This is a genomic window from Embleya sp. NBC_00888, from assembly GCF_045207655.1.
In the GTDB taxonomy this organism is placed as follows: Bacteria; Actinomycetota; Actinomycetes; order Streptomycetales; family Streptomycetaceae; genus Embleya.
The window spans coordinates 5,124,321-5,180,169 of record NZ_CP108785.1 but is presented as its reverse complement, the minus strand read 5'-3'; the positions used below and the strand labels follow the sequence as shown (position 1 = coordinate 5,180,169).

General features: G+C 69.6%; 55 protein-coding genes and 5 pseudogenes (1 of these 60 running past the window's edge). 23 read left to right on the top strand and 37 right to left on the bottom strand.

What is annotated here, in order from left to right:
- Positions 1-627: 627 nt before the first annotated feature.
- The 3 genes from OG948_RS57020 to OG948_RS57010 all read left to right on the top strand — a co-directional run bounded on the left by OG948_RS57020 (position 628) and on the right by OG948_RS57010 (position 2,400).
- Entirely contained in the window at positions 628-810 is a 183-nt protein-coding gene (locus OG948_RS57020) for a DUF397 domain-containing protein (protein ID WP_331772955.1), read from the top strand.
- A gap of 98 nt (positions 811-908) precedes the next feature.
- Positions 909-1,835, top strand: a complete 927-nt coding sequence (locus OG948_RS57015) for a helix-turn-helix transcriptional regulator (RefSeq protein WP_331772954.1) — start codon at positions 909-911, stop codon at positions 1,833-1,835.
- Positions 1,836-2,082: 247 nt separating this feature from the next.
- Positions 2,083-2,400: a hypothetical protein gene (locus tag OG948_RS57010; RefSeq protein WP_331772953.1), complete on the top strand. Its 318-nt coding sequence runs from the start codon at positions 2,083-2,085 to the stop codon at positions 2,398-2,400.
- A gap of 125 nt (positions 2,401-2,525) precedes the next feature.
- Here OG948_RS57010 and OG948_RS57005 read toward each other — a convergent pair whose 3' ends face one another.
- The 11 genes and pseudogenes from OG948_RS57005 to OG948_RS56955 form a co-directional block, all read right to left on the bottom strand.
- Positions 2,526-2,951 carry a DUF4259 domain-containing protein gene (locus OG948_RS57005; RefSeq protein WP_331772952.1) on the bottom strand — a complete coding sequence of 142 codons (426 nt, stop codon included), beginning with the start codon at positions 2,949-2,951 and terminating at the stop codon, positions 2,526-2,528.
- A 42-nt stretch (positions 2,952-2,993) separates the two neighbouring features.
- Positions 2,994-3,221, bottom strand: coding sequence for a DUF6210 family protein (locus tag OG948_RS57000; RefSeq protein ID WP_331772951.1), 228 nt, complete (start codon positions 3,219-3,221; stop codon positions 2,994-2,996).
- A 37-nt stretch (positions 3,222-3,258) separates the two neighbouring features.
- Entirely contained in the window at positions 3,259-3,801 is a 543-nt protein-coding gene (locus tag OG948_RS56995; RefSeq protein ID WP_406300808.1) for a hypothetical protein, read from the bottom strand.
- Positions 3,802-4,004: 203 nt separating this feature from the next.
- Positions 4,005-4,631 (bottom strand): annotated as a pseudogene (locus OG948_RS56990) (mandelate racemase/muconate lactonizing enzyme family protein); the annotation flags it as partial.
- Between the two features lie 59 nt (positions 4,632-4,690).
- Positions 4,691-4,813 carry a hypothetical protein gene (locus OG948_RS56985; RefSeq protein ID WP_331772949.1) on the bottom strand — a complete coding sequence of 41 codons (123 nt, stop codon included), beginning with the start codon at positions 4,811-4,813 and terminating at the stop codon, positions 4,691-4,693.
- Positions 4,810-5,043: a hypothetical protein gene (locus OG948_RS56980; protein WP_331772948.1), complete on the bottom strand. Its 234-nt coding sequence runs from the start codon at positions 5,041-5,043 to the stop codon at positions 4,810-4,812. Before OG948_RS56980 ends, OG948_RS56985 begins: the two co-directional genes overlap by 4 nt.
- Positions 5,044-5,117: 74 nt before the next feature.
- On the bottom strand, positions 5,118-5,885 hold the full coding sequence (locus OG948_RS56975) for a fumarylacetoacetate hydrolase family protein (RefSeq protein WP_406300932.1): 768 nt from the start codon (positions 5,883-5,885) through the stop codon (positions 5,118-5,120).
- Positions 5,886-6,268: 383 nt separating this feature from the next.
- Positions 6,269-7,018 (bottom strand): hypothetical protein, encoded by a 750-nt coding sequence (locus tag OG948_RS56970; RefSeq protein WP_331772946.1) that lies wholly within the window; start codon positions 7,016-7,018, stop codon positions 6,269-6,271.
- Between the two features lie 198 nt (positions 7,019-7,216).
- Positions 7,217-7,588 (bottom strand): toxin Doc, encoded by a 372-nt coding sequence (locus OG948_RS56965; RefSeq protein ID WP_331772945.1) that lies wholly within the window; start codon positions 7,586-7,588, stop codon positions 7,217-7,219.
- A gap of 5 nt (positions 7,589-7,593) precedes the next feature.
- A complete protein-coding gene (locus OG948_RS56960; RefSeq protein WP_331772944.1) occupies positions 7,594-7,845 on the bottom strand; it encodes a hypothetical protein in 252 nt (83 codons plus the stop codon).
- Between the two features lie 419 nt (positions 7,846-8,264).
- Positions 8,265-8,483 carry a hypothetical protein gene (locus OG948_RS56955; protein ID WP_331772943.1) on the bottom strand — a complete coding sequence of 73 codons (219 nt, stop codon included), beginning with the start codon at positions 8,481-8,483 and terminating at the stop codon, positions 8,265-8,267.
- A 328-nt stretch (positions 8,484-8,811) separates the two neighbouring features.
- Here OG948_RS56955 and OG948_RS56950 point away from each other — a divergent pair, with 328 nt between their 5' ends.
- From OG948_RS56950 to OG948_RS56920, 7 genes are read left to right on the top strand one after another with little or no spacing between them, the layout of a single operon-like run.
- Positions 8,812-9,168 carry a GntR family transcriptional regulator gene (locus OG948_RS56950; RefSeq protein WP_331773634.1) on the top strand — a complete coding sequence of 119 codons (357 nt, stop codon included), beginning with the start codon at positions 8,812-8,814 and terminating at the stop codon, positions 9,166-9,168.
- Positions 9,069-9,386 (top strand): FCD domain-containing protein, encoded by a 318-nt coding sequence (locus OG948_RS56945; RefSeq protein ID WP_331773633.1) that lies wholly within the window; start codon positions 9,069-9,071, stop codon positions 9,384-9,386. Before OG948_RS56950 ends, OG948_RS56945 begins: the two co-directional genes overlap by 100 nt.
- A complete protein-coding gene (locus OG948_RS56940; protein ID WP_331772942.1) occupies positions 9,383-10,402 on the top strand; it encodes an aminoglycoside phosphotransferase family protein in 1,020 nt (339 codons plus the stop codon). Before OG948_RS56945 ends, OG948_RS56940 begins: the two co-directional genes overlap by 4 nt.
- Positions 10,396-11,679 carry a phosphopyruvate hydratase gene (gene eno / locus OG948_RS56935; protein ID WP_331772941.1) on the top strand — a complete coding sequence of 428 codons (1,284 nt, stop codon included), beginning with the start codon at positions 10,396-10,398 and terminating at the stop codon, positions 11,677-11,679. Before OG948_RS56940 ends, eno begins: the two co-directional genes overlap by 7 nt.
- The gene (locus OG948_RS56930) at positions 11,676-12,413 is read left to right on the top strand and encodes a glucose 1-dehydrogenase (protein ID WP_331772940.1); all 738 of its coding nucleotides are present in this window, start codon (positions 11,676-11,678) and stop codon (positions 12,411-12,413) included. The genes eno and OG948_RS56930 overlap by 4 nt, the downstream gene beginning before the upstream one ends.
- Before the next feature lie 55 nt (positions 12,414-12,468).
- A complete protein-coding gene (locus OG948_RS56925; RefSeq protein WP_331772939.1) occupies positions 12,469-13,314 on the top strand; it encodes a fumarylacetoacetate hydrolase family protein in 846 nt (281 codons plus the stop codon).
- The gene (locus OG948_RS56920) at positions 13,311-13,469 is read left to right on the top strand and encodes a hypothetical protein (protein WP_331773674.1); all 159 of its coding nucleotides are present in this window, start codon (positions 13,311-13,313) and stop codon (positions 13,467-13,469) included. Before OG948_RS56925 ends, OG948_RS56920 begins: the two co-directional genes overlap by 4 nt.
- Positions 13,470-13,823: 354 nt before the next feature.
- On the opposite strand, the pseudogene OG948_RS56915 reads toward OG948_RS56920, so the two are convergent.
- From OG948_RS56915 to OG948_RS56905, 3 genes and pseudogenes are all read right to left on the bottom strand, one after another.
- Positions 13,824-13,973 (bottom strand): annotated as a pseudogene (locus OG948_RS56915) (ATP-binding protein); the annotation flags it as partial.
- Between the two features lie 177 nt (positions 13,974-14,150).
- Positions 14,151-14,600 carry a helix-turn-helix domain-containing protein gene (locus OG948_RS56910; protein WP_331772938.1) on the bottom strand — a complete coding sequence of 150 codons (450 nt, stop codon included), beginning with the start codon at positions 14,598-14,600 and terminating at the stop codon, positions 14,151-14,153.
- A 269-nt stretch (positions 14,601-14,869) separates the two neighbouring features.
- Positions 14,870-15,589, bottom strand: a complete 720-nt coding sequence (locus OG948_RS56905; protein WP_331772937.1) for a GntR family transcriptional regulator — start codon at positions 15,587-15,589, stop codon at positions 14,870-14,872.
- Positions 15,590-15,634: 45 nt separating this feature from the next.
- Here OG948_RS56905 and OG948_RS56900 point away from each other — a divergent pair, with 45 nt between their 5' ends.
- Complete coding sequence (locus tag OG948_RS56900; protein WP_331772936.1) at positions 15,635-16,180, top strand: hypothetical protein; 546 nt, start codon at positions 15,635-15,637, stop codon at positions 16,178-16,180.
- On the opposite strand, the gene OG948_RS56895 is transcribed toward OG948_RS56900, so the two are convergent.
- From OG948_RS56895 to OG948_RS56860, 8 genes are all read right to left on the bottom strand, one after another.
- Positions 16,082-19,519, bottom strand: a complete 3,438-nt coding sequence (locus tag OG948_RS56895) for a LamG domain-containing protein (RefSeq protein WP_331772935.1) — start codon at positions 19,517-19,519, stop codon at positions 16,082-16,084. The genes OG948_RS56900 and OG948_RS56895 overlap by 99 nt on opposite strands.
- Before the next feature lie 199 nt (positions 19,520-19,718).
- Positions 19,719-20,741, bottom strand: coding sequence for a sugar kinase (locus OG948_RS56890; RefSeq protein ID WP_331772934.1), 1,023 nt, complete (start codon positions 20,739-20,741; stop codon positions 19,719-19,721).
- 68 nt (positions 20,742-20,809) lie between these two features.
- Positions 20,810-21,760 (bottom strand): DUF4432 family protein, encoded by a 951-nt coding sequence (locus OG948_RS56885; protein WP_331772933.1) that lies wholly within the window; start codon positions 21,758-21,760, stop codon positions 20,810-20,812.
- A 6-nt stretch (positions 21,761-21,766) separates the two neighbouring features.
- On the bottom strand, positions 21,767-22,630 hold the full coding sequence (locus OG948_RS56880) for an SMP-30/gluconolactonase/LRE family protein (RefSeq protein ID WP_331772932.1): 864 nt from the start codon (positions 22,628-22,630) through the stop codon (positions 21,767-21,769).
- Positions 22,631-22,664: 34 nt separating this feature from the next.
- Entirely contained in the window at positions 22,665-23,432 is a 768-nt protein-coding gene (locus tag OG948_RS56875) for an SDR family oxidoreductase (RefSeq protein WP_331772931.1), read from the bottom strand.
- Positions 23,433-23,521: 89 nt separating this feature from the next.
- Complete coding sequence (locus tag OG948_RS56870) at positions 23,522-24,511, bottom strand: substrate-binding domain-containing protein (protein WP_331772930.1); 990 nt, start codon at positions 24,509-24,511, stop codon at positions 23,522-23,524.
- A 53-nt stretch (positions 24,512-24,564) separates the two neighbouring features.
- Positions 24,565-25,620 carry an ABC transporter permease gene (locus OG948_RS56865; RefSeq protein WP_331772929.1) on the bottom strand — a complete coding sequence of 352 codons (1,056 nt, stop codon included), beginning with the start codon at positions 25,618-25,620 and terminating at the stop codon, positions 24,565-24,567.
- Positions 25,617-26,444 carry an ATP-binding cassette domain-containing protein gene (locus OG948_RS56860; RefSeq protein WP_331773632.1) on the bottom strand — a complete coding sequence of 276 codons (828 nt, stop codon included), beginning with the start codon at positions 26,442-26,444 and terminating at the stop codon, positions 25,617-25,619. The genes OG948_RS56865 and OG948_RS56860 overlap by 4 nt, the downstream gene beginning before the upstream one ends.
- 141 nt (positions 26,445-26,585) lie before the next feature.
- Between OG948_RS56860 and OG948_RS56855 the strand changes: the two genes are divergently transcribed.
- The 4 genes from OG948_RS56855 (at position 26,586) to OG948_RS56840 (ending at position 30,184) form a co-directional block, all read left to right on the top strand.
- Positions 26,586-27,305, top strand: coding sequence for a GntR family transcriptional regulator (locus tag OG948_RS56855; RefSeq protein ID WP_331772928.1), 720 nt, complete (start codon positions 26,586-26,588; stop codon positions 27,303-27,305).
- 97 nt (positions 27,306-27,402) lie between these two features.
- Positions 27,403-28,251, top strand: a complete 849-nt coding sequence (locus OG948_RS56850; protein ID WP_331772927.1) for a fumarylacetoacetate hydrolase family protein — start codon at positions 27,403-27,405, stop codon at positions 28,249-28,251.
- Positions 28,248-29,282 (top strand): mannonate dehydratase, encoded by a 1,035-nt coding sequence (locus tag OG948_RS56845; protein ID WP_331772926.1) that lies wholly within the window; start codon positions 28,248-28,250, stop codon positions 29,280-29,282. Before OG948_RS56850 ends, OG948_RS56845 begins: the two co-directional genes overlap by 4 nt.
- 245 nt (positions 29,283-29,527) lie before the next feature.
- Positions 29,528-30,184 carry a GntR family transcriptional regulator gene (locus tag OG948_RS56840; protein ID WP_406300807.1) on the top strand — a complete coding sequence of 219 codons (657 nt, stop codon included), beginning with the start codon at positions 29,528-29,530 and terminating at the stop codon, positions 30,182-30,184.
- Between the two features lie 281 nt (positions 30,185-30,465).
- On the opposite strand, the gene OG948_RS56835 is transcribed toward OG948_RS56840, so the two are convergent.
- Positions 30,466-30,921: a tellurite resistance TerB family protein gene (locus OG948_RS56835; protein WP_331772924.1), complete on the bottom strand. Its 456-nt coding sequence runs from the start codon at positions 30,919-30,921 to the stop codon at positions 30,466-30,468.
- A 959-nt stretch (positions 30,922-31,880) separates the two neighbouring features.
- A complete protein-coding gene (locus tag OG948_RS56830; protein WP_331772923.1) occupies positions 31,881-33,080 on the bottom strand; it encodes an HNH endonuclease in 1,200 nt (399 codons plus the stop codon).
- 428 nt (positions 33,081-33,508) lie between these two features.
- Here OG948_RS56830 and OG948_RS56825 point away from each other — a divergent pair, with 428 nt between their 5' ends.
- Positions 33,509-34,006 carry a hypothetical protein gene (locus OG948_RS56825; RefSeq protein ID WP_331772922.1) on the top strand — a complete coding sequence of 166 codons (498 nt, stop codon included), beginning with the start codon at positions 33,509-33,511 and terminating at the stop codon, positions 34,004-34,006.
- Between the two features lie 776 nt (positions 34,007-34,782).
- Here the strand turns inward: OG948_RS56825 and OG948_RS56820 are convergent.
- Positions 34,783-35,781: an NAD-dependent epimerase/dehydratase family protein gene (locus tag OG948_RS56820; RefSeq protein WP_331772921.1), complete on the bottom strand. Its 999-nt coding sequence runs from the start codon at positions 35,779-35,781 to the stop codon at positions 34,783-34,785.
- The gene (gene rfaE2, locus OG948_RS56815; RefSeq protein ID WP_331772920.1) at positions 35,778-37,805 is read right to left on the bottom strand and encodes a D-glycero-beta-D-manno-heptose 1-phosphate adenylyltransferase; all 2,028 of its coding nucleotides are present in this window, start codon (positions 37,803-37,805) and stop codon (positions 35,778-35,780) included. The genes OG948_RS56820 and rfaE2 overlap by 4 nt, the downstream gene beginning before the upstream one ends.
- Positions 37,806-37,968: 163 nt before the next feature.
- Here rfaE2 and OG948_RS56810 point away from each other — a divergent pair, with 163 nt between their 5' ends.
- On the top strand, positions 37,969-38,577 hold the full coding sequence (locus OG948_RS56810; RefSeq protein WP_331772919.1) for an HAD family hydrolase: 609 nt from the start codon (positions 37,969-37,971) through the stop codon (positions 38,575-38,577).
- 738 nt (positions 38,578-39,315) lie between these two features.
- Here the strand turns inward: OG948_RS56810 and OG948_RS56805 are convergent.
- Both OG948_RS56805 and OG948_RS56800 read right to left on the bottom strand, forming a co-directional pair.
- Positions 39,316-39,516: a hypothetical protein gene (locus OG948_RS56805; protein ID WP_331772918.1), complete on the bottom strand. Its 201-nt coding sequence runs from the start codon at positions 39,514-39,516 to the stop codon at positions 39,316-39,318.
- An 841-nt stretch (positions 39,517-40,357) separates the two neighbouring features.
- On the bottom strand, positions 40,358-41,752 hold the full coding sequence (locus OG948_RS56800; protein WP_331772917.1) for an AMP-binding protein: 1,395 nt from the start codon (positions 41,750-41,752) through the stop codon (positions 40,358-40,360).
- A gap of 799 nt (positions 41,753-42,551) precedes the next feature.
- On the opposite strand from OG948_RS56800, the gene OG948_RS56795 reads away from it, so the two are divergent.
- Positions 42,552-42,935, top strand: coding sequence for a hypothetical protein (locus tag OG948_RS56795; protein ID WP_406300806.1), 384 nt, complete (start codon positions 42,552-42,554; stop codon positions 42,933-42,935).
- A 932-nt stretch (positions 42,936-43,867) separates the two neighbouring features.
- On the opposite strand, the pseudogene OG948_RS56790 reads toward OG948_RS56795, so the two are convergent.
- Positions 43,868-44,768 (bottom strand): annotated as a pseudogene (locus OG948_RS56790) (IS110 family transposase); the annotation flags it as partial.
- A gap of 102 nt (positions 44,769-44,870) precedes the next feature.
- Here OG948_RS56790 and OG948_RS56785 point away from each other — a divergent pair.
- Entirely contained in the window at positions 44,871-45,500 is a 630-nt protein-coding gene (locus OG948_RS56785) for a transposase family protein (RefSeq protein ID WP_331773631.1), read from the top strand.
- Here OG948_RS56785 and OG948_RS56780 read toward each other — a convergent pair.
- Positions 45,469-45,809 (bottom strand): annotated as a pseudogene (locus OG948_RS56780) (transposase); the annotation flags it as partial. The gene OG948_RS56785 and the pseudogene OG948_RS56780 sit on opposite strands and share 32 nt — an antisense overlap.
- Positions 45,810-46,112: 303 nt before the next feature.
- On the opposite strand from OG948_RS56780, the gene OG948_RS56775 reads away from it, so the two are divergent.
- From OG948_RS56775 to OG948_RS56760, 4 genes are all read left to right on the top strand, one after another.
- Entirely contained in the window at positions 46,113-46,685 is a 573-nt protein-coding gene (locus tag OG948_RS56775; protein ID WP_331772915.1) for a hypothetical protein, read from the top strand.
- Positions 46,682-47,377, top strand: a complete 696-nt coding sequence (locus tag OG948_RS56770) for a dCTP deaminase domain-containing protein (protein WP_331772914.1) — start codon at positions 46,682-46,684, stop codon at positions 47,375-47,377. The genes OG948_RS56775 and OG948_RS56770 overlap by 4 nt, the downstream gene beginning before the upstream one ends.
- Positions 47,374-48,771, top strand: a complete 1,398-nt coding sequence (locus OG948_RS56765) for a methyltransferase domain-containing protein (RefSeq protein ID WP_331772913.1) — start codon at positions 47,374-47,376, stop codon at positions 48,769-48,771. The genes OG948_RS56770 and OG948_RS56765 overlap by 4 nt, the downstream gene beginning before the upstream one ends.
- 78 nt (positions 48,772-48,849) lie before the next feature.
- Positions 48,850-49,317 (top strand): NAD-dependent epimerase/dehydratase family protein, encoded by a 468-nt coding sequence (locus OG948_RS56760; RefSeq protein WP_331772912.1) that lies wholly within the window; start codon positions 48,850-48,852, stop codon positions 49,315-49,317.
- Between the two features lie 177 nt (positions 49,318-49,494).
- Here the strand turns inward: OG948_RS56760 and OG948_RS56755 are convergent, their stop codons facing one another.
- From OG948_RS56755 to OG948_RS56725, 7 genes and pseudogenes are all read right to left on the bottom strand, one after another.
- Entirely contained in the window at positions 49,495-50,250 is a 756-nt protein-coding gene (locus OG948_RS56755) for a hypothetical protein (protein ID WP_331772911.1), read from the bottom strand.
- 144 nt (positions 50,251-50,394) lie between these two features.
- On the bottom strand, positions 50,395-50,580 hold the full coding sequence (locus OG948_RS56750) for a hypothetical protein (protein WP_331772910.1): 186 nt from the start codon (positions 50,578-50,580) through the stop codon (positions 50,395-50,397).
- Positions 50,581-50,637: 57 nt separating this feature from the next.
- Positions 50,638-51,435, bottom strand: a complete 798-nt coding sequence (locus OG948_RS56745) for an ABC transporter permease (RefSeq protein WP_331772909.1) — start codon at positions 51,433-51,435, stop codon at positions 50,638-50,640.
- Positions 51,422-52,204, bottom strand: a complete 783-nt coding sequence (locus OG948_RS56740) for an ABC transporter permease (RefSeq protein ID WP_331772908.1) — start codon at positions 52,202-52,204, stop codon at positions 51,422-51,424. The genes OG948_RS56745 and OG948_RS56740 overlap by 14 nt, the downstream gene beginning before the upstream one ends.
- Positions 52,205-52,208: 4 nt before the next feature.
- Complete coding sequence (locus OG948_RS56735; protein ID WP_331772907.1) at positions 52,209-53,141, bottom strand: ABC transporter ATP-binding protein; 933 nt, start codon at positions 53,139-53,141, stop codon at positions 52,209-52,211.
- A gap of 261 nt (positions 53,142-53,402) precedes the next feature.
- Positions 53,403-54,812, bottom strand: coding sequence for an AMP-binding protein (locus OG948_RS56730; protein ID WP_331772906.1), 1,410 nt, complete (start codon positions 54,810-54,812; stop codon positions 53,403-53,405).
- Positions 54,813-55,149: 337 nt separating this feature from the next.
- Positions 55,150-55,849 (bottom strand): annotated as a pseudogene (locus OG948_RS56725) (zinc-binding dehydrogenase); its annotated part runs 30 nt beyond the window's last position; the annotation flags it as partial.

The window sequence follows — 55,849 nt, the reverse complement described above, 5'->3', positions numbered from 1 at the left end:
CACCGACACGAACGCGCCGCATCCCCTGGGGCGCCACCGGGCAGAGTCCACAGCCGGCCGGGCAGCCGCTCGGCGAACAGTGCCTCCCGTCGACGAAACCCGTCGTCGGTGTCGTCCCGGACCATGCGGCCGTCACACCGTGACCGGGCGACACCGTCGTTCCGTTCGGTGACCACGTCACCGGTCCGTGCCGGCACGGCCGTGACACGACGACTCCCGTATCCCCCGGGCCTTGCCGGGGGTACAACCCCATGCCGTGCGGGTCGTGGCGGGCAGACCCGGTCCCGAACAGGTGCCCGGCGCGCGGGTAGGACGGCCTGCCCCGGCCGATGATGGGGTCCCGGTCGGCAAGGCCCGGCGCTCGCGGTCCCAGTGGCCCGTGATCGTTTTCGACCGCGTCACGGGAACGGTTCGCCGGTGGGGAAGTCGCCACCCTTTCGGGAGACTTCGCTCCCCTGTTTCCGTGACTAGCATCGTCCCAATCGGCCCGTGCAATTGCATATGGCGTTGCACGGCGGCGCGGCGCCTCCCTTCGAGGCGTGCGGATCGGCGGATGAGGAAGTGGTGATGGACGTGCGCGAGGGTGTCAACGGTGCGCCGGCGGCTTCGTTGGGTGTGACGGAGTGAGTGAAGAGCGCGGCAAGTTCGGCAACGGGTCAGTGTGTGGAGTTGGGCGTGGTGCCCGGTGGTAGTGTCGCGGTGCGGAATTCGTGGGATCCGCAGGGGCCGGCGTTGGTATACACGAGGGCGGAGGTCGCGATGTTCGTGGCCGGGGCCAAGGCGGGCGAGTTCGACCGTCTTCTCGAATAGGCACCGCTGCGGTGTGATCGTGTGATCGGCGGACGGGGGTGTGCGCCTTTGGAATACTGGCGCGTACACCCCCCTTTTGTTCCGCTGGGAGTCGCCGCGTGTCCCTGTCCCCCGACCCCGCCACGAGCGCCACCCGCGAGGCCGGTCCCGATCCGCTGCCCGATCGGCCGGCCGCGGCGGTGAAGGTGCTGGGGTCGATGCTGCGGGACCTGCGGCTGGAGAGCGACATGGGGCTCAAGGCCGCCGCGGACGTCGTGCACGGGTCCACGTCGAAGATCTCACGGCTGGAGCGGGGCGAGAGCCCGCCCAAGCACCGCGACGTGATGGAACTGCTCAAGGCCTACGGGGTGCGCGAGCCGGGCACGTTGGCGACCGTCGAGGACCTGCTGCGCAAGGCGGTCCAGAAGCCGTGGTGGCACCGGTACGCCGATGTAACCCCGGGCTGGTTGCGGCGGTTGATCAGCCTGGAGGAGTCGGCCACCCGGATCAGCACCTGGGAGGTCCACGTGGTCCCGGGCCTGCTGCAGACCCCGGAGTACGCGCGCGCGGTCATCCGCAACAGCCTGCCCGACGCGGACCCGGGCGAGATCGACCAGCGCGTGGCGCTGCGGCGCGGCCGCCAGGAGGTGTTGGGCAACGGTCAACGCACGCAGATGCTGATCGCGTTGCTGGACGAGAGCGTGCTGGAGCGTCCGGTGGGCGGGCCGGCGGTGATGGCCGGACAGATGCGGTTCCTGCTGGAGGCGATCGAACGCCGCTGGATCCAGGTGCGGATCGTGCGGTTCGCCAAGTCCGCGAAGCTGACCCCGCCGTCCTCGATGACCTTGTTGCGGTTCGCGCACGGCGGTCTGCAGGAGCTGGTGTACCTCGAACACGTCGAGGCGGCCACCTACCTGAGCCGGGTCAAGGACGTCGAACGCTACCGCGCGCTGCTCGAATCGCTGTACCTGGCGGCGGAGTCACGGGCCCGCAGCAAGGCCATGATCCGCGAAGCCCACGACCGCTACCGGGCACAGGCGACCTGACATCCGCGCGACACTCGGCGTCCTGCTCGCCACCGGCGACTGTGAGCGTGGGGCGCCTGTTCGGTCGTCGGTTCCACACGGGGCGCCAGGTCTGGTATCTGCCCCGGAGAGAGGATGCGGCCGCGGCGGCGACGTCCGCGCGGGGGCCGGCCGCGCAGCCTCGAAGGAACTCCCGGACCCGAGGGCCGGACCAGCCCGCCGCGGCGGCCGCCGCCCAAAAGCGCAGCCCGTCGTGGGGTCCCAGGGGGTGGAGGAAGTCGAGGAGGTGGTCGACGGTTTGTGGGTCGAGACGCAGGCGTTGCAGGGCGACGGCGCGCAGGGCGCCGTCGGCGAGAGCCGCGGTGCCGCTGTCCATGCACCAACGCAAAGCGCCGGCCGGGTCCTCGAGGGTACTCAGTCGCACGATGGCGTCGCCGAGGGCGTCGTACACCGCGTTGGCGTCGAAGTGCCGTCGGGCGAGTTCGCGCAGCGGTTCGAGCGCGGGCCGGTGGCCGCACGCCCCCAGGGCCATGACCAGCTGGTATTGGGTCTCCCAGGTGCGACGATCACGCACCTCCCGCTGTAGGGCGTCCAGCAGCGGCGGGCCCGCGGCCGGTTGTGCGAGCCGGCGCAGGCGTTTCGCGGCCGAGCGCCGTTTGGCGGAACGCGCATCGCCGAGTTGTTCCACGGCTTCGCCCAACGTCGGTGCCATCACGTGCCGTCCGGGCGGGTCTCGGCGCCGGCGCAGATCCGCCGTGTGTGGGTGATGTTTCGCCGCCATCGGGGACCGTCGCCGGTCTCGTCCCACAGGTCGGCGAGTTCGGAGTTTTCGGCCAGGACTCGGTCGAGCGCGTCGAGCGCGAGGGCGCGCAGGTCGAAGGAGAGTACCGGGATGGATTCCTCGGGGCCGTGGGAGGAGGTGATCGGTGCTCCTCCCGGGCATTGGGCCGCGATCAGGGCGGCGGCCGCGACGGCTTCCGCCCCTTCGAAGGCGTCGAGGTAGCCCCGGGTGGCGATCGTGGAGGTGAGCGCGGTGCGGAGGACGTTCTCGCGCTCCGTTTCGGGGGCTTCGTCCAGGGTGTCGGCGAAGTCGGCGCCCATGTCGTTGTCGAAGGGGCCGATGTCCCAGCTGCCCATGCCGTTCCTCTCGCTTCACTCTCTCGCGCATGTTCGCATCGATCACCGACACACGGCCGGCGACGCGAGCGCGGCGCATTCGAGGCCGTCGGCACCGCGTGGATACGGCGGCTGACGATGACAGTCGGAGTCGGGCCACACGAGGATGCCGTCTCCGAACTCGGTGGTCACGGGGATCCACGCCTCCGATGCCTCGGACAGGCGGGATTCGTCGACGTGGACGGGCGTTCCGGGTCGGCCGGTCCGCCGACATCCTCGCGCTCGGCACACCTTGGTGAACGCCCCCGCCGTATCGCGTTCCCAGGGGTCAGCCGTCGGCTGTCGGCAGGCCCATAGCGCGCAGCAGTTCGAAGAAGTGGTGCTCGGCGAACTCGAGGCGATCCGCCGACAGGATCTCCAGCACCTTCGCGGGCTCGGGGCGCCAACCCGCCGCCTCCGCCCAGGTGCAGGCCTCGCGGGCCCGCTGCGGCATCTCGTCCCTGATACGGCTGTGCGCCGCGTCCCACGCGGCTTGGTAGGCCGTGCCCGGCATCCCGGTCTCGTCCTCGTAGCAGATGTCGTTCGGGACTTCGTAGTCCGCCGCGAGTTCGGGCGTGAACCAGGTCTCGAACAAGCCGGCCCCGTCCGACCAACCCTGGACGAACCCGGTGTCGCTGTCGCAGATGTACACAACCAGCGCGGGACGGCCGGTCTGCCCCACCAGCGTTCGCAGCGTCTGCGGTGTGTGGCCGGGCAGTCCGTGATGCACGACCACCGTCTGCCGGCCGTCACCGTGGACGAGGGGTACACCGACGCATCCCTCGTCGCCATCCCGGCAGACGCCCGCGCTCAGCGGTTCCAGTTCCGACAACGACCGGGCACTGCGGGCCACGACATACTCGCCCCAAAAGCCCATGACACGCCTCTCGTTCCGCGGGTGCGCCGCGAACCTATCGCCGGGCACCCACATCGCTTCCGGCTGCCACCGCATGCTCGTCCCCCGCGATGGTCTCGCCCTTCAGGAGGCGGTCCGGCGCGCAGTCGCGATCGAGGCGCGAGACGAACGTGCGGTGCGCGGCGGGCCTCGGCCGCGGTCATCGACTGGTTGGCGTCGACCATGATGTCGAGCCCGTCCCCGACGGCCTCGCGTACCGCGCGCAGGCGTTCGACGTCCTGCTCGATCCTGGGTTGGCCCACCTTGAGTTTGACGCCCTGCCAGCCGGCGGCCTGTGAGGCCAGCGCCCCGGCGACGAGTTCGTCGGTGCTCAGGTGCAGCCAGCCGCCCTCGGTGTCGTACAGCGGCACTTCGGGGCGGAAGCCGCCGGCCATCCGCCACAGTGGCTCGTCGGCCCGCAGGCAGCGCAGGTCCCACAGCGCGGTGTCCACCGCGGCCAGCGCGAGCGAGGTTATCGCGCCGACGGTGGTCGCCCGGGTGGCCGCGAACAGGTCGTGCCACACCCGTTCGATCTCTCGGGCGTCGCGTCCGGCGAGCCGGGGCAGGAAGTGGTCGCGCAGTATCGCGAGCACGGAGGTTCCGCCGGTGCCGATCGTGTACGAGTAGCCGGTGCCGATGTTCCCGTCGTCGGTGGTCAACTCGACGAAGACGGTTTCCTGCTTCACGAATGCCTGTACCGCGTCGGTGCGTTCGGTTTCCACCTCCACGTCGAGCGTGAAGGCACTCGTCTTGATGATCCTGGTCATGGGGTCTCCGGGGTCGTGGGTGTGGGTGCGCGTGCGGTGTGGTGGGAAGGCGAGATGTCTCAGGGGCGGGACCGGACCGAGGTCTTGAAGCCGTTCATCAGCCGGTTGGTCTTGGTCTGGCGCTCGGCGTCGTAGGTGCCGACGTCGTCCCGGGTGACCGCGAAGGAGCCTGAGTCGATCACGGCGCCGGGAGCGCGCGGTGCATTCCCGGGCCTACAAGCGGCTCGGCGCCCGCCGAGCCGACGTGTGCCCGGCCGGCCGGGTTCTGCGCGACGGTCGCGGACACCGAGCCGTCGGAGATGCCGGCCGGGATCTTCGGGCCGTCGTCGATGGCGGCCACCTTGATCGACAGGTTGCCCTGCTTGATCTCGGTGGCCGCGGCCACCGCCGGGTTGTAGGCGGTTGCCCACATGCGCCTCGTTGCTGCTGGTACGCCACACACGATCCACGCCACGGTCCGGTCACGGTCGGTGCGCCACTGTCGGCTCAGGCCTGTTCGAAGACTTGGCGTTGAGTGCCCAGCCCCGCAATCTCGAGTTCGACGACGTCGCCGGGGCGCAGGTATGGAGTGTCCGGTAGCCCCAGGGCGACTCCGGTCGGGGTTCCGGTGTTGATGACGTCGCCGGGTTCGAGGACCATGTATTGGCTCAGGTACCAGACGATGTACGGCACGTCGAAGATCATGTTCTCGGTGTTGCCGTGCTGGCGCGGCACGCCGTCGACGGACACGCGGAGCGCGAGCGACTGTGGGTCGACCTCGTCGGGGGTGACCAGCCAGGGGCCGAGCGGGTTGAAGGTCTCGCAGGATTTGCCCAGGTCCCGCTGTCCGGAGTACTCCAGTTGGAACTCGCGCTCGGAGACGTCGTTGCTGATCGTGTATCCGGCGATCACGGGGGCGGCGGCGTCGTTGGGCGAGTCGAGGTAGCTGGCCCGTTTGCCTATCACCACGGCGAGTTCGACCTCCCAGTCGGTCTTCGTCGAGCCCCGAGGGATCGAGACCGTGTCGCGTGGGCCGACGACGGTGGCGGGGTCCTTCAGGAAGACCACCGGCCGAGAAGGAATCGGCGCGCCGGTCTCCTGCGCGTGGTCGCGGTAGTTCAGGCCGATGCATACGACCTTGCCCGGACGGGTCACCGGGGCGCCGATCCGTACGCCGGCGAAGGGGAGTTCTCGCAACAGCCCGGTTTCGGCGGCGACCCGGATCCGGCGGTCTGCGAGCGGGACTGGGCCGCGCACGTCGGCGAGGTCGAGCACGCCGCCGTACCGCTGCCCGAGGACGTCGCCCGACTGTTCCGACAGGTCGAGGAACGGTTGGACACGCTGTCCGACGACGCGCCGCTGGTCGCGCTGCGCGCGGTACGACTGCTGCGGACGACCGTCGCGGAGGTCGGCCCCTGCGCGGCGACGTCCGCACGCTACGAGCACGACGTCGAGACGATCGGCCGCGCCCTGGGCCTGCCGGAGAAGGAGACCACTGCCTGCCTGAGCCGGTACGCGCGCTGGTGGCCGTTCCCAGGCGATGAGGTCCCGGCGTTGGGAATCTCGCCTGCGGCCCTCGTCGTCCTTCGCCCTGAAGTCGCAGCGCCACTACTCGGCACCGACAACGAGCCGGTCCTTCCGCGACGCCTCCGCACCGGCTACCGTGCGGGCACTTCGATCAACCGCAGGCGGTCCCGGCTGCGGCGAGGGCGTGGTGGAGGTCTTCGCCGGGTCGGGGAATCGCCGTAGTCCTCGTCGTCGTCCTCCACGCGCAGTCGGTGGACGACGGCCTCGAGGGCGTGGGGCAGGCGGGGCAGGTCGCCGCGGCGGCACTGTTCGAGGATCGCCGCGCGAGCGTCCTCGGGTAGGAGCGGCAGGTCGCGGGCGTCGTGGGGGTCGACGGCGGCAGGAGTGCGGGCGAGGTGGTGGGACCGGGCGAGCCAGTGGTGGGCGTCGCGGATCTCGCCGCGGGTGCGGTGGTCGAGGTAGAGGCGGTAGGCGGCGGTGTGGCTCCCGGCCCCGGCGGCGAAGCACCACCGGAAGCCGGACCCCTCCTCCCGGCCGGTGATGTGCAGCAGGCAGGCGAACACCAGGGCCCCGCGCGGCTCGATCCGACGGTCGTTGACCAGCCGGGACAAGCGATGCACCGCATGGGGGAACGCGAGGAACATCGCGTCGGTGGAGCCGGGTTCACGCGCGGCACGCTCGTGCCGCGACAGGGTCGACCCCCCGGGGCCGAGGCGGTTGGCCTCGAGCGTGGTGGGGGTGTCGGCGCGTTCGCGGGCGAGGTACTCGCGGGCGGCGACCACGTCCAGGTCGTCGTACTCGTGGGCGAGCACCCGCGCGCCGCGTAGTGCCTCCTCGACGGCGGGCCCTTGGGGGCCGAGACCGACTGAAGCTCCGAACACGTCGCGCGTCCGCGAACGCGGTACGCCCCGACCCTTGTGCCCGGGGTGGCGCGCCGTCCGCTGAGCCACTCCGCTGCCGCCGGCCCGACCGGGTCGATGTGGTCATCCGGGTCACAGGGTTGTATCCGGTGCATCGGTGTCGACCTCGTACCGGCCGGTGATCGAAGCCGTCCCGGATCCTCGGGGTTTGCGTCGCGTTCAGATCCGCCAGGAGCGCAGGAGTTCCGCAGCGGCGTACACGTCGGTGGTGCCGGTGTCGACGGCTCGGGCCAGGTCGATCAGTGCCCCGTACGGGGCGTCGACGCCGTCGCCGCTCGCCGCCATGTACGCCACCGCGACACCGCACGCGAACAGGGCGTTGCGGGCGGGCAGGGGGTGCAGGCGGATGAGGGTGTGCAGGAGGGCGGCGGCGCGCCAGGCCGCGTCGGCGTCCTCGCCCAGCCGTGGGGTGTTGACACGGTGGCGGGCGATGGCGGCGACCAGGCCGGAGTAGTCGTGGACGTCGATGCCGTCGGGCAGGAGCGTGGCTTGGCGTTCGAGGAGCCACCGCAGATCGATGTGCAGTTCCATGGGGTTCAGGCGGCTCCGCGTCGGCGCCGCTGTTCCTCGGTCGGGGCGTCTTCGGGGAACGCCTCGTCGAAGGCGGCCGCGTTCTCGCGTACGAACGTGTCCAGGACGTCGGCCATCCGGGCCAGCGCGCGGTGTCGATCGAGGTCCCCGGTGACGGCCTCGCGGACCAAGCCCTTGAGGGTCACCCCGCGCTCGTGGGCGGTCGCGCGAAGCTCCGCGAGTTCCTCTTCGCTGAAATCGATGTTCAAAGCCGGCATGCCACCACAGTACCGATCCGGTACCGGAGAAGAAAGATCCCCTGCTCACAGGGTATGGACGGCAGTACCCCGCCGCGAGAAACAACGACATTGTCCAGTTGGCGGCACGCGTGGATCCACCGCGACCACGTGGACGTGCCGTTCGACGTTCACGTGTGGCGGCACGTGCAGGCGGATGTCGACCGGCGGGGCGACCGGGAACAACACGAGGCCGACCTCGCCTGCGCCCTCGGCACGCTCCTGCGCGGCATCCGCCTCGCTGCGGGCCCACCCGCCACAAGAGCGGACAAGGTGATCCTCCTGGGCCCGCGCCCCCGTTACCTAATGCAGTGCGTACGAGGTTCGAGACGCGTCGCGCGCGGCCCTGTGTTGCGTTCCGTGGTGGTCCGGCGGGTGTCGCGAGCTGTCCGAGACTGCGGTCACCAGGGCAGGTTTGCTGTCACGTCGGCGGCCCGAACTATGGTCTTGGCTGATTCCGCCGTGCCGTCATCGCGCGGCATGGCGAACCACCATGCGTTCCAAGCCCACACCGAAACCGCGACCGCCTGTTCTGGGGCGTGTTCGCCGTGGATGGACGTGCCGGAGGACTTGGTGGCCGGGGCGAGGCCGGCGTAGGAGGCCGGGTGGGCGGCGGTCACACCCGAGCCGACACGACTGCGACACTCCCGGGCCAAGCCCCTCACGGTCCTGGCCCGGACTCCCACGAAACGTTCTCACCCAAACTGCAACACCCCAGCCCACACCACCACCCAACCACTCCCCAGGCTCAGCCAGGGCGTCGCCCTCGGAAAACTTGCATACAAGAACGCCAGTATGCAAGGATATTAATGTGAAACCAGATCGAAGCCTTGGAGTGCAGGCCCTCGGGCCCATGAGCAGGAATCGTGTCCGGCCACGGATGTCCGACCTCGACTACGCGGAACTCGCCTCGGCCATCCGCGAGTTCCGGCTCCCCCGGGAGCCGCCCTGTCCGAGACCGGGCCGGCCGAAAGGCTCCAGGTCAGCCGTAGCCCGCTGCGCGAGGCGATCGCCCGGCTCGCGGTGGCCGGAATGGTCTCCGTCGTCCCGCAGGTGGGGACGCGGGTCGAGCCGATCCGGCTCGGCGAGGTAGAGCAGGCGCGGTTCGTCAGGGAAAGCCTGGAGGCAGCCGCGTTCGCCGTTGCCTGCGAGATGCCGGACAGGGATGTTGGCAACCTGCGGGCGCTGCTCCTGGAGCAGGAGCGCTGCCACCGAATCACGATCCGGACGGATTCTTCGCCGCCGACGAGGCGCTGCACAGGGAGCTCTTCGCCCCGAGCGACCACCACACTGCCTGGCAGGTGATCCAGCCGCTCAAGATGCACTTCGGCCGGTTGCGTCGACTCAGCCCGCCCGACCCGGACACCGTGCTGGGACTGATCGATGAACACACGGCCATCGTCGACGCGCCGGATGCCGGCGACACCTCGGGTGGCCGGGCGCGCATCCGCCGCCATGCCCGCCGTGCCCTCGACCACGGCCCGCAACTGCGAGCCCAATACCCGGAGTACTTCAGCGAATGAGCAACGTTTACGACTCCCACGACGCGCCCACGCGCGACCCGGTCGCATACCTGTACCGGAAGGCCCTGCTCCAACCGCCGCAGGTGGTCCCCCTGTCCGGCGGTGTCTCCGGGGAGACGTTGCTCGTAGAGGCCGCGCCTGCCCGCCTGGTAGTCAAGCGGGCGCTGAGCCGGCTGCTGGTGGCGGGAGACTGGACGGCCAAGCCCGAACGGGCCATGACCGAGGCCGCCGCCCTGGAACTCCTCCACGGCCTGACTCCGGAGTACACGCCGCGACTGGTTCACGCCGACCGGGAGCGGCACACGATCGTGATGACCGCCGCACCGGCCGACTGGCTCCCCTGGAAAACCGTCCTGCTCGGCGAGGCACCCGATCCGACGCACGGCACCGCCGCGACGGCGCAGGTGCTCGGCACTGTGCTCGGCACCTGGCAGGACCGCACCTGGGAGGCCCCGCATGTGGCCGCTCGATTCGACGATTACGAGGCCTTGGACCAACTGCGCCTGAGTCCCTATCACGGCGCGGTCGCCGCCGCCCACCCCCAGGTCGCCGAGCGCGTCGTCGACCTGTCCGACGAGCTGCGCAGCCGGCGCGACTGCCTGGCCCACGGCGACTTCTCCCCGAAGAACGTCCTGGTCGGCCCGGACGGGCTGATGGTGCTCGACTTCGAGGTCGCCCACGCCGGCGCAGCCGTCTTCGACCTCGCGTTCCTTCAGTGCCACCTCGCCCTGAAGGCGATGCACCTGCCGCACCGGGCACCGGAGTTCGCCGCCGCCGCAGAGCATTTCCTGCGGGCGCATCGGGCCGTTCTCACCGCCGGGCGGCGGCCGGCGGTGGAGCGGACCGGCTGGCACACCGCCTGCCTGCTGCTCGCCCGGGTCGACGGCCTGTCGCCCGCCGGCTACCTCCGCCCGGCGACCGCCGCGGCGGTACGAGCCCTGTCCCTCGACCTGCTCCAAGCGAACGACCCGGCGATCGAGGAGGTCTGGGCGAAGATCATGGAGAGCGCATGCTGATCACGAAGGTGGACTCCTGGGAGGCCCTCGACTCTCGCGGGCGGCCCACGGTCGCCACACGAGTGGCCCTCGAGGGCGGCGCCCTAGGGGTCGCCCTGGTGCCTTCCGGCGCCTCGGCGGGATCCCACGAGGCGCTGGAATTGCGGGACGGCGGTGGCCGATACGGCGGACGCGGGGTCCGCAAGGCCGTCGGCCACGTCACCGACACGCTCGCGCCGCTGGTGACGGGCCTGACGCCCACCCGGGTGGACGCGGCACTGCGTGCGGCCGATCGATCCCCCTCCTTCGCCGTCGTGGGAGCCAACGCCGTCCTGTCCGTATCCCTCGCCGCCCAACTCGCCGCCGCTGCCGCCCACGGCACCTCGCTCGCCCGCTACTTGGCCGCCGACACCGGCCCCCTGCTGCTGCCCATGCCCATGGTCAACATCCTCTCCGGCGGAGCCCACGCCGGCCGGATGCTCGACGTCCAGGACTTCCTGGTCGTCCCGGTAGGCGCGACGAGCTTCGCCCAGGCCGTCGAATGGGCGGTCGCCGTCCGCGAAGCGGCCACCCGGCTGGCGCTGGCACGTGGCCACGCCCAAGCGGTGCTCGTGGCCGACGAGGGCGGACTGGGCCTTCCTCTGGCGACCAACCGTGCCGCGCTCGACCTGCTCACCGAGGCGATCCGAGCGGCCGGCTTCGCGCCCGGAACGGAGGTCGCGATCGCGATCGACGTGGCCGCCACGCAGTTCTTCCACGAGGGCCGCTACCGATTGGCCCGCGAGCAGCGGGAACTGACGGCAACAGGTCTGATCGCCGAGATCGCCCGGTGGTGCGACCACTACCCCGTGATCTCGGTCGAGGACGCCCTCGCCGAGGACGACTGGGAGGGCTGGCAGGAAGCCACCGCCGTACTCGGCGAGCGCGTCGAGCTGGTCGGCGACGACCTGTTCGTCACCTCCGCCGAGCGGCTGCGGCGCGGCATCACCGAAGGCGTCGCCAACTCCGTGTTGGTCAAGGTGAACCAGAACGGGCTGGTCGGCAGTTCCCGCGCGGTCGTGGACCTGGCCCGCACCGCCGGATACCGCACCGTGGTCTCCGCCCGCTCCGGAGAGACCGAGGACAGCTGGCTCGCCGATCTCGCCGTCGGCTGGCGTGCCGGGCAGATCAAGGTCGGCTCGACCCACCGGTCCGAGCGCACCGCCAAGTGGAACCGCCTGCTGGAACTGGAAGCAACCGAGGACACCGTCTTCGCCGGCCCGTGGCCGGGCGGACGACCAGGAAAGGACGCGGCATGAGCACGCGATTCGACGGACGCACCGTTGTCGTCACCGGGGCCGGCTCCGGTATCGGCCGCGAGATGGCTCGCCGGTTCCACGCCGAAGGCGCCCGCGTCTACGCTGCCGACCTCGCCCCCGACGATGTTCCGGAGGGCACCACGCCGCTGCGCGTCGACGTCACCGACGCCGGTTCGGTCTCGGCGGCCCTGGCCGCGATCGTGCACGAGACCGGTCGAATCGACGTGGTCTGCAACAACGCCGGCGCGTCCTCCACCACCGACCCGGTCGCCTGCTCGGTCGAGGAGTGGGACCGGGTCTTCGCGGTCAACACCCGCGGCGTCTTCCTCGGCACCAAATTCGCCCTGCCCACCATGCTGGCGCAGCGCTATGGGGTCATCGTCAACACCGCGTCGGTCGCCGGACTCGTGGGCCTGAAGGACCGCGCCGCCTACTGCGCCAGCAAGGGCGCAGTCATTGCTTTCACCAGGCAGGTCGCCGTGCAGTACGCGGGCACCGGCATCCGCTGCAACTCGATCTGTCCCGGCACCGTCGACTCGCCCTGGGTCGGCCGCCTGCTGGCCGCCGCCGACGACCCGGAGCAGGCCCTGGCGGGCCTTGTCGCCCGTCAGCCCATGGGGCGCCTGGGACGACCCGACGAGATCGCCCAGGCCGCCCTCTACCTGGCGTCCGACGCCGCGGAGTTCATCACCGGCACCGAACTCGTGCTGGACGGTGGCCTGCTGGCCGGCTGACCGTGCTCGCCCGCAATCCCCACCGCACCGCCAAACCCTGCACAAGGAGCTCCCCATGCGATTGATGCGCGTCGGCGCCCCCGGCTCTGAGATACCCGTCGTGCTCGCCCCGGACGGTGAGTACCTCGACCTGCGCCGGCTGACCCCCGACATCGACGGCGCCTTCCTGGCAGGCGACGGCCCGGCCCGGGTCCGGGCGGCGATCGCCGCGGGCACCCTTTCGCCCGTCCGGGCCGGGCGCATCGGCGCGCCCATCGCCCGACCGGGTGTGGTGCTGTGCATCGGCATGAACTACGCCGCGCACGCCGCCGAGACCGGAGCCGCTCCGCCGCCGCACCCGGTCATGTTCTACAAGGCACCCAACACCGTGGTCGGCCCGTACGACGAGATCCTGCTGCCCCGCGGATCGAGTAGGACGGACTGGGAGGTCGAACTCGCCGTCGTCATCGGCCGCCGGGCCCGCTACCTGGACTCACCCGAGCAGGCCCTCGACCACATCGCAGGCTACGCTGTCTCCAACGACCTGTCCGAGCGCGAGTTCCAACTGGAGACCAGCGGGGGTCAGTGGTCCAAGGGCAAGAGCTGCGAGAGCTTCAACCCGCTCGGCCCCTGGCTCGTCACGCCCGACGAGGTGCCCGACCCCCAGGCCCTGGGACTGCGCTCCCGGGTCAACGGCGAACCTCGGCAGGACTCCACGACCGCCGACATGATCTTCAGCGTCGCCACGCTGATCCACCAGCTCAGTCAGGTCACCGTGCTCGAACCCGGCGACCTCGTCAACACAGGCACACCAGAAGGCGTAGCAGTCTCCGGCCGGTTCCCTTACCTCGGCGAAGGCGATGTCGTGGAGGTCGAGATCGAAGGCCTCGGCCGACAGTGCCAGAAGGCGGTGCGGGCGTGACGATCCGGCTCGCCCTCGGTCACGTCGACGTCTACGACGACCGGACGGCCATCTTCGCCCACCAACTCGGTCCGACCAGCGGCGAGGGGGCAACCACCACCACCCGGCACGGGCGATCCGCCGCCTCCACGACGTGGGCTTCGACGGCTTCCTGAATCGACGACCACGTGCCCGGCGTGATCGGTGACCCATACGGGAGGCAGCGATCGGGAGCCTCCCCGGGCACTCGACCAGGCCGCCGATTCCCTCGCCGACCCGCAGCTACGCGGTCGACCGCGTAGCTCCCCGCGGAGTCTCAGGTGCCGCAACCGCGGGAGGGACGTACCACGCGCGCCGTGACACGTGTGCCGTGGGAGCTGCGGTCGAACATCACGCTGTCCGCGTACGCGCCGACGAGGAGCAGTCCGCGTCCGCAGGTCGCGATCTCGCCGGGTCGATCGGGTGGAGATCGGGTGGAGGAGGTCCGGGGGCCATCGTCCGGAATCACGGACGCTTGCCATGATCTCCGAGTCGCACGCGGTGACGATCAAGGCGACATCGCAACTGCCGCTGTGGCGCACGGCATTGGCCACGAGCTCGGTCACGATGAGACCGAGTGCCTCGCGCACCTCGTCGGGGATCCCCCATTGCCGTGCCACATCGACGGTGAAGTGCCGCATCGTCGTCGCGGACTCGCGGGCGGCGGTCGTGTGGCACGCGGCGGTCCTCGCCGTCCCCGCGAGGGTGGCGGGCCGGATGTCGGCACGAGGGGCGACCGCGGCGATCATCTGAGGCTTTGGGATCGCTTGCTGTGGTGTGAATGAGCGTGGTCGGGGCGACAAACGTCTCCGGTCTCCTCAGGCCCCGAGGTCCAGCGCGTCGAGGACGCCTTGGAGGCATCCGATGGCATGGGCACGCCCGCGGCTGAAGGACGCCTGCGACGAAACGTCCCCCCACGTGCCGGCGTCGCCGAACGCGTACACCACCCCCGTGACCTGCGTGATCACCCGCCCGACCCGCGCGAGAGTCCAGACCTGCCCGGTGAAACCGGCCGCCTCCGAACCGGCCTCCAACACCGCCGCCACCTCGGCGAACCCCTCGTCCGACACCCGCCGGTGGGCACCCGGCGGGCCGGCCGACCGCAACGCGTCCGCCCCGCCGTCCACCCACGCGCGATGCCACACCGACACCGCCTGCGGCGACACACCCGAGCGACGCGCCACCTCGGCCTGCGACACACCCTCCACCAACCAACCAGCCGCCCGCAACCGCAACTCCTCCCGGCGCCCACGCTCCGCCGAGGACATTCCCGAGCTCCCCATACAACGGGTATGCCCCTATATGACACACCGTCAATCGGACCCGGAAACCTCAGTAAGGCCCCAGTACCCGGCGTCTCCCCGCAGCAGGTTGGGGTGTGGAACTGGACGCCCTTCAGACCGAGCTGATGCGCGAAGGAGGCGGTCCGGTCGTCGTACTCGTCGACGTGGCCGAGTGGGATCCGTATGGTCACGTCGATACTCCTTCCGGTCCTGGCACGGGCGAGGCGGGGATGTACCCGCGGCCCGCGCGAACGTCATTCGGTGAAATAGGTGGGGTATTGCGCCTGGAGGGCGGGGCCGTTGTCGAGCGCCCGCCGTGCGTGCCGTCGGATGTGGGCTCGCCCGCCGAGGACGTCGCCGGCCTCCAGTGCGTCGACGATGGCCGTGTGTTCGTCGATCAGACCCAACACGGTGTCCGGATCGGGGAGTGACAACCGCCTCAGCCGGTCCAGGTGCATCTTCATCGGCTGCATGACCTGCCAGGCCCCCGGATATCCGCTGATGTCGAAGATTTGGGCGTGCAGAGCCTCGTCTGCGGCGAAGAAGCCGTCGACGTCGTGGACCTCGAAGTACCGCCGCTGCTCGGCCAGGAGGGCACGCAAGCCGCTGACGTCACGCTCCGGCTTCTCGCAGGCCGTCGCGAACGCCGCCGACTCGAGGTTCTCCCGCACGAAGCGCGCCTGCTCGACGTCGTGCAGACGGATCAGCTCGACCCGAGTCCCGACCTGGGGAATGACGGAGACGAGTCCGGTCTCGACCAAGCGGGCGATCGCCTCACGCAGCGGGGTGCGGCTGACGTGCAACTGCTCGGCAAGGTCGGTCTCGGACAGTGACGCCCCGGGCGGGAGCCGCACATTGCGGATCGCCGAAACGAGCTCCTCGTAGACGCGGTCCGAAGTGCGCTGACGCGGCCGGGACCGGCCTACCGAGGCCAAGGCGGCCACGCTCGCCGGGGGGGTCCGTTCGATGCTCATGAGGTCATTCTTGCATGCTGGTCGACTTGTATGCAAGAATTCGTCATGTACAGAAACACCCGATTTATCCTCGAATGCGGAGCATCCGAGTCGCCGATCCAGGAGAGAGGGACTCGTAATCATGGCGGAGGGCCCGACCAACGCGGTACGGGCGGCAAGACCGGCAGGATCGCCGTCGTCGGCTACGACGCCTGCGCGCAGGAGGTCACCCACCTGCGGGCGGGGAACCTGACGGCGCTGGTGTCGCAGAACCCTTACACCATCGGTCAGCTCGCGGTGCAGAACACCGTGAAATACCTCGACAGGGACCGCTCGATCCCCAAGGGCCGGCCCTTCGACCCGGTGGTCGTCACCAAGGACAACCTCAACGACCCGGCGATCCAGAAACACGCCGTACAAGTAGCCGACGCGGCCGGCCGACCGGCCGACGCCCGCGGGCCGACTCCTGGATCGGCCCGCGGATCCCGCCCATGCTCCGAAAGCTCGCCAGGGTCACTCCGCGGTGATGGACAGCCCGGTCGAAGAGCTGGTGATGGTGTGGCTGACGCCCTTGAACATCACTCCGGTCAGTGTTCCGTTGAATCCACGTGACACGGTGGCGTCCTGCAATGCCGTCTTCGAGCCGTTCGGGGTGTAGCCGAACAGGTCGCTGATGATGACGTCGGCGAATTTGCCTCCGCAGATGCAGTAGTAGGTCATGACCAGCTCTGCGGGGACCCCGACGGCCGGGGCGGTCGAGGCGGCCCCGAAGACCAGCGCCTTCCCGAATCCGGTCTTCCCCGTCGACCAAGTCATGGGGCCGATCGGGATCGTCGTCCCGGTGGTTGCCTCGGTGGTCGACGAGCCGGTGCCCTCGTCGAAGGGCAGGCGCAGGGTCATGGCCGGGTCGGCGGCGGACTCGTCGGCCACACCGTCTTTGTACTTCGATGTGACTTGGGCGGCGGTCAACGCGCGGTCGTAGACGCGGGCTTCGTTGATGGTGCCGACGAACTTGTGGGTGCCGCCGATGGGCCTGGCGGTACCGCCGACGAGCACCGCCACGCCGGTCGAGGGGGTCAGTGCGCCGGTGAGGGTTCGGGAGGCGCGTTCCGCCCCGTCGATGTAGATCTTCATGGTGGCGCCGTCGTAGACGCCCGCCACGTGGTGCCATCCGCGGGTGGGGACGGTGGCGGTCGTTTGCAGTTCGACGAACCGTGTACCGACCGCGACGAGGAAGGAGATGCGTCCGCCCGGCCCGCCGCGCAGGGCGTAACCCTCGTCGCCTCCGGTCGAGGTGTCCTTGGCGATGATGCTCCGCCAGTTCGTCGCGGCCCAGCTTCTGGCGTTGACCCAGGCCGATGCGGTCAGCGTCTGCCGGGGGTTGAGTTCCGCCGAGTCCGCGGTGGTCACGACGGCGCCGTTGCTGGTCGGCACCCGCAGGACGAGGGCGGGGTCCTGCGTTCCCGCCGTCGCATTGGTTGCCTGATACGCGGCGGTGATCTCGGCGGCGGACAGCGCCCGCGTGTGGACGCGGGGCTCGTCGATGCTTCCGACGAACCTGCGGGTGCCGTCGGAGGGACAGTTGCCGATGGCGACGGGCGCGCCGGAGGCGCTCAGGGAGCCGGTCCGGTTTCGCGTGGCCTTCTCGACACCGTCGATGTAGATCTTCATCGTGGCGCCGTCGTAGACGCCGGCCACGTGGTGCCATCCCGCGGTCGGTATCGTCGCGGTCGTTTGCAGGTCTGCCCAGTTTCCGTCGACGGCGATGGCGAAGGAGATGCGGCCCCCCGCCCCGCCGCGCAGGACGTAGCCCGCGTTGCCCTGGGCCCAGGTGTCCTTGGCGATGATGCTGCCTCGCCAGATCTCCGTCGGCCAACTGTCGGGGTTGATCCACGCGGACACCGTCAACGCCTGCGCCGGGTTGAGGCTGGACCGGTCGGGCACCGAGACGCCGGTGTAGGGGTATGTCAGCTGGTGCGCCTGGTTGAGCGGGCCCTTGCCGGTCACGTTCGAGAACTTGGCGAATTGCTTCAGCAGGCCGGTGTAGTCGCCGAACCGGGCGAAGGTCTGCGAGGTCAGGGCGGGCCAGGCGTCGTAGGCGCCGGCCGTTCCGTGATCGACCCGATCGACCGGCGCCTGGGAGTCCTTCAAGGACAGTGCACGCATCCAGTCGCCGTCGAGCAGTTCGTCGGTGACGAACTTCTTCATCTCGGCCTTCTGCGCGCTGGTGAGCTTGTCGGCCAGGAGGTTCGACCCGATTCCGAAGTCGAGGACGGTACGAACCGTGACCAGGGTCCCGTCGGCGTGCCTGCAGTTCCAGACGCCCTCACCGGAGGCATACAGGGCGAGGACCTCGGGCAGCAGCGTGTCCGCCGAGGAACGCAGGCTCGCGGCCGTCGTGGTGTTGCCCGCCGCCGCTTGCAGGTCGGCGGCCCGGTTCATCATCCACACGTTCGCCGCGTTGAACGACGCGACCTGGTTGGTGTACTTCGGCAGGACTTCGAGAAGGTTGTGATTCGCGCCGTAGTCGGCGAGTTTTCCGCCCGTGGGCACCAGCGACGTCCAGTGCGTCGAGTTGTCGGTCAGACGTTGCAGAACCGTCTTGCCGTTCACGGTTGCCTGCAGGTACGCGAGGTCGCCGCTGTAGTTCACGTAGTTGAGGACGGTGGAGAAGACGGTGAGGTCGTTCGCCGAGTACCACGGCCCGACGGTTCCGCCTTGGACCCACTCGACGGCGTAGCAGCCGTAGATGTCCTTGGACATCCAGGTCTCGGTGATGGTCCGCAGGATCGTCGGATCGAGCAGCGACAGGATGACGGAGGCGTAGGACGTGTCCCAGAAGTAGGTGACGGTCGGCGCGTACTCGGGCGAGGCGGTGACGTAGACCCGGTCGAGGCCGGAGAAGGTTCCGGTCCGGCCGAGGACGCTGTTGAACGCGGGCCCGAGGTTGGTGCGCTCGAGGGCGAGCACCGAGAGCACGCTCATGTAGTACAGGCGCGCGATCGCGTTTCCGGTCGCGGTGTTCTCCGGAGTCAACACCGGCAGAGAACCGGAGAAGTGCGTGTTTCCGGATGTGAAGGCTTGAGTCCATCTGGTCGACCACCCGGTGGCGGCGGTGATGAAGACGGACGTGAAATTTTGCAGGGTGGTGTTGGCCGCGTCGATCACGTTCTGGCCGTCCGATACGGCGACCAGGGCTTGACCGGTCGACGTGTCGCCGACGGCCATGACGATGGTCAGCGTCTTGGTCGCGCCCGCGGCGAGGGTCAGGTCCCACGAGGCGGTCCCGCTGGATCCGGCCGCGGTGAGCGTTGCCGCGGGACTCACGGCGAAGACGGTGACCGCAGGGCTCGAATTGTCGGAGATCATGACGTTCGTAGCCGGGGTGCCCACGGTGCGTCCGGTGAAGCTCGAGTCGCCGGGGCGCGGAACGCCCCAGGACCAGCCGTTCGTCCTCTTGCGGATGCGGGGGTTCAGATTCGCCGACAGTGTGGTCGTGACCGGTGCCGCGGTCGGGTTGGACACCGTCACCTGGAGCAGAAGCTGATTGGCCTCGAAGGTCAGCCGGGTCGCGGTCTGGACGGTCAGCCCCTTGGCCGTGGTGGCCTTGCGGAGGACCTCGTAGGCCGACCAACGCGAGAGGGCCGTGACCAGCGGGGCGCCGTCCACCGTGAGGTCGCACGACGAACCGCCCTGAGCGTACGGCGGAAGCGTGAAGTTCTCGAAGCCGAGCACGTTTTGGCCGACGTTGACGCCACCCCAGAAGTTGCCGATGGCGGGCAGGTGCCTGAGAGTCGACGGCGCCAGCCAGTCGCTGGTCAGCACATCCAGCGGCGGGGCGGTTCCGGGCGTGGCCCCGGCCAGTGCCGCCGGGAGCAGCGGCGCGGCGAATGCGGCAGCCGTCAGGGCTGACGACCACTTGAGAAACGTGCGGCGACTTGTTTCGCTCATGCCAGGGACTCCTATGGTTCGGTTGCTCCCGAGGAGGATGAAAGCCCGGCCGCAGACTGGTGGCCCGGCCTTTTGGGCGTTTGACGCCGATCGCCGGGTTGGCGGTGGCTCCGCTGCACGGGACAGGGCGTGGTCCTGGTCCGATGCTCCGTGGTCGGCTTGTCGTGGTGCGAGTGCGGAGCCCGGTCGGGCCGTGTGCTCAGGACAGGGCGGGTGAGTGGATTCCGGCGGCGGTGACCCGGGTCGCGGCCCATTCGTCGGGAGAGGCGGCGAGGAGGTCGGTGGTGAGGTCGGGGGAGGGTGGGGTGCCGTGGTCGCCGTGGGTGGTGAGGGCGGTGGCGGCGGTGATGTGGCCCAGGCGCAGGCGGGAGCGCTGGTCCAGGTGGCGCAGGGTCGCGGCGAGGTATCCGGCGGCGAACGCGTCGCCGGCGCCGGTGGGTTCGACGACCTCGACGACGAGCGCGGGTTCGCTGACGGTGGTGCCGTCCGCGTTGAGCGCGGTGACGTGATGCTCGGCGTTCTTGACGATCACGGTTGCGGGGGCGGGGAACGCTGCCCGGATGGCGGCGTTGCTGCCGAGGCCGAAGGCGGCTTCGGCTTCGTCGGCTCCGAGGAAGAGCAGGTCGGCGGCGTTGCAGAGGTCGAGCAGGATGGCCGGGTCGCGGTCGTGCCACAGGGCGGGCCGCCAGTTGAGGTCGAAGCTGACGGTGCGGCCGGGGCGGGGGGCGGTGAGCAGGGCCCGGATCAGGCCGAGGCAGCTGTCGGAGAGTGCGGGGGTGATGCCCGACAGGTGCAGTAGTCGGGCGCCGGAGACGAGTTGGTTGAACACGGGGTCGGTGAAGGTGTCGGGGCCGAGGGCGGAGGCGGCGGAACCGCTGCGGTAGTAGCGCATCCGGCTGTGCGGGTGGGTTTCCTTGAGGTAGAGGCCGGTCGGACGCAGGTGATCGATGGTGACGGCCGAGACGTCGACCCCGCGGGCGGTGAGTTCGTCGGTGATGCGCCGGCCGAAGCCGTCGTCGCCGACCCGGCTGATCCAGGCGGTGGTGATCCCGTGCCCGGCGAGGCCACAGGCGACATTGGACTCGGCGCCGCCCACGCCGACCCGGAACTCTTCGACGGACTCGGTGGGGCCGGGGTGTCCGGGCAGGAGGACGGCCATGGTCTCGCCGAGGCACACCGCCTGCGGGTGGTGGACGGCCGGTTCGGTGCCGGCGTGGATCATGGGTGTGTGGTCCTTCCGTGTTCGTCCGGTGCCGGAGGTGGTGCGCTGCCCGCGGGCGACTGCCGGCTTCAGGGGAGGTCGGTGATGGTGAGGGTGATGTCGCTGGTCCAGCTGCCACCGGCGGGCAGAAGTGGTGCCCGGCCGCGGTGGGGGCAGGCCGGGGAAGGGTCGCCGGGCAGGACATTGGCGGGTTCGATGGCGACCACGTAGGCGCGGCGGTACCAGGGGAAGCCGCTGCTCGCGTGGCACTCCTGCCACAGCCAGGCATGGGGGAACACGGTGGTGTCCCATGCGAGCCGGATGCCGAAGCCGGCGGTGGGGCTGTCGATGCTGAACCAGCCGGCGTCGAAGTCGGTGAGGCAGGCGAAGACGGACCGCCTGCTGCCGGGCCCGGGGACCTGCCGGAGGTCGATCGTGCCGCCGTCGGCGGTGGGGACGAGCGGGAAGACGGCTCGTCTGTCCGGTGGCATGGCGTTGCCCGGCTGTTCGGCGTCGGTGAGCACGGTGCGGGCGGGGGTGCCGATGGTGCAGAGCTCGTCGATGAACGGCGCACCGAATCCCGGGTGTTGGACCCACATGACGGGGACGGGTTCCTCGGCGGTGTTGTGGACGGTGTCGCGTACGCGTAGGGCCGGGCCGTCGAGGTGCAGGGTGCGCGTGAGCCGCAGGGGGGCGGTGATCAGTTCGGTGACCAGCCGGGCCCGGGAGTCGTCGGCGTCGACCACGGACCAGGACACGGTCGCCGCCTCGCCGTGGTAGCCGTGGCGGACGCCGTCGATGGTGCGCTCGTGGCCGGCGTTGGGGACGAGTTGCTGCCAGCCGCCGCCGTACCGGGCGAGCCAGTCGGCCCGGCTGTCGCCGGTGACGGGTGCGCCCGCGAGGTCGCGGCGTCCCCATGGGGCGCGGAAGAGGATGTCGATGCCGGTGGCGCGCTCGGTGATCGAGGTGATGTCGGCGCCCTTGTCGGGACGGACCTCCACCGAGAGCCGGTCGGTGTGCAGCCACAGGGAGGACGTCATGACCGGTCAGCCTCCGAAGCGGGTGACGGGCAGGCCGTGTACGCCGAGGCCGCGGACGGCCAGGACGGAGCCTGCGGGGCCGACAGGGTGGGGTCCGAGGCCGTCTCGGGCGGTGGTGACGTAGAGGACGTCGAGGTCGGGGCCGCCGAAGGCGCAGGAGGTGGGCTGTGCGACGGGCAGAGGGACTTCGCCCAGGGGGCGGCCGTCGGGGGCGAGGCGGACGAGTCGGCCGCCGCCCCACAGGGCGATCCACAGGCAGCCTTCGGCGTCGATCGCCATCCCGTCGGGTTCCCCGCCGCCGGAGGGAAAGCGTGCGAGGGCGCGGCGGTTGCCGGGGGCGAGCCGGTCACGCGGAAGGTCGAAGGCGTTGACCTCCCGGGCGACGGTGTCGATCAGGTAGAAGGTACGGCCGTCCGGGCTCCAGCCGAGCCCGTTGGGCTGGGTCACGTCGTCCAGGACGTGATGGACCGTCCAGTCGGTGTCCAGGATGTACAGGGCACCGCGCGCGGGGGCGAATTCCAGGTCGCAGCTGCCGGCCCACAGTCGCCCGGCCGGGTCGCACTTGGCGTCGTTCATCCGGCGGCCGGGCGGCAGAACGGTACGGCGGGTGGTCCAGCTGCCGTCGCGGCGGACGTCCGTGAAGCCTTCGGTGGTGGCCGCGACGAATCCGCCGGAGCGTTTCGGGACGGCGGCGCCGACGAGGGTCGGCAGAATGGTGGTACGCGGGTGCGGCCGGGTGGGATCGGCCGTGTGGATGGCACCGTCGAGGATGTCCACCCAGGTCAGCTCGCTGGTGGTGGGGTCCCAGAACGGCCCCTCCCCCACCCTGGCGGTGCCCGGGACGGCGACGGTGATGTCGATGGCCAACATCGTTGCTCCGGTGGTTGGTTGGTCTCGGCGGGCGTCAGTCGGGAAGCGCGACGGCCACCTGGGCGAGCAGGCCGCCGTCGACGGGCAGGGCGATGCCGGTCACAAAGCTCGCGCGGTCGCTCGCGAGGAAGGCGATGGCCTCGGCGACCTCGTCGGGGCGGGCGACGCGGCCGAGCGGGTGGCTACGGCCCCAGGTCGCGATCAGCGATTCGGCCTTCGCGGGACTGCCGGCGAAGCCGGCGGCGGCGGTGCGCAGCATGGGGGTGTCGACGGAGCCGGGGCAGACGGTGTTGGCGCGCACGCCGTACTGCGCTTCGTCGACGGCGATGGAGCGGGCGAGGGCGTTGAGGGCGCCCTTGCCGGCGGTGTAGGCGGCGACGTTCTTCTGGGTGACGAAGGCCTGGACGGAGGAGACGAGCACGATCGACCCCGTGCCGGAGGCGCGCAGCGCGGGCAGGGCGTGCTTGGCGGCGAGGAAGGCGCCCTCGACGTTGACCGCCATCACCTCCTGCCAGGTCGTGCGGGGGGTGTCGGCGGCGGTGCCGTAGCGCTGGATGCCGGCGCAGGCGACGAGGACGTCGAGTCCGCCGTGGTGGTGGACGGCGTGGTCGACGGCGGCGGCGACCGAGGACTCGTCGGTGACATCGGTCTCGACGTGGGTGATCGCGTCGTGGGCGGCGGCCGGCGGTGTGACGGACGCGCACACCACCCGCGCGCCGCGGGCGGCCAGGAGTTCGGCCGCGGCCAGGCCGATGCCGCTGGATCCACCGGTGACCAGTGCGGACTTGCCCTCGAATTCCATGGGTGTGTGGTCCTTTTGCGAGGAGACTGCGGGAGGAGGTCCCGGGGCCGATGGGGGGCGGCCCCGGGACGCGGCGCGGGAGGCCGGGGTTACTTGTACAGGGCGGTCTGCGAGGCCGGGTCGTCCAGGTTGTCCTTGGTGATGACCAGCGGGACGAGCGGCTGATCCTTGGGGATGTTGTGGTCGCCCCCGAGGTACTTCAGCGTGTTCTCCACGGCCAACTGGCCTATCTGGTAAGGGTTCTGGGAGACGAGGGCGGTGAGGGTGCCGTCCTTGAGGTAGGCGGCCTCCTGCGGGCTCGCGTCGTAGCCGACCACGGCGATCTTGCCGGTCTTGCCGGCGGCCTTGACTGCGTTGGCCGCGCCCTCGGCGGTGATGACGTTCGAGGCGAAGATGGCGACCAGGTCGGGGTTGGCGGTGATGGCGGACTGCACCAGGCCGGCGGCTTGCGTGGCGGAGTCGTTGCCGGCGTAGAGGTTGGCCAGCACCTTGTAGTTGGACTGACCCGCGAAGGCCTCCCGGTAGCCCTTCTCGCGGTCGTCGATGGAGCTGATGCCCGGCTTGATGTGGACGAACACCACCTTGCCGCCTTCGGGCTTCTGCTTCATGAGCTCCTGGGCGCCGAGCGTGCCGCCCTTGGTGGAGCTGGCCGCGATGGCGGTGAAGATCTTGTCGCTGTTGACGTTGTTGCCGGTCGTCATCACCGGGATGCCCTTGGCGACCACCACGGCGATGGGGGCGGCGAGCGCGGTGGCGTCGGTCGGGTCGATGACGATGGCGTCCGGCTTCTTCTGGGCGACCGCCTGGAGGACGGGGATCTGCTCGGATGCCTGGAAGTTGGCCGGGCCCTGCACGATCGCGGTGGCACCGGCGGCCTTGGCCGCGGCCTTGAAGCCCTCGATCTGCGTCGAGTAGTACGGGTCGCAGGTGCACCCGGGGATGAAGGCGATGGTGCGGTGCTTGCCGGAGCCGCCACCCTTCTCGCTCGCGGGGGTTTCGGAGGAGGAACAGGCCGACAGGGCGAGAGCGATGGCCAGGGCGCCGGCCGCCGGCGCGACTCGGGTGGTTCTGCGGGACATGGGGTGATCCGTTCCTTGTGTGCGGCGGGGGTCCGGGGTGGTGCGAGGTGGGATCAGGACGCGCGCAGTTGCTGACGGCGTTTGATGTCGTCGATGGCGACGGCGACGATGAGGATGGCGCCGATGGCCACCGTCTGCCAGAACGGCTGGACGTTGACGATGACCAGTCCGTTGTTGAGCACGGCCGGGATCATGACCCCGACGGTGGTGCCGAAGATGGTGCCGCGGCCGCCGAAGAGGCTGGCCCCGCCGATGATGACGGCGGCGATGGCGACGAGGTTGTCGGCACTGTGGCCGCTGACCTGGGTGGTGGTGAACCGGGCGACGTCCAGAACGCCGGCCAGGCCCGCGAGGGCGCCCATCATGGTGAAGAGCACGATCTGATGGCGGGTCACCTTGATGCCGCTGCGGCGGGCGCCCTCGGCGTTGGAGCCGATGGCGTAGGTGTAGCGGCCGAACTCCGTCCTGGCGAGCACGAGGCCGGCCACGACGGCCACGCCGAGGGCGATCCACACGGACAACGGCAGCCCGAGCACCTGGCGCATGCCGATGCCGGTGACCATCTGTGGTGGCAGCCCGGTGACGTCGGTGCCCTTGGTGATCACCTGTGCCAGGCCCAGGCCCATGCCGAGGGTACCGAGCGTGATGATGAACGAGGGGATCTTCAGCCGGGTGACGAGGACGCCGTTGAACAAACCCCACGCCGCGCCGACGACCACGGCGACCGCGATGCCGAGCGCGATGGCGACACCGGCGTTGGGGTATCCGCTTTCCGCGGACCCGCCGACCGCGACGATCGTCTTGGCGGCGATCACCTGGCTGAAGACCAGCACGGATCCGATGGACAGGTCGAGTTGTCCACCGATGATCAGATAGGCGGTGCCGACGGCCAGCAGGATGGTCCCGGAGGCGTTGAACAGGATGTTGCGGAAGTTGTCCGCGTTGAAGAACGTTTCGCCGGCCTGGACCGAGAACGCCAGCACGAGCACGACCAGCGCCAGGAAGACCCAGTTGCTCGTCAGTGCGGCGACCGCGCGGCGCAGCCGGTTCGCGGTGTCCGGACCGGACGCGTCCGACCCGACCGCGGAGGTGGGGGCGTGGGTGGTCATGTCGTGCTTCCCTGCTGGTCGGTGCGGGCTCCGGTGGCCGCGCCTGTGATGGCGGCGACGATCTCGTCGTGCGAGGTGGTGGCGGGCGACAGCGTCGCGGCGCTGGAGCCCAGGCGGAGCACGACGATGCGGTCGGCCACCTCGGTCACGAACGGCACGCTGTGGCTGATGACGATGACGGCGATGCCCCGATCTCGGGTGCGCTTGATCAGCCGGGCGACCTGCTCGGTCTGGACCAGGCCCAGCGCGGCGGTGGGCTCGTCCATGATGACCAGTTCGCTCGCCCAGATCCCGGCCCGGGCAATCGCCACGGTCTGGCGTTGGCCGCCGGAGAACATCCGCACCGGAGCCCGGTAGTCCGGAACGCGGGCGCCGAGGGTGCTCAGATACTCCTCCGCCTCGGTCTGCATGCGCTTGTTGTCGAGGACGCCCAGCCTGCCCAGCAGTCCCGCCTTGCGGCGCTCACGGCCCAGGAACAGGTTGGCGGGGGCGGACAGGTCGTCGGCCAGCGCGAGGTCCTGGTAGACGGTCTCGATGCCGGCGGCGCGGGCGTCCGAGGGGTTGGCGAAGTGGACCCGTTCGCCGCCTACGCGCATCTCTCCGCTGTCCGGGGCCAGGGCGCCCGACAGGATCTTGATCAGCGTGGACTTGCCCGCGCCGTTGTCGCCCATCAGCGCCACGACCTCACCGGGGGCCACCTCCAGGGACACGTCGGTCAGTGCCGTGACGTGACCGAAGCGCTTGGAGATCCCGGTGGCAGAGAGCACGGGGACGTCCGGGCCGGAGGGTTCGGGGGGTGGTGTCGTATCCGACAGATGCTTCATCAGCACGAGTCTTCCTCTCTCGTTGGCGACTCAGCTGCTCTCCGCGAGAAGTTCCAGGGGCCTCCGCTTGTGAACCGGAGATTGCCTGGAGGTAACGTGGATGCTTGCATACAAGTTCTTCAGTATGCAAGGATCCCTTTCGTGAAATCGGATCGAAATCTCGCGGGCGGCCTGCCGGCCCTCTCATCGGTGGGGCGGCCGCGTGTCCGCCGGCGCACCTCCGACCGTGTGTACGAGGAACTGGCCGCGGCCATCCGTGACCTTCGGATCGAACCGGGTGCGTCGCTGTCGGAGACGGATCTGGCCGAGCAGTTGCAGGTCAGCCGTACGCCGCTGCGCGAGGCCATCGCGCGGCTCGTGGACGGCGGTCTCGTATCCGTGCTGCCCCAGGTGGGCACCCGAGTCGAGCCGATCCGACTGCACGACGTGGAGCAGGCACGCTTCGTCCGCGAGAGCCTGGAACTGGCCGCGTTCGCCGCGGCCTGCGACAAACCGGAACGGGACGTCACCGGACTGCGCGCCCTCCTCACCGAACAGGAACGCTGCCAACAGGCCCACGACCTCGACGGGTTCTTCGCCGCCGACGAGGCACTCCACCGGCAGATCTTCGAGACGAGCGGCCATCTCGGCGCCTGGCAGGTGATGCAGCCGATGAAGATGCACCTGGACCGCTTCCGGCGGCTCAGCCTGCCCGACCCCCAGACCGTGCGCATCCTCATCGACGACCACACTGCGATCGTGGACGCGCTGGAATCCGGCGACGCGGCAACCGGCCACGAACACATCAGCAGGCACGCGCGCAGGGTTTTGGAGATCGCCCCCGGTCTCCATGGCCGCTACCCCGGTTACTTCGCCGGATGAGGACCGGACGAGCCGGACCGGCCGCACCGACTGCGCCGGCCGCCGACGGCGGGTTCCGCCCGGGGCCGGCCCTTCCTTCCCTGCGGAAAGGACCACCATGAGATTCCTGCGTATCGGCCCACCCCGCGCCGAGACGCCCGTCGTGGCCACCCCGGACGGCGAGTACCACGACCTGCGCTCCGTCGCCGTCGACATCGACGGCGCCTTCCGCGGCGGCGGAATGGAACGCGCCCGCGCCGCGCATGTGGCCGGCACCCTGCCGCCCTTCGACGTCACCGGCCTGCGCATCGGCCCGCCCGTGGCCCGCCCCGGCGGCGTGCCGTGCGTCGGCCTGAACCACGCCGCCCACGCCGCCGAGTCCGGCTCGCCGCAGCCGGACCACCCGGTGGTGTTATACGAGGCCCCCGACACGGTCGTCGGTCCGTACGACGACCTCCTGCTCCCGCGCGGATCAGACCGGACCGACCGGGAGGTCGAACTCGCTGTCGTGATCGGCCGGAGGGTCCGCTACTCGGAGTCCCCCGAGCGGGCGCCGGTCCGCAGCGGGGGATACACCGTCCCCAACGACGTCTCGGAGCGCCGGCTTCGGCTGGAGACCGGCGGGGGCCGGTGGTCCAAGGGCAAGAGCTGCGAGACGTTCAACCCGTTGGGCCCCCGACTGCCGACGCCCGACGAGGTCCCCGACCCCCAGGCGCTCGGGCCGCGGTCCCGGGTCAACGGCGAGCCCCGGCAGTCCTCCTCGACGGCGGACATGATCTTCGATGTCGCCACGCTGATTCGCCCGCTCAGCCGGGTCACCGTCCCGGAGTCCGGCGACATCGTCAACACCGGCAGCCCCGAGGGCGTCGCGCTCTCCGGCCGGTTCCCCCATCCCACCGAAGGCGACCTCGTCGAGGTCGAAATCGACGGCCTCGGCCGACAGACCCAGAAAGCGGTACGAGCATGACGCTGAGGCTCTCCCTCGGTCACATCGACGTCTACGACGACATGACGGCGACCTTCGCCCGTCAACTCGGGCTCACCGGCGTCCAGTTCCACACCCCCGACCTGCTGCCCGGCGAGGCGGGCCACTGGAGCCTGCAGGAGCTGCGGGCGCTGCGCGAGCGCTGCGACGCCGACGGACTGCGGATCGACGGCCTGGAGAACGTCCCCCTGGCCCACTTCTGGAAAGTCCAGCGAGGCCTTCCCGGGCGGGACGAACAGATCGCGAACTACCGCACGACCATCCGGAACATGGGCGCGGTCGGCATCGACATGCTCGGCTACAACTGGCTTCCGACGTTCGTGTGGCGCACCGACATGGACGCGGCGGGCCGCGGCGGCGCCAAGGTCACCTCCTTCGACCTGGCCGACATCGGCGCCGGCAACGCACTCGCCTCCTACCGGCTCTCGCCCACCGAATCGCCGTCCGAGCCGATCACGGCCGAGCAGATGTGGGCCAACCACCAGTACTTCCTCGACGCCGTCCTGCCCGTCGCAGAGGAAGCCGGGGTGCGGCTGGCACTGCACCCGGACGACCCGCCGGTGGACGAGCCGTTGGGCGGCGCGGCGCGCATCTTCACCTCGCCGGCCTCGCTGGCCGCAGCGCATGAGCAGGCGAAGGGAAGTCCGGCCTGGGGTCTGGACTTCTGCCTCGGCACGGTCTCCGAGATGGGCGGCGAGGACACCGTCAACGAGGTCATCGACACGCTCGGTCCGCTCGGCGCGATCTTCTACGTCCATTTCCGGGACGTCCAGGGAACCGTCCCGTCCTTCCGGGAGTGCTTCCTCGGCGAGGGCAACTACAACCCCGCCCGCGTCATACGCCGCCTCCACGACGTGGGATTCGACGGCTTCATCATCGACGACCACGTGCCCGCCATGATCGGCGACCCCGACACCTGGCTCGACATCTCCCCCGACGCCTACTGCAGCCGCGGCCGCGCCCACGCGATCGGCTACCTCCAGGGCATCCTCAACGCACTCGGCCTCGACTGACGCGATTTCCCCGACGACTTCCGGCGGAAAGCTCCGGAGTTGCACGCGCAGGCCTTCCCACGACGACGAGGGGGCTGGGGAGCGGTCCGGACGTGACAGCCCTGCAGAGGCCGCGTCCAGACCGGCCGGGCACCCCCCGACCCCATTGGATACTTGCATACACAGCGTGCGATGATGACGACGTGAAGTCGGAGCGTAGTAGCCTGAACACGGCGTCGAGCCTCTCGCCGGTCACTCGTCCCCGGATGCGGCAGCGCACCTCCGACCGTGTGTACGAGGAGTTGGCCGCGGCCATCCTCGAGCTGCGGATCGAGCCCGGTGCGTCGCTGTCGGAGACGGATCTGGCCGAGCAGTTGCAGGTCAGTCGAACGCCGCTGCGCGAGGCCATCGCGCGGCTCGTGGACGGCGGTCTCGTATCCGTACTGCCCCAGGTGGGCACCCGAGTCGAGCCGATCCGACTGCACGACGTGGAGCAGGCACGCTTCGTCCGCGAGAGCCTGGAACTGGCCGCGTTCGCCGCGGCCTGCGACAAACCGGAACGGGACGTCACCGGACTGCGCGCCCTCCTCGCCGAACAGGAACGCTGCCAACAGGCCCACGACCTCGACGGGTTCTTCGCCGCCGACGAGGCACTCCACCGGCAGATCTTCGAAATGAGCGGCTATCCCGGCGCCTGGCAGGTGATGCAGCCGATGAAGATGCACCTGGACCGCTTCCGGCGGCTCAGCCTGCCCGACCCCCAGACCGTGCGCGACCTCGTCGACGAGCACACGGCGATCGTGGACGCGCTGGAATCCGGCGACGCGGCAACCGGCCACGAACACATCAGCAGGCACGCCCGCCGGGTACTGGAGGACGCTGCAGTCTTCCAGGCCCGGCATCCGGGCTACTTCGCGGACTGAGTTCCGGTGTCGCGGTCGCGGAGGAACCGGCACCGCACGTCGTCGATCAGCGTCGCGTCGCTCTGCACGCAGTGGACGACGCTCTCGAACGACCGCATCGGCCGGGCCAAGCGGGCGCATCCGGAGGCGAGCGGTTCGCCGCCCGTGCCACGCCTCCACGCCCACCGCGTACGCGTCCCGATCCCCTCCCCCACGGCCGTGATCGCATACACCGCGCGGCGCCGGGGAGGGCGGCCAGCCCGCCCACGGATACAGCGTGAGCGTGGTGACCGCCTCCGGTTTCAGAGTCCGAACTCGGCACGGGCGATGCCCAACGCAACGCAGGCCTCACGGACGACCGTCCGCTCGCTCGGGTCGAACCTGCCGTCCGCGCCGCCGATGACGATGCCGATCCGAATGACCGCCCGCGCCTCCTCCGGCTTCGCCCCGGCCTTGGCGATGTCCTTCATGACCTGTGCCTTGCCGAGCCGGCAGTCGGCCGACAACCGGTCGACGTGGGCGTGGAAGCGACGCTGCAGGTCGTCCCCGTCGAACTGGCGCAGAGCCTCGTTGCCGGCGATCAACTGCGCGACCTTGCTCGTCTCGGCCTCGTCGATCGTCCCGTCCGCGGCGGCGACCAGCGCGCACATCGCCATGCTCGCGTCCCGGAACGCGTCACCGGTCAGATCCTGCCTCTTCGCGATCAACTGCGCCTGCATGTGCCGGACCGACTGCTCGACCTTGTCCCACAAGGGCATGACGCCTCCGTACGTTGCCGCGTCGCCGATCCCGCGCGATAGCCGCTCGGGCACACTCCATCCCGACCAACGTAGAGGAACACCACGCGAGGATGCGGCGCGGGGCGCAGGTGTGCCGCCCCGCGGATCCGATCAGCCGGTTCACAGGCCGAACGCTCCGCGCAACACGTCGCGCCTCGACGCCCCGGTGCCTTTCGACACCCCCCGACACGGGCCGCCGCCGCCCGCCTGCTCCGCACCGACGGGCTCGAAGTCCGGTACGAGGACGTGGGACCCGTCCCTCCCCACCAAGTCGTCGTGGCAAGGGGTCGCGATGAGGACGTCGGCGAACTGCGCGCGGAATTGGGCGAAGCGACGGGAATCAGATTCGCGACGATCACCGTGCCGGTGTCCAGGATCGCCCTGCCATCCAGAGCCGTGCGAGCCGCAGCGAACTCGCTTGCGAGCAGGTGGGGTTCGTGAGTGGCGGCGGGAATGATGCCGCCGGCCCGCTGGGCGTACGCCAGGCCGACGGGACGCTCGGACCGTTCGGCCAGGACGGCAATCGGGATCGCACCGATACGGACACCGTCCTCGGCCGCCGCGATCGTGCCTTGGTGGGGTCCGAGCGTGGTCCGGACGAGGTTGACGAGTTCATTCGAGGTGGCGGGGATCCTGCGGAACACGGGGTTGTGCGGGGAAGCCCGGTCCACGAGGGCTCGGAATCCATCGACTTGGTCTTCGGTGAGATCGAATCGCTCGGGACGATCCGAGCTGTTCGGGTCTGCCCGCCGCCGACACTGGCAAGCCGCTGCTCACGTTCATGACGATCGCCGCCGCGCTCGGCGTCGAGTCCGAACAGGCTGCCCAGGGCGCTACCGCCGCAAGGTCGGCAACCTCAACGGCAGCGACTCCGGCGCCGACGGCACCCCGTTCGGGATTCACCCGAGGACCGGCAGGCGCTCGGCGCCTTGCCCCGTTCAGAAGCGGTTCCGCTTTCGGTTCTGGAATTGCTCCCGAGTGATGTTGCCGTCCCGGAAAGCCGTCTCCCACATCGCCTCGGCGTGGTCCTCATTGGGGTCTTCCTCCCGGAAGTCCGCTTCCCAGCCGTCCGGATCTCCGTCCCACACCGGGTCCAACCATGGATCAGACTCGTACGACGGACCGTAGTCCGAGCTTCCGGGCCCGTATTCCTCCGCCCGCCACCCTGTGCCGCCGGTGGGCCGGTTGGTGCCCTGTGGCTGCTGGGTGCTCCCCCACCAGCTTGTGAACTCCTCGGCCGGTCCGGCGGCCTGTGCGGCGTCTTCGACGATCGGCACCTCGGGGAGGAGCTCGTTCGGGTCCACTCGATCCTGGGAGGTGGCATCGTGGACGGCCGCCATCACTTCGTGGAGGCGGTGCCATTGGCCCTGGTCTTCCAGAATGGAGCCGATCCTCGTGCCACGCGAAGTGGCCTCGACGATCCGGTCCACTTCGTCGTTGTCCGGCGCCGTCATCGGCTGCTTGCGGCGGCCAGCAATCCATATCGCCGTTGCCGTCAGCCAGAAACAGTCTGTCGGGGAGTGCTGTGGAGCACGTTCCTCGTCAGGCGAGGCGCTACCTGCGGGGCCGTCACCCGTGGAGAGGATGGCCCGGGCGCGATCGTGCAGTTGCCGTACTCGCCTCCAGGCCACGCCGCAGAAGTACCGGAACTTGTTGTCTTTGGTGACCTTGGTGTTGCCCATCGCAAGTCGGATGGCGTCTTCAAAGGCGAAGGCTTCAAGACCGGCTGCGCGGAGGGCGTCGATGGTGCTCTCCCAGCCGCTCGGCAGCGGAAAGGTCTCGTTGTCCGCTCCGTACGCCCACTCCTCCCATAGAGTCGTGAAGCCCTCCCGGTAGGCCAGGCGGGTGCTGTAGTCCGCACGGGCTGCCGCAACGGCTTCCTTCATCGCCGCCGCCCAGCGCACAGCGTCCTTGGCAACGTCCTCGACCACATCCGCGCCCGGCGGGACGGATGCCTTGCCGCCATTGCACTCCTCGCACGCTGCCACCAGGTTCGATGGCTCATGCGTTCCGCCCAGCGCCTGAGGCACCACATGGTCCACGACCAGCTTCACAGCCGGTGCCTTCACGCCGCAGTACCTGCACGTGTGATCGTCCCGCCGCAAAATCTCGTACCGAAGCCGCTGCCCAACAGCCATGCCAGTCCCTCCCCCATCGGCCGTGGAGAGCATTGTGTCCCTGCCGGCGGACAGTTGCGCGAAACTCCGCGGATTCGTCCGGCGCGAGGCCGGCCTCGGTTCGCGATGGCGCCGGTGACTTCGTCATCCGGTCCTGATACCGGCATCATTCCAGCGGACGCCCATCCATCCGAGACCGTTCGTCTGCCCGGGGCGCCCGCCCGGGGAAATGCGCCTGTTCCGCGCGGATCTCGGACGGTGCGTCCGCGTGGAGGCTGCATCGTGGGCCTCGCGGCCATCGCTCAACCGAGCCGGCGCCGGTGAACCGCAGTGTCGGTCCGGGATGTTCGTGTCCGGTCGATGCGAGTCCCGCAGTGGGATCCGGGGCGGATGCGCAGCTCGGGTCGGGCGTTGTTCCGGGCGAATCTCCGCAGCGCCAGGATGAGAGCATGACGAACGACGATGTGGCTGTGATCGCGCTCCTGCGTCGGCTCGACGACGCGGATCACCTGACGGGACCCCGAGAGTACGACGAGGGAGAGATCTCGGCCATGCTCGACCGGCTGGTGTCCCGGTTGGAGGCCGACTTCGCGACCCGCTGCCCGGCGCAGCGCTACGGCCGGAACACCGTCGAGTACGCCTGTGTCGTCGTCCCGGGCGAGGCGACGGTGTGTGGTGAGCGGATCGTCGTCTCCGTGAGCAATTTCGGCTCGCTGGCCATGGTGGCGGCGGAGAACCCCGGCGCGTATCTGGGGACGGACGACGCGCGCGAGGAGGGCGCGCTGGACGTCGGGGACCTCGCCACCGTGGAACGCGCCCTGATCGACATCGGGTATGTGTTGGTATCGGAAGTACTGCTTCACACCCGCTACGACGGACCCGCGCCGCTGCGCACGGACGAGCGGTGGCCGGCCACCTGGTGGGACCGCTACTTCGGCCATCCATAGACCCCCATAACCCAGGCGACGGCGGGCGGATCGGGCGCGGGCCTCGAGTCGAGGGCCCTGCGGTGGCATGCCCGAACTCGCCTGCCGTGTGGGGTTGTCGTCCGGTGCACGTCGAGCACCTCGGGCCGCAGGATCTCCAACGCGGAGGCGCCCCAGCCGGGAACACGCTCTCGTGTCGCCGCGACTCCACTCGGGACCACGTCGCAACGCCGGCTCCGTCGGAGCCGCCCCTTCGCGTCCGGTGGTGCCTTCGTTGATCTGCCGGACCGTCGACTCTTCTACGGCCGGGACCGGCGCTGCGCGGCGCGCTCCACCTGACGGAGCAGCAGGTTCACAAACTGCCCACCGTCGAGGGCACGGAACCCTCCCACCACCGCTGGGTGTTGGCCTGCCGCGGCCTGGCACGTCCCGAGGAGATCGCGTACTACCTCGCCTTCGCCCCGGCGGACACCGCCGTCTCCGAACTGGTTCAGCGGTGGGAACACTTGGCGGCGATCGGCCCCGACTGGAATCCCGCCGCACGGCCGAACCCGGCGCAGCGGTGGTCGCCGGACTGGCAACGCATGCTCGCCGCGCACCGCAGCCCGACACCTGGCCACCGCCCCCGAACACCACCTGCCCGCCGGGGGACGGTCCCTGTGGAGCGACGGAGTACACCTGAGCAAACTCGGTGATGGCCTCGTACGCGCCGACCTCGCACGCGCCCTGTGCAAGGTCGGCCTGTTCGACGAACTCCCCGACTACCCGCCGATGGACCGCGACCCGGCCGTCGACCACTACCGGCCGGCGTTCGAACCCCACCGGCCCTGAGCGGTGCCCTGTTCCACGAACGCGGAGAACAACGCTGCGGCGGCCTCGCGCACCACATCCGGCGGGGCCGCCACCGCGACACCGGGAAGGACCGCGTCCAGCGCGGTCATGTCCGCGCACGTGTAGTACTGATAGGCCCCCGCGACCGGGTTCGGCACGAGATCCACCACCAGGTCCGCGCCGTGCCAGCCCGCACACCACTCCAGCAACTGCGCGAACGAGACCGCGTGGCCGGCGCCCAGGTTGTACACCCCGGCCGGCACCGCCTCCTCCAGCAGTCGGGCCACGGTATCCGCGACCGTCTCCACCGGAACGTAGTCGCGCGCCGCGGTCAACGTGTCGGCGAACACCCGCACCCGCCCCGACACCGCCGCGCCGCGAACCAGTTGCGACAGGATCGACGCCATCGGACCCTTGGCCATCTCCCCCGAACCGAACACATTCGTGTACCGCAACCCCACCCAGCCCGCGCCCCGCCCCGGATACGAGCGGCACATCGCGGTGTCCAAGGCGAGTTTGGACACCGCATACGCGTTCAACGGCCCCGAACACCGGGCCCGGTCCGCGACCGCTCCCTCCGCGATCGGCGCCCGCCGGGACAGCCGCCCGTAGACGCTGTGCGATGAGGCGTAGACCAGCCGGGTGCCCGACCGCGCACACGCGGCGGCGATCCGCAACGGCCCCAAGGTGTTCGTCTCCCGCAGGGCCGCGCTGTCGGGCACACGGGTGTCGGTGATCGCGCCCTGGAGCACCACCGCCTCGAACGCCCCGGCGGCGATCTCGGCGATCCGAGCCGGATCCGCACCGTCCCCACGCACCCATCGTTGCGCCGCCGTGCTCGCCGGCGCGCGTCGCACGTCACAGCCGACCACCATCCAGCCGGCCCGCGCCAGCACCGCCGCGACGTGGCCGCCGACGAACCCGGCGGCACCGGTCACCAGCACAACGCGCCCGGCCCGGCTCACCGCCGACCCTCCCGACGCACGGCCTCACTGATCAACGACGTGGTGGAAGGACCCTCCACATAGGGAACCAGCACCACCTGGCCACCCCAGAACGCCACCGCGGCGGCCTCGGGGATGTCCCCGATCCCGTAGTCGCCGCCCTTGACATACACGTCGGGACGGATGCGGGTCAGGATCTGCTCGGGGGTCGACTCGGCGAAGACGACGACCGCGTCCACACAGCCCAGCGCGGCCAACACCGTCGCCCGATCGCGCTCCGGCACCAGCGGCCGAGACGGACCCTTGAGGCGGCCCACGGACGCATCGCTGTTCAGGCACACCACCAAGCAGTCACCGAGCCTTCGCGCCTGCTCGAGGAGCCCGATGTGGCCGGGGTGCAACAGGTCGAAGCAGCCGCCCGTCGCCACCACCGTCCCACCCCGCGCCCGGACTTCCGCCAGCACGGTCCACGCGTTCGAGCCAGTCGCCTCACCCGAAGGCGCTGCGAAAGCCGACGGGTCCAGGGATGCGGGTCCGCCGTCCGCGACATACGCCGATGCGGCCCGCACCGCGACGTTGGCCGCCTGGGAGGGCATTCGGCCCATACCGAGCGCCATCGCGACTGCCACCGCGAACCGATCACCCGCCCCGCACGCATCCGCACCGGCTATCGATCGCGCGGGAGGCGAGACCACCAACGGCGGCCCGACCGTGTCCTGCACCAGCACCGCACCCTCCGCCCCACGGGTGACCGCGACCTGCCGCACCGCCCACCGCTCCAACAACCACCGCCCCCGCGCCACGTCACCGGCCAACCCTTCGCCCGCGACGTCATCCCCGGCGAAGGCCCTGGCCTCCATCGCGTTCGGGACCGCAACTGCCGTGCCCTCCACCGGGCCCGCGCCGCGCGGATGCGGATCCCACACCACCGGAACCCGCCGCGCCGCCGCGGTCAACGCCGCCCGCACATCCGACCGTGAACACATCCCGCGTCCGTAGTCGCACACCAGCACCACTCGAGCCGCCCCCACCGCTTCTTGCGCGGCCGCAGTCCAGCGGCCCACCAAAACGGGCCCCGGATCCTCGTCCAGCCGCATCAGCGTGCGCCCGTGCGAGCGGATCCGCCGCTTCACCGCCACCCCGCCACCCCCGCCGGGTAGCGCCAGATCCACGACGACCACCCCGGCGTCCATCAGCAGCGCCCGCACCGCACGTCCGGCCGCGCCCGTGCCCACCGCGCTCACCAGGACCACGTCCCAACCCTCACGAGCGGCCATCACGGCCGCCAACCCCGCTCCGCCCGGCCGACGCACCGTGCGCGCGGCGCCGATCACCGGAACCGGGCCCTCCGGCGACAACCGGTCTACGGTCCCGGACACGTCCTCGTCCAAGACCGCATCCCCCAGCACGACCATCCGCAGCCGCTCGGCCGGGCGTTGCGGCCGCGCGGGCAGTGGGTCCGTGCGGCACGCAACCAAGCCGCCGGCCGGCGAGGCGGGGGCGGCGGGGAGCGAGCCCAGGGCCCGGTCGACCGCCGCGCACACGATGTGGACCGCCGCGAGATGACACTCCTGCACCGTCGCCGACTCCGCATCCACCGCGACCACTTCGTCACACTGCGCCGCCAGCGGGTTCGGCGAAGAGCCCGTCAACGCCCACGTCGTCAAGCCCAACTCCCGCGCCCGCTCCACCGCCCGCAGCAGGTTGACGCTCTCGCCCGACGTCGACAGGACCAACAGCACGTCCCCGGCCCGACCGTGCGCGTGGACCTGACGTGCGAACACCTCAGCGAAGCCGAAGTCGTTGCCGATCGCGGTCATCGCCGAGGAATCCGCGTGCAGCGCCATCGCCGACAAGGGCGTGCGATCGGTGTGGAAACGCCCCACCAGTTCGGACGTCAAGTGCTGTGCTTCCGCAGCCGAGCCCCCGTTCCCGGCCACCAGCAATCGCCCTTTCCCCGAGCCCAGCCGCACCGCGAGCAGGCGACCCCACGCCTCCAGACGATCCACGTCCACCGTGCCCGCAGCACGTGCCAACGCGCGCATGTGCCCTCGTCCCAGAACCATTCGCCGTCGCCCTCCACTCGCAGACGTCACCTGTGGACCGCCAAACAGGGACAGAGCCGCCGAGAAGGGGAATCACCCGAATCCGACATGGCACGATGTCCCGACAGTGGCACCATGGAGTCCCCCTCAGGAAGATGACTCCATGAGCAACCGACCCGCCGTCTTCCTGGACCGCGACGGAACCCTCACCGAACCGCGGCATTACCCCAGCCGGCCCGAGCATCTCGTTCTCCAAGGCGGCATCGGTCCGCCGCTGCGTATCCTGCAAGAGGCGGGGTACGCCCTCGTCGTGGCCACGAACCAATCCGGCATCGCCCGGGGCCTGTTCACTCTCGCCGACCTCGATGCCATGCATCGACGGCTGCGGTCGATGCTCGTCGACGTCGGAGTACGCATCGACGGCATCTACGCCTGTCCCCACCACCCCGAAGGCACCGTGCCCCCGCACACGATCGCCTGCCACTGCCGTAAGCCCGAGCCCGGTCTGCTTCACCAGGCAGCCCGCGAACTTCACCTCGACCTCACGCGCTCCTGGATGCTGGGAGACTCACCATGCGACACCGAAGCGGGCAACCGGGCAGGATGCAGAACAATCTTCGTCGGACCCGGAGCCCCTGCGAACATCGGGGAGATGAACGCCCCGACAACCGCGCAGGCGCTCCGTGCCCTCTGGCGCACTCTTCAGCGTGGCCCCGGGTACGCGGGCTGCGCAACACCGCCGCCGCCATCACCGCCCTCCTCGGGCTGCTGATGCTCCTCCTCGAACTGGTAGCCGGATCGACCGGCGCACACATCACGCGCCACCTTCCCGGCTACGCGGGCGAGGCCCTCTTGACGCCACCATCGAGACCCGTGCTCGTGGCCATGCTGAGGGCGGCGGAAGATGCGACCGACGACGGCAACTTCCGTCGCCTGTAGCGGAGGCGCATGCGCCGGCCCGTGACGGTCTCCGCCCCTACGCCCACGCGCCGGACGCATTCACCGCCAAACGCGTCGTCTTCGGTTCCGGCCGGCCGCTGTGCACCCTGGCGGTCGACTACTCCGAAGTCGTCGAGACCGCCGAGCACCCCATCCAACACCTCAGCCCACCGAGCGTCATGCGGCATGGACCGACAACGCGTCACGCCTGTCCACACTCGCTCCACAGAACTTCGCGGGAGCCTGAGGACACAGTCCCATCCAGCGATCCTCCTCGTTCGCTCCATCGCCGACGTCCACGGTGAACGACAGCGCCACTCCGGGGAGTGGGGGGTTGGGCTGAGCATCGCGGTCATGTTCAGCGGCCATTGATCGTTCAATCCGCCGTGGTGGCCGATGCGTTCCACGACGAGGTCCGCAGCGCGACGTCGTACGTGTCGCGCCCACCGACCCGGCCCCGTCCAACGGCCGGGGTCCGGGCAAGGACGGGGGTGGGGCCGTCGAGAGAGGTGCCTTCGGTCGGCGGTGGGGTCGGGTCGCGGAGGCCGCGATCGCGACGGTGGGGTGGGGGTCAGTCGTCCGCCTTGAGCCCGGAGGGCTCTTGAGTGGAGGTGTAGCCCGCGACGAGGTTCGCGTCCGCTGCGTGGACGAGCAGGGTGCCGTCGGCGACCACGTTCGCGCAACGGTCGGGATCGTAGTGATGGTCCGGCAGCGGGTGCGGAGAGCCGGCAGGGGCCGCAAGGCGGCGGGTCAGGAGCAGGGGTATGGCCATGGGCAACCTTCGGGTGCGTCGGGTGGTGGTGCGAACTGCCTCGCGTTTCATGGAGACCGAGTCGGCTCGGGCGTCGGAGGGGTCCCTGTGGCTTGTGCGATCGGTGTGCGGGTCTCGCACACGCCGTCGAGGCCGAGGACTCGGGGCAACTGTGAGGTTGGATGTCGTCTGCGTGCTCCTCGGGCCACCGACTCCCCATCGTGGGACATGCCGCACGTCGGAGTCCTCGTCGCGCGAGGTGATGTCGGGGCCGCGCGGGTGTGAACGTGGCAGTGTTGCGGCGGTCCGGCCTGCGGCTCGGACAACGTCATCGTTTTCTTGGCCTTGCGGAGCCGGCCGGCGATGGTGAACCGGGCCCGGGGCCGGGGATGGTGCCCCGGACGTCGATGTCCGGGACCTTGCCTTTGTGGCACCACGCCGCTGAAGTTACCCGCGCCGGGAACACGAGTCGTATGTGTCGATGCCGAATTCGGTACGACTTCTTGGGCGCGAGTGAGACCGGAGGGCCGTGGTCGGGTGGGGTGTTTCGGGGAGGGATATGGCTATGGCGAGTCCGCCGTGGTGGTTGGCGGTGGCGGGTATCCGGGCCGCGTGGGCGTGGACTATGGACAGGCCCAGGCCGGAGCCTTGGGTGGAGCCTGTCCGGTTGGGGCGAAAGCGGCGGACGACTTGCCCACCCGGGGCCGGTGAAGTACCGGCCCTGGGCGTTGACTGGTACGCACGGGCCGTCCTGGCAACGCCGTCGGCGCGAAGGAACTGCCGGATCTGCGCGATGCGCTCTCCTTGGTCATACTGCTCACCTCCTCGAAGAGTTGGAAGAGTTGCCCCTCAGCCGTTGGGCTCAGGGTGTCTCGGCTGCCACGATGGTTGTGGGAGCGTCGGGCAGCAGGCTCACGAAGTCGACGGCCTTGCGGCGTCCGTGGCCGAGGAAGGATGCGTCGTCGACAATCTCCACCCGACCTTCGATGTCCGCACCGAGCAGGTCCTTGAGGTTCCGGGTCAGTGCTTCGTGGTGCACCGAGGCGAAGGCCGAAGCCGGTGCGATGAGCACGGACACGGTGAAGTCGGCTCGTTGCACGATTTGGTAGCGCCGAACCGGACACCGCCGAGCCGCACGCGCAATCCACAACGTGGGCAGTGTGGTTCCGTCCGGCCGCCGGATCACGCCAAAGTTGCGGCCTTCCACCAGGTTCATCGCCTTATGGGGTAGATCGCAGGCGCACGGCGTGGCCGCCATGGAACCGAAGTCGCCGGTTCGGTAGCGGATCAACGGCATCGCCGCGTTCGTGAGGTCCGTGACCACGATTTCGCCGACCTGTCCGTCCGGCAACGGCGACCCACTGTCGTCGACCACCTCGAGCCAGAGTCTTTCCGACTCGATGTGATAGAAGCCGTTTTCGCACTGAACGGCTATGGTGCCCGTCTCCTTCATGGCGTACATATCGCGTACCGGGACACCGAAGAATTCGGAAATCGCCTCGCGCACGGCAGGGATAAGAAGCTCACCACAGGTGACGATGGACTTTACCGGCGGCAACTCCCGTCCGCACATTTGCAGCAGGCTCATGAAATCCACAAGATTTCGGGGAGTTGCCGTCAGCACGTCGGGGCGGAAATTCATGGCGCGTAGGGCAAATTCTTCGAGGCGTTCCCCTCGAAGTCCGGTGATGCCGAACTGTGCGACGTGCGCGAAACCCATGCCGGGAGACGTGTATTCAAACCAGGAATTGAGGCGGGTAAGGCAGGGCATCATCACCTTCCGGTTGAATACCGGCCCCTGTCGCTGATTCCTGACGAGTGCGGTCGCCCACTCGTGCACCATTGCGTCGTTGTGACGGATCATTCGCAGCGGAATTCCGCTGGTTCCCGACGTCTCCAGGATCCGGCACGTCGCGGGGTCGATGCCGTCGTCACAGTATTCGATCAAGCGCGCGGACAGTTCGCGCTTCGTCGTCAACGGAAATTCGGAAAGCAGCGCCCATGGGTCCACCGAGCCTGCGACCGCTGCCCTCAGTTGCCGGTACGCCGGGACAGAGTTGATCGCGTGCCGAAGGATGGTTGCCAGCCGCTCACGCTGGTTTTCCTTGATCGTCTCGGGGCGGCTGACTCCCTCGGTGTAACGCTGAAATTCGCGGTAGACCTGTGGGAAAAGCAGCCCCTCATGGATCGTCTGCGATGGCCAATGCTGCTCATCTTCCGGCGAACCCGGCGCATCGCATCGCTGTTGCATCACCATGCCACCTCTAGCTTCCTTCACCTGCTCCAGGCGGCACATTGGCCTCGAGCGGGTGCACCTGAGGGTTTCCTTTCGGCTACCCTCGGCCGACATCTTGACGCCGGCGCCACCTGTCAGGCAAACAATCTTCCTTGTTCAAAGAAGGTGAACAACCCACGTGGCCACCGGACGGGGTTCTCGGCCTTCGCGTGCGGCCGCGGCTTTCGTACGTGTTCCGAGAAGGTGACCAGTTCCGCACTGCTGCGGGCCCGCGGGAAGGTTGTTCCCGTGGTGCCGGTGGTGTGAGGGAGCACCGCTGGTTCCGGTGGGGGATGCCGCAGGGAGCGAGGATCGGCCGCCGTCAGGGTCGCCTCGTCCACAGTGGGCAGCAGTGCCGAATCCTCCTCGCTCCGCACCGCCTCCTTTGCCGCCACCGTCCGATCCGGGTCGCCGCATCCCGGGTCGCGGAAGTCGACCGTCTCCGCGTCGACGAAACGCGCCCATCGCGGATGGCTGCGCACGGGGCAGGCTTCACTCGGAGCGCGACCGTCCCGGTGACGGTGGCCGTGGGGCCGTCCTGGGGAAGGCAGGACAAGTACGCCTCGACACTTGTGACATCGCCCGGCGCCGGTGGGTTCGAGGGAAGGGAGACGGGGTCGCGCGGATGCGGCAGGTACGGCTCCGCTCCTTCCCGCACCCGGCCCAGGCAGCCCTGCAGGACCAGCCGGTCGTGGTAGTTCGCCTCTCCCCCGCAGCGATGCAGCAAGGCGGTATAGCGCACCGCGAGGCACCGCAGCGGCGTCCGGCCGAACGCCGGCGCGTGAAGGCCGTCGTCCCGGTCGAGCAGGTGCTGGACGATCTGCACCGACTCGCCGGCCGGCGCTCCTACGCCCGACCGGTCGGTCCGCAGCTCCAGCAGGCGCCGGTGGAGCATCTCGCTCTGGGACACCAGGGAGAACACGATCCGGACCAGCTCAGCACGTTCGTCAACCTCGCCGAGACGCGGGGCGAAGGCCGCGAGGGCCCGACCCGCGAGCAATGTCGCGTGGTAGAGGCGCCGGACCTCCCCCGCTACCTCCTGCACGTCCGGCTCGGCCGCACACGGCTGCGAGCGTTCGAGGTCGGATCGAGCGAAGAGGGGTACGCGCTCGGCGGGCAAGGACATCGAGACCTCTTCCCGGATTCGGTTGTCTGCACCGCCTGAGCGGGGGAGGCCGTGGGCCCCATCGTCCCCACCGTTGCGATCGAACTCGGTCCGCTGGCGGGCAAAGGGCAGCGTCTGTCCATATTTTCTCCTCGGTAAAGCGAATCTCGACCAAGCGTGTAAGTGCTGATCGTTCGTGCTGCAGCTGCATGGGGTCGAAGTCCCGCGCCGGAGGACGAACGGTGTTGTTCACATGGTTCGTACCCAAAGGGGGATTTAGTATGAGAGGCGTCCGTGCCGACATTCCCGCAGCTGCCCGAAAAGGAAAGTATTGTGCCTTTTCTGGGAAGGCGCCCAGCGCAAGTGCAAACCAGCGTGCAGCCGACCGCAGAGCGAGTCAAGGCTCAATTCTGATCCATCCAGGCGTCAGGACGCCCGGATGGGTCTCACGGGCCGGCCCTGCACGCGACGAAACCACGGTCCGAAGGGGAGTCAAGACCCGCTCGGATCCGTCGGGGCCCTTCGTGGGGAAAGGGGGATCCTCGCGCAGCCCGTGAACGGCTCAGGGCCGAGACGTTCCGCCCGCCCGTGTCGACTACCCAGCTTATGTCAGTGAATTATTGGAATTTCGGCGCTTTGCCCGAGATCGGTCGACCGATGGGCCGTGAGCGCCATATTTGTCCAGTGGGGAGCGATCCGCGCGCGCGGCGGTCGAGGGCACATGACGCATCCTCACCTCTATGGCCAGTCGCACAAAGTTTCCGGGGAATCTCTGGACGGGCACCGAAAGCACCCGGCCACTCCAGGAGCCCACGCTGTCCACATGCACAACCCAGCCTGAGTCCCGCCTGATCAGAACTTCTCCAACTCCTCGGCCCGGCAGCGTGGATCAGAACTCCCCCAGTCCCCCTGCGGGGATGGCCGCCACGAACGCGTCGCTCACGGTGAGCGTTCACCGGCGGAGAGAAAAGGACTTCCCAATCGTGATGCCAAGCCGCGAGCGTGACGGGAGGTGAGGCGATGGAACTGCTTTCCGTCACGGATCATTGCCCACAGGACGTTGAGGCGTCGGCGCGCGAGGGCCGGCGGGGCCTGCTTGTGGCCCTTGCCCTCGCTCCGTTTCCGGTCGTAATACGCCTTCGAGGCGGGACAGCACTGGAGGCTGACCAGGGCCGACAGGTACATGGTTCTCAGCAGTCCGCGGTGATGGCGCAGAGGGCGGCGCATGTTGCCGCTGACGCGGCCGGAGTCGCGTGGCCGGGGGGTCAGGCCGGAGAAACCGGCCAGGCGATCGGCGCTGCCGAAGGCGTCCATGTCCCCGCCGGTCGCGGCGAGGAACTCGGCGCCGAGTTTGACACCCATACCGGGCAGGCTGCGGATTGCCTCGGCGTGCGGATGCTCACGAAACCGGGCCTCGATCAGGGCATCGAGCTCGGCGATCTCCTCGTCGAGAGTCATCACGCCCTTCGCGAGGCGGACTGCCATGGCGGCGGCCGGCTTCTCGCCGTGCAGAGCGGTCTGCTGGGCCTGGGCGGCCTCCACCGCTGTCTTCGCCAGTGCGGCGGCATTGCGGACCTTGCGGTTCCTCGGCCAGGTCTCGATGCGTTTCGTGCCGGTGCGCCGGACCGCGGCCGGGGTCCGGAATCCGGTCAGCCGCGTCACCGCCCCCCGGTTCGTCAGCTCCAGGGACCGCTCCAAGGCCGCGAAAATCTCGAGCAGTTGGGCCCGAAGCCGGTTGATCTGCCCGGTGCGGTCGAAGACCGCACCCAGGCGGCGGGTGGTCAAGGTGCACAGGTCCACGACAATCTCGTCGCCGGGCCGCAGGAGGCCGAGGTCGCGGCGGACGCGGGCCTGATCGGCAATGACGAAGGCGTCTTTCGCGTCAACGGCGCCTCCATGACAGCCATACCCAGATGTCAACGGCCAGTCTTATCGGCTCTGCGTCACATTCCGGGGAGCGGCTACGGTCAGTGACGAAGGAGCTTGGGGGCGCACGTGGGCGCACGTCGTTCGAATGGGTGCGGTTACGAAGTCCACGTCCGTGCGGCGAGCAGCGTCGAAGACGCCGTGTGTCCGGACTGTGGTGCTTCGTCGACGCGGGTGCAGGACCGCTATGTCCGGCGGCCGGCCCACAGCACTGTAGTCGGCCGCGCGGTCGCGGTTCACCTGGCCGTGCGCCGCTTCGTCTGCGACGACCGGGGGTGCCCACGACGGACGTTCGTCGAGCAGGTCGACGGGCTGACCTGGCGCTACGGTCGCCGGAGTCGCGCGCTGCGGACGGCGCCGGAGCGGATCGCGCTCGCCCTGGCGGGCCGCGCCGGTGCCAGACTGGCGGCCGGTCTCGGCGTGTCGACCAGCGCGGCCACCTTGCTGCGGCTGATCCGCGCGCTCCCGGAGCCCGAACTCGACCACGCGCCAAGGGTGCTCGGTGTCGATGATTTCGCCCTTCGACGATCGCACGTCCACGCCACGGTCCTCGTCGACATCGAGGGCCACCGCGTCATCGACGTGCTGCTGGACCGGACGTCGGAGACCCTCGTGGCCTGGATCGACGCCCATCCGGGTGGACCTGCTCCTCCAGGCCATGAGCCACAAGCCGATCCCGGAACCCGGTCAGCACGGTGAAGTCGAAGCCGGGATGCGCAAGTTCGAGGCCCAGCAGGTACTTCCAGTCGATCCTCGCCCGCACCGCATGAGCGGCCTGGCGATCGGTCGGGTTCTCGGCGAACCGCAGCACGGACCAGCGCCAGTTGCCCGGGCGAGACCCCCGGACGGCCCCGGACCCCGAACGCGGATCGGAAGTCCTCGTCGCCGAAACAGCGGGCCGAGCGCATCCCGCACTCGCATCGCCAGGCACCCCTTCGGGAACGCCGCGCGCGCGACCATCCGCGTTGCCTCGGGAACCCCCCGACCCGAACCCCGACCCATCGACACCACACCACCCCGTCCCGCGACCGCACGACGAACACCCCTGACAGGCCGCGACTTCAGGCTCCATCCCGCAGATCCCGAGTGACTGCAAGATCACCCAGGTTCACCCAATTGAGCAGCAGGGTCATCGAAGCCTCGTACAACCTACGCAGGTTGCACAGCGGCCTCGGCTACCGCAGCCCCGTCGAATACGAAGCCGCACTCGCGGCCTGACCACCACAACGACGGTGTCCGTCAAAGCGGAGCAAGCTCAGCCATCGCCCCGGCCGCGCAGTGGGCGCCCGGGCCAACTCGCGGGAGGACGACGTGAGAATCGCCTTGTACGGACCGAGTGGGGCCGGCAAGTCGACGAGCAGAAGCATCCTCGTCGACACGTTCGCCCACCTCGGTCACCCCGCAGTCGCACTGCGACTGGCGGAACCGCTGTACCTGCTGCAGAACGTGGTGCGCGCCGTTGCCCGAATGCCACTGGCCGACCCCGCCGCTCAGGACGGTGCCCTGCTGGCCGCCCTCGGTGAACACCTGCGTCGCATCAACCCAAACTGCCTGGTCGAAGACTTCGCCCAGCGGCTGCACGCGGCCACCACGGCACACCCGAACACGGTCGTGATCTGCGACGACATGCGCGCCCCCGACGCGCAGGCACTGGACCGGCTCGAGTTCACGTTCGTACAGGTCACCGCCCCGGACGCCGCCCGCACAGCTCGACTGGCCGCGCGCGGCGACGTCAGCGCCGCCGACCACAACCACCCCACCGAGGCCCCGATCACCCGCCCCGCAGACCATGTCCTCGTCAACGACGCGAGCATCGAGCGTCTACGCGACGACATCCGGTCCCTCGCGGAGACCCTCCTCGCACGACGGGACACCCCGCGATGATCCTCACCGGCCCCGAGATCGCCGATCGCATCGAGAACGCCTCGATCACGTTCGAGCCGTTCGACCCGACCCGGCTCAACCCCAACAGCGTCAACTACCACCTCGCGCCCGAACTGCGTGTCCACACCGCTTCCCGGGTGGACGCGCTCGACCCCCCGCCCACCCGCGACGTGCGCATCCCCGACACCGGCCTGGTGCTGCAGCCGCGCCGGGTCCACCTGGGCACCACCGTGGAGACCATCGGCTCCACCACCACCGTGCCCTCCCTGATCGGGCGTTCCTCCATCGGCAGGCTCAGGCTGTTCGTGCGGATCTCCGCCGACCTGGGCAACCTCGGCGCCGCCCACCGCTGGACCCTGGAGATCGTCGCGGTGCAACCGGTGCGCGTGTACCCGTACATGCGGATCGGACAGGTCTCGTTCTGGACCATCGACGGCGACCCCGCCCGCCCCCACGACGGATACTTCGGCCGCCTCGACGACACCCGACCACCCCGCCCCGCGCACTTCGCGTCCGCCGTGCAGCCCGTGCGCGTGTACGCCGGCATGGTCCTGGCCCACGTGACGTTCCGGCGCTCCCAGGGAAAGGTCACCCTCTACCACGGCAAGTACCAGGGCTCGCAAGGCCCGCAACCGTCCCGCTCCTGGCAGGACTTCGAGCACACCCCCGCCTTGAGCGGGGCAGCCCGATGATCGGGCCCGCACGGCGCCGCGCCGCCACCGCCCCGGCGCAGCTCGCGGCCGCCGCAGCGGCGTTGATCGCGGCGCACTACGTCGTCGAACGCCACCAGATCGGCGCCGTCCTGGTCGACGCCGACGGCCGGCACCACCACGGCCTGCACGTGGAGGCCACGATCGGCCGCGCGTCCTTGTGCGCGGAACCCGTGGCACTGGCCAACGCCGTCCTCGCCGGCGCCCCACCCGCCGTCCTCATCGCCGCGGTGCGTCACCCCAAACCCACCGAGACCGGCGGGCCGCGCCTGGTCCCACCGTGCGGACTGTGCCGCGAGATCCTCCTAGACCACGCCCCCGACATCCACGTGGTCCTCGCCGGCTCCGACGGGCCGACCGCGGTGCCGCTGGCCGACCTGCTCCCCCACAAGTACGTCGGCACCAAATGGGCCCGCAACCACACCCCGACCACGCTCCACCAAGAGGGCACCACCATGGACTCCGGTATCCCCGAACCGGACTTCCGCACCGCCGAGGTCGACGACGTCGCCGATCGCGTCATCCCCGACGAGCACTTCACCCTCTCCACCGAGGACGCGCGCGACACGTACTTGGCCGACAGGCGCGTGCTCGACGCCAAGCAACTCGCCCACAACCGCTACCGCACCAACCCCCGCGCCCTGGTCGACCACCTGCGCGAACACCTCGACCTCACCGGGACCGAGGAACTCCTGGACCTGGGCTGCGGCAACGGATTCGTCCTCGAACACCTGCGGCCCCACCTCGCCGACGGACGCATCGTCGGCCTCGACATCGCCCCCGGCATCCTCGCCGCAGCCGCCGCCCGCCTGCGCGGGGTGGCCACCGACTGCACATGGGTCCAGGGCAGCGCCGACGACCTCTCCCGCTTCGACACCGACAGCTTCGACCGGGTCATGGCGAACTACATGATGCATTACGTGCCCGATATCGCCCGGGCCCTCGCCGAGACCCGCCGCGTGCTGCGCCCGGACGGACGGTTCCTCCTCACCACCGACAACGTCCGCTCCCTGGTGGAGATGTACGACGTGCACTTCACCGCGCTGCGCGCGATGGGCGCCCCCGAGGGCCTGTTCGAGGCATCCCCAAAGGGCCGCGTCTCCCTCGACAACGGCGGCGTTGTCCTGGCCGAGCACTTCGACACCGTCGAACTGCACACCTGGCAGGACCAGTTGCGGTTCGCCGAAGCCGAACCCTTCCTCGACTTCTACGCCGGCCACAACTACATGTGCGCCGCCTCCCTGAACGACCCCGACCTGGACGAGGCGTTCTTCACCGAACTCCGCAATCGCGTCCGCGCTCTCGTCCAAGCCGCCATTACCGAACGCGGGCACTTCGCCGTTACCAAGTTCACGGGTGCCTTCGTCTGCTCCTGAACCCGCCTCGGCAGCCGGCGACACCCCCAGGGGGCTTCGCCGGTGCTCCACCCGACCGACAGAAAAAGGGCCCTCACCATGGATACGCGGCTGACCACCCTCGACGGCGCCAAAATTTTGATCACCGGCGGCGCCCGTCTGATCGGCACCCGCTTGCGCGACCTCCTCAGCCGCGCCGGCGCCACCACCACACTCCGGGACGACCTCAGCGCCTACGACCGCGTCACCCTGCCGCTGCTCGGCGTCGACCCCCACGACCCGCGCCTGACGATCGGCTCGATCTGCGACGAGCCTCTCGTCCGCGACCTCGTCTCCCGAGCCGACCACGTCGTGCACGCCGCCGTCACCGGCTGCGCCCAGGACCCGCCACCGCGTTCGCCGCGAACATCGCCGGCACCGACGTCCTCCTGCGAGCGGGTCGACGCTGCTGCGGACGATCCACCGGTTCGACGCCCCGGCGCCGCCGAAGGTGGAGGTGCTGGCTGCTCGACGAGATCGCCGCCCGCGGGTACACCGGCAGCCGCAAGACCGTCCGCCGCTTCCTGAACGGCCCTGCCGAGAACCAGCTTCCCCCTTCCGCCGCCCCATCCGGCAGGTGGTTCGGTGGATCGTCGGCCGAGCCGAGCGGCAGAGCGAGGCCGCCCGCCGGCAACTGAAGGAATTGTGCGAGCGCTGCCCCCACTTCGCGGAGATCAACCGGCTCGCCCGCGGCTTCGCGACGCTTCAGCGGAAACGGCACGGCCACCGACTTCCCGAATGGCTCGCCCGGACGGACGTCTCCGAGATCAAGGAACTACGCACGTTCGCCCAGGGCCTGCGCAACCGGCCGGCGATCGTCGACCGGGCCCGGCGGCTGGTGATGTTGCCGCGGACATCCGCGCTCGGAACGCCCGCTTTGCGGCAGAGCATCGGGATGACGGTGTTGTTGATGTAGGACGTCGAGACCTTGCGGGCCCGGATCGCGCACAGCAGGTCGACGCGCTCGCCGGTTCGGCGATCGATGAAGGACGGTTGGGGCGGGCGGAGGGCCTGCCAGGCGTCGATCCCGTGGCCGAGGATCGGGTCGACCGGTTTCGTGAACGACGTGCCGGTCTTGTGGGTGGGAACGTCGAGCAGGCAGACGACGTTGCGTGCCAGGACTCGGTCGGAGTCGCCCGCGATGGCGGTCCCGTCGTGTTGCCGGCGGACGCAGCCCACCCGCAGCCGGGCGATCTCGTCGCTGCGTTGCCCGCTGAACAACCAGGTCAGGGTAACGGCGCGGACCAAGTCGACCGGATGGAAGTGGCCTCGGTTCGTCTCCGGGAGGTCGCCCCGTCGAAGGTTGAGACCTGCCCAGAGGAGCTTCGCCCAGACATCGTCGGCGATCGCTCGCGGGTTCGAGCCGAGCAGCGCGGCGATGCTGCGCGGGGTGCCGAGCGTGCGCTGGGGGTCGAAGCGGCGGGGCAGCCATTCCCATTCCCGGCAGTCGCGGAAGAACATCCGGAGCGCGGTGACCTGCGTGGCCTTGGCCCCTGACCCATGCGGGCGCGTGTCGCCGGAACTCGACCTGCGTACGGCCGCGCAGGTCGACCCACTCCTGTGGGGTCCGGGCCCAGAACGAACGGCCGGAGTCCCCGCACCGCGTCAGCACAGCGCGACCGCGTCCAGCATGGCCCGCCGCCGATGGGTGGTGGGCGGCGAGTCCAAGCCCGCGTTCACTGCCTCCAAGGGCGCGAGCGGCCCGCCGATCACGCGCCAACCCGGCGCGTGGGGATCGTGACGCTGCAACCGGCGAAGATTCCGCACCCCGAGTTCGTCAATGGCGCGCACCTCCTCATACAACGGGTACGCCCCTGTTTGACACACCGTCAATCGGACTCGGAAGCCTCAGTAGATGGATTCAGGAACGGCTCCGGTACGGATTCGGCGCGCGTGAAGGCGCAGGAAGAGATGGGTGGCAAGCAGCCACAGCGCCGCCACGACGGCCTCGTGAAGAACCGCGGTACCCACGGGGTTGGTCACACCGGCGCGGAGGGCCTGCAGGCCGGCGCCCAGGGGTAGGGCTTGGCCGATCGGGCGGAGGACATTGCCGGACCCGGCGGGGACGATCGCGCCGCTGCACAGCAGGATCAGATAGGCGGCGGAGTTGACGACCATGCCTTCGTCCCAGCCGATGAGCACGAGAGTGCAGCAGAACAGGCCCACGCACAGGCAACTCACCGTGGTGACGAGCACGATGGGGAACGCGGCGGCGACGCGCAGCATGTCCGTGTGGCCGAGCATGACCGGGCCCAGGAGGAACAGTGCCAGACCGGAGGCGACCAACCCCTCGACCAGGTATACCCAGGAGCGCAGCATCATGATGGCGAGGAGTGGGACGTTGCCCAGGCGAAGGCGATACATGGTGCCCTGCGGGACCTCGGCGGTGATCACGGCGGGGACCTGGGTGACCACGGCCGGCACCGCGGCGAAGGCGACGGCGCCGACGAAGGCGTAGGTTTTCCCGGAGTCGCCGTGGGCGAGTTGGCCGAGGAGGGTGAGGAAGGTGACCTGGAATACGACCCGGGTCGCGATGCCGAGCCGCGCCGCGATGCCGCCCGAGGTGACGCGGTAGTCCTTCCGGGAAAGGCTGCAGATCCGTAGTGCGGTGGCGAGGAACGACCTCAGGGCGTCAGGCGAGTTCAAGGGTTCCCCTTGCTCGGCCTCGTCGCAGCACGACGTCGAATGCCCAGACCCCGCCGGCCAGATAGAGCGCGGTCAGCAGCGCGAAGCCCGCGAGATGGACGAGGGTGGGCATGCCTCCGTAGGCGGCGTCATGGACCATGCCTGTCACGTGGTGCAAGGTGATGACCTGGGCGGGCCGGCGCAGACCGACGGGAAGCATGTCCAGCGGGATGACGAGTCCCCCGAGAACGAAGACCGGGTAGCCGAGGGCCTCGATGATGCGCAGGCCCGCCCGGGAGAGGAAGACCACGCAGCACAGGAGAAGTCCCATGGCCGCAGCCGAGACCAGGGCCGCCACCGCGATGACCGCGGCCGCGGCGGGATCGGGGACGTCGACACGCAGGCCGAGAACGGGAACGGCGATGGCCACGGCCGCCAGCGCGCGTACCAGTCCGGTGGCTGCGATGCCGAGCGTCTTGCCCATCAGAATCGCCAACAGGGACGCCGGGCGGACGAGAAGCGCCGCGAGGGTCCCCTGCGTCGCCTCACGGCGCAGCAGGGTTCCGGCCCCCCAGACGGTGGACGACCACAGTGCGAGCATCACGCAGCCGAGGGCGATCTCGGTCGTTCGCCGGGGGTCGGCAGAGGAACCTCGTTGGGACGCAACTGTCAAGAAAACCACGGGTTGGATCACGGAAATGACCAGCGCGGTCTTGACCCGGGCCGTTTCCCGTACCTGGAGTACGGTTGCGCGCCACAGCACCCAGCCGTGCTGTATGAGGGTCTGCAACCGCTCATTCATGGCTGGGTACCAGCCTGCGCATGACGGCTTCGATGCCGGGTGAGGCGACGTTGATGTCCGTGACGGGGTGTCGGCGTACGACGTCGGCCAGTTGGATGAACATCACCGGGCTCCACGTGTCGACCTGGAAGGTGAGCGTCCAATCGTCCCTGTTCTGTTGGATCCGCACGGACGGATCGCTCAGGAGGGGATCGGCGCCTCGAGGAGCGGCGCCCGGACCGCTCAAGCGGACCTCGGCGGTGAAACCCGCCTGCTTGCGGAACTCGACGATGGGGAGGTCGTGTGACACCCGTCCGGAATCGAGCAGGACGACCCTGCCCGCGAGTTGGTCGATGTCGGCCGGATAGTGACTGGTGAGAAGAATCGCCGTGCCTGCGGTGGCGAGTCGGGTAACCGTGTCGCGAATGCGCTGGGCCTCCATGAGGTCCAGCCCCACGGTGGGCTCGTCCAGCATGAGCAGGCGTGGTTGGTTCAGCAGCCCGATCGCCAGGTGAAGGCGTTGTCGCATGCCTTTGGAGAAGGTCTCGACACGGCTGTCGGCACGCTCCGCGAGTCCGACTCCTTCCAGGGCCGACAGCGCGCGGGGCCGCAGTCGGCGGCGCACTCCGGACAGCCCGCCGAAGAACATCACGTTGTCGAGCGCGGACAGACGCGGATACAGCCCTCGTTCCCCACCGAAGACCACGCTGAGGTGGCGTCGCGCCCGGCGGCTGTGCGTGGCCACGTCGTCACCGCAGATGGCGGCGTGGCCGGCCGACGGAAGCAGCAGCGTGGACAGGATCTTCAGCAGGGTGGTCTTGCCCGCACCGTTCCCGCCGAGGAGGCCGACGACTTCTCCCTCTCCTATGGTGAAGCCGACTCCGCGCAGGGCCTCGACGGGCGGGGTGCCGGGGAACGTTCGGCTCAGGTCTCGCACTTCCAACACCGTCTCTCCCGGCGCGTGCACTTGGCCGCCCACTCCCTCTCACCTCACCCTCGGCCGCATCGGGACCGTTCGCGATCGACTTGCCCACCCGGGGCCGGTGACGAAGGACCGGCCCCGGGCTTCGACTGGTACGCGCGGACGCTGTCGCTAGGCGACGCCGTCGCCGCGAAGGAACTGCAGAATCTGCGCGATGCGCTCTTCCTTGGTCATGCCGGTCACCTCCCTCGAAGGGTCGAAGGTGTCGTCCCTCAGCCGACGGGCTCAGGGGGTCTCGGCTGCCTCGACGGTGGTGGGGGCGTCGGGCAGCAGGCTCACGAAGTCGACGGTCTTGCGGCGTCCGTGGCCGAGGAAGGACGCGTCGTCCACGATCTCCACCCGGCCCTCCATGTCCACGCCGAGCAGGTCCTCGAGGTTGCGCGTCAACTCTTCGCGGTGTGCCGAGGCGAAGGTCGAAGCCGGTTCGATGAGCAAGGACACGGTGAAGTCGGCCCGTTGCACGATCTGGTAGCGCCGAACCGGACAACGCCGAGCCGCACATGCGATCCAATACGCGGGCAGGGTCGTTCCGTCCGGACGTCGGATCACACCGGGGTTGCGGCCTTCCACCAGGTTCATCGCCTTGTGGGGGAGACCACATGCGCACGACTCGGTCGCCATCGAACCGAGGTCGCCGGTGCGATAGCGAATCAGCGGCATCGCCGTGTTCGTGAAGTCGGTGACCACGATTTCGCCGATCTGCCCGTCCGGCAACGGATTCCCGTCGTCGTCGACCACCTCGAGCCACAGTCTTTCCGACTCGACGTGATAGAGGCCGTTTTCGCACTGCACGGCCATGGTGCCGGTCTCTTTCATCGCGTACATATCGCGTACCGGGATGCCGAAGAAGTCGGAAACAGCCTCGCGCACGGCGGGCAGGAGAAGCTCACCACAGGTGACGATGGACCGTACCGGCGGCGGTTCCTCCCCGCACTTTTGCAGCAGGTCCATGAAATCCACAAGATTTCGCGGGGTTCCCGTCAACACGTCGGGACGGAAATTCACGGCGCGCGTGACGAATTCCTCGGGGCGCTCCCCTCGAGGTCCGATGACGCCGAACTGTGCGACGCGCGCGAAGCCCATGCCGGGGGACGTGTATTCGAACCACGGGTTGGGGCGCGTAAGGCACGGCATCAGTACCTTCCGGTCGAATGCCGGCCCCTGTCGCTGATTCCGGACGAGGGCGGTCGCCCACTCGTGCACCATGGCGTCGTTGTGACGGATCACGCGCAGCGGAATCCCACTGGTGCCCGATGTCTCCAGAACGCGGCACGTCGCTGGGTCGATCCCGTCGTCACAGTGGTCGATCGAGCGCTCGGACAGTTCCCGCTTCGTCGTCAACGGAAATTCGGCGAGCTGCGCCCACGGGTCTGCCGAACCTGCGGTCGTCGTACTCGTTCTGCGATATGTCGGGACGGCGCCGATCGCATGCCGAAGGATCGATGCCAGCCGTTCACGCTGCATTTCCTTCAGTGCCTCGGAATGGTTCGCCGCCTCGCTGTATCGCTGAAATTCACGGTGGATCTGCGGAAAAAGTAAACCTTCGTGGATCGTCTGCGATCGCCAATGTCGCTCATCCCAATGCAGCTCGCCTTCCGGCGAATCCGGCGCATCGAGTCGTTGTCGCATCGCCATGTCACCTCTGGTTCCTTACTCACTCCGGGAAGCACATCCGTTCGGAGTGGGTCGACCTTCGGCTGCTTTTCGAGTGCCCTGGCCGACATCTCGACCCTGACACCGCCGAAGAACTCTGTCAAGCAAACAATTTTCCGCTTCCGAAGAAAGCCCACAACCATCGAAGAGTCGGATTGATTCCCATTTGATGCTCGAATTCCGTAGCAGCACCATGAACTCCCTGCCGACACGATGTGTGCCGCTCGGTCAGGTGGTGTCGTTCCGGGATCGTTCGGCTCGGCCGATCGGTCACAGGAGTCCCAGTCGTCACCGACCCCAACCCGCACACTCGCAGGGATCAGGGTGCGGCCGGCTCCGCAGTCGGGGGGTGCACGGCGATGACGATCTTGCCGCGTGGGCGCGGGCGGCCCTCGCCGGCAAAGCCGCCTTTCAACAGGGTGTGCGTCTGTGCGATGTCGGCCGGCGGTAGCACGGCGCCGATCACCGGCCGGAGTCCGCCCTGGCCGACCAGGGCGCCGAGGGCCTCGAGTTTCACCCGGCCGGGGCCGACGAAGAGGAAGTGGCAGGTCGCGTTCACGCCCCACGCGGCGAGCAGGTTCCGGGGTTCGGGGATGTCCACGATCGACACCACGCGGCCCGGGTCGGCGAGGACCTCCGGGCTGCGGGCGAGGGTGTCCCCGCCCACCGTGTCCGGGACGACATCCACCCCACCCGACGCGCGCACCCGCGGCACGTGGTCACCGGCCGAGAAGTCGATCGCGACGTCGGCTCCCAGACCGGTGACGAACTCGTGGTCCCTCGCCCGCGCGGTGGTCGCCACCTGGGCCCAGCGCGCCGGCGACCTGGATTGCGACCGAGCCGACCCTGCCCGCTCCGCCGTGCACCACGACCCGTTCCCCGGCCCGCACCCCGGCGCGTTCGACCAGCGCCTCCCCCACCGTCACGCCCACGAGCGCGAGAGCGGCGGCCTCGACGTGCGACAACCCCGCGGGATTGCCGGCGACCGGGACCTGGTCGCCTCGGTGGGCAATGATCCG

What these genes read in the sequence shown, in the direction of transcription:
- OG948_RS56910 (WP_331772938.1), bottom strand. Translation starts at nt 14,600, where the DNA reads ATGTCCTCGGCGGAGCGTGGGCGCCGGGAGGAGTTGCGGTTGCGGGCG.
- OG948_RS56860 (WP_331773632.1), bottom strand. Translation starts at nt 26,444, where the DNA reads ATGAAGCATCTGTCGGATACGACACCACCCCCCGAACCCTCCGGCCCG.
- OG948_RS56760 (WP_331772912.1), top strand. Translation starts at nt 48,850, where the DNA reads ATGGATACGCGGCTGACCACCCTCGACGGCGCCAAAATTTTGATCACC.
- OG948_RS56965 (WP_331772945.1), bottom strand. Translation starts at nt 7,588, where the DNA reads ATGGAACTGCACATCGATCTGCGGTGGCTCCTCGAACGCCAAGCCACG.
- rfaE2 (WP_331772920.1), bottom strand. Translation starts at nt 37,805, where the DNA reads ATGCGCGCGTTGGCACGTGCTGCGGGCACGGTGGACGTGGATCGTCTG.
- OG948_RS56870 (WP_331772930.1), bottom strand. Translation starts at nt 24,511, where the DNA reads ATGTCCCGCAGAACCACCCGAGTCGCGCCGGCGGCCGGCGCCCTGGCC.
- OG948_RS56900 (WP_331772936.1), top strand. Translation starts at nt 15,635, where the DNA reads ATGTACAGAAACACCCGATTTATCCTCGAATGCGGAGCATCCGAGTCG.
- OG948_RS56980 (WP_331772948.1), bottom strand. Translation starts at nt 5,043, where the DNA reads ATGTGGGCAACCGCCTACAACCCGGCGGTGGCCGCGGCCACCGAGATC.
- OG948_RS56765 (WP_331772913.1), top strand. Translation starts at nt 47,374, where the DNA reads ATGATCGGGCCCGCACGGCGCCGCGCCGCCACCGCCCCGGCGCAGCTC.
- OG948_RS56840 (WP_406300807.1), top strand. Translation starts at nt 29,528, where the DNA reads ATGCGGCAGCGCACCTCCGACCGTGTGTACGAGGAGTTGGCCGCGGCC.
- OG948_RS56895 (WP_331772935.1), bottom strand. Translation starts at nt 19,519, where the DNA reads ATGAGCGAAACAAGTCGCCGCACGTTTCTCAAGTGGTCGTCAGCCCTG.
- OG948_RS56890 (WP_331772934.1), bottom strand. Translation starts at nt 20,741, where the DNA reads ATGATCCACGCCGGCACCGAACCGGCCGTCCACCACCCGCAGGCGGTG.
- OG948_RS56940 (WP_331772942.1), top strand. Translation starts at nt 9,383, where the DNA reads ATGAGCAACGTTTACGACTCCCACGACGCGCCCACGCGCGACCCGGTC.
- OG948_RS56825 (WP_331772922.1), top strand. Translation starts at nt 33,509, where the DNA reads ATGACGAACGACGATGTGGCTGTGATCGCGCTCCTGCGTCGGCTCGAC.
- OG948_RS56885 (WP_331772933.1), bottom strand. Translation starts at nt 21,760, where the DNA reads ATGACGTCCTCCCTGTGGCTGCACACCGACCGGCTCTCGGTGGAGGTC.
- OG948_RS56800 (WP_331772917.1), bottom strand. Translation starts at nt 41,752, where the DNA reads ATGGTGATGCAACAGCGATGCGATGCGCCGGGTTCGCCGGAAGATGAG.
- OG948_RS56835 (WP_331772924.1), bottom strand. Translation starts at nt 30,921, where the DNA reads ATGCCCTTGTGGGACAAGGTCGAGCAGTCGGTCCGGCACATGCAGGCG.
- OG948_RS56730 (WP_331772906.1), bottom strand. Translation starts at nt 54,812, where the DNA reads ATGGCGATGCGACAACGACTCGATGCGCCGGATTCGCCGGAAGGCGAG.
- OG948_RS56905 (WP_331772937.1), bottom strand. Translation starts at nt 15,589, where the DNA reads ATGAGCATCGAACGGACCCCCCCGGCGAGCGTGGCCGCCTTGGCCTCG.
- OG948_RS56865 (WP_331772929.1), bottom strand. Translation starts at nt 25,620, where the DNA reads ATGACCACCCACGCCCCCACCTCCGCGGTCGGGTCGGACGCGTCCGGT.
- OG948_RS56845 (WP_331772926.1), top strand. Translation starts at nt 28,248, where the DNA reads ATGACGCTGAGGCTCTCCCTCGGTCACATCGACGTCTACGACGACATG.
- OG948_RS56960 (WP_331772944.1), bottom strand. Translation starts at nt 7,845, where the DNA reads ATGCCGGCTTTGAACATCGATTTCAGCGAAGAGGAACTCGCGGAGCTT.
- OG948_RS56805 (WP_331772918.1), bottom strand. Translation starts at nt 39,516, where the DNA reads ATGGCCATACCCCTGCTCCTGACCCGCCGCCTTGCGGCCCCTGCCGGC.
- OG948_RS56850 (WP_331772927.1), top strand. Translation starts at nt 27,403, where the DNA reads ATGAGATTCCTGCGTATCGGCCCACCCCGCGCCGAGACGCCCGTCGTG.
- OG948_RS56875 (WP_331772931.1), bottom strand. Translation starts at nt 23,432, where the DNA reads ATGGAATTCGAGGGCAAGTCCGCACTGGTCACCGGTGGATCCAGCGGC.
- OG948_RS56930 (WP_331772940.1), top strand. Translation starts at nt 11,676, where the DNA reads ATGAGCACGCGATTCGACGGACGCACCGTTGTCGTCACCGGGGCCGGC.
- OG948_RS56755 (WP_331772911.1), bottom strand. Translation starts at nt 50,250, where the DNA reads ATGTTCTTCCGCGACTGCCGGGAATGGGAATGGCTGCCCCGCCGCTTC.
- OG948_RS56770 (WP_331772914.1), top strand. Translation starts at nt 46,682, where the DNA reads ATGATCCTCACCGGCCCCGAGATCGCCGATCGCATCGAGAACGCCTCG.
- OG948_RS56880 (WP_331772932.1), bottom strand. Translation starts at nt 22,630, where the DNA reads ATGTTGGCCATCGACATCACCGTCGCCGTCCCGGGCACCGCCAGGGTG.
- eno (WP_331772941.1), top strand. Translation starts at nt 10,396, where the DNA reads ATGCTGATCACGAAGGTGGACTCCTGGGAGGCCCTCGACTCTCGCGGG.
- OG948_RS56830 (WP_331772923.1), bottom strand. Translation starts at nt 33,080, where the DNA reads ATGGCTGTTGGGCAGCGGCTTCGGTACGAGATTTTGCGGCGGGACGAT.
- OG948_RS57005 (WP_331772952.1), bottom strand. Translation starts at nt 2,951, where the DNA reads ATGGGCAGCTGGGACATCGGCCCCTTCGACAACGACATGGGCGCCGAC.
- OG948_RS56925 (WP_331772939.1), top strand. Translation starts at nt 12,469, where the DNA reads ATGCGATTGATGCGCGTCGGCGCCCCCGGCTCTGAGATACCCGTCGTG.
- OG948_RS56810 (WP_331772919.1), top strand. Translation starts at nt 37,969, where the DNA reads ATGAGCAACCGACCCGCCGTCTTCCTGGACCGCGACGGAACCCTCACC.